This is a genomic window from Bradyrhizobium sp. 132 (genome assembly GCF_023074185.1).
In the GTDB taxonomy this organism is placed as follows: Bacteria; Pseudomonadota; Alphaproteobacteria; order Rhizobiales; family Xanthobacteraceae; genus Bradyrhizobium.
In genome coordinates this window covers 115,344-173,014 of record NZ_JADPKY010000043.1, presented here as the reverse complement: position 1 = coordinate 173,014, position 57,671 = coordinate 115,344, and the positions used below count along the sequence as shown (strand labels likewise).

Annotated in this window: 49 protein-coding genes and 1 pseudogene (2 of these 50 cut by a window edge); 13 read left to right on the top strand and 37 right to left on the bottom strand. The window is 57.2% G+C overall.

Annotation, left to right across the window (positions count from 1 at the left end):
* The 5 genes and pseudogenes from IVA74_RS08600 to IVA74_RS41105 form a co-directional block, all read right to left on the bottom strand.
* On the bottom strand, positions 1-604 hold the 5' portion of the coding sequence (locus tag IVA74_RS08600; protein WP_247341622.1) for a type I secretion system permease/ATPase. Its footprint begins 1,331 nt before the window's first position; the window shows 604 of its 1,935 coding nt (coding positions 1-604); the start codon lies at positions 602-604; the stop codon falls past the left edge of the window.
* Positions 605-697: 93 nt separating this feature from the next.
* Positions 698-3,139, bottom strand: a complete 2,442-nt coding sequence (locus IVA74_RS08595) for an Ig-like domain-containing protein (protein ID WP_247341618.1) — start codon at positions 3,137-3,139, stop codon at positions 698-700.
* A gap of 502 nt (positions 3,140-3,641) precedes the next feature.
* Positions 3,642-3,776, bottom strand: a complete 135-nt coding sequence (locus tag IVA74_RS41110) for a hypothetical protein (RefSeq protein ID WP_346730925.1) — start codon at positions 3,774-3,776, stop codon at positions 3,642-3,644.
* A gap of 1,066 nt (positions 3,777-4,842) precedes the next feature.
* Positions 4,843-5,876, bottom strand: a pseudogene (locus tag IVA74_RS08585) (IS110 family transposase).
* A gap of 183 nt (positions 5,877-6,059) precedes the next feature.
* The gene (locus IVA74_RS41105; RefSeq protein WP_346730924.1) at positions 6,060-6,242 is read right to left on the bottom strand and encodes a hypothetical protein; all 183 of its coding nucleotides are present in this window, start codon (positions 6,240-6,242) and stop codon (positions 6,060-6,062) included.
* A gap of 231 nt (positions 6,243-6,473) precedes the next feature.
* On the opposite strand from IVA74_RS41105, the gene IVA74_RS08580 reads away from it, so the two are divergent.
* Both IVA74_RS08580 and galE read left to right on the top strand, forming a co-directional pair.
* Positions 6,474-6,680 (top strand): hypothetical protein, encoded by a 207-nt coding sequence (locus tag IVA74_RS08580; RefSeq protein ID WP_247341616.1) that lies wholly within the window; start codon positions 6,474-6,476, stop codon positions 6,678-6,680.
* A 236-nt stretch (positions 6,681-6,916) separates the two neighbouring features.
* Positions 6,917-7,936 (top strand): UDP-glucose 4-epimerase GalE, encoded by a 1,020-nt coding sequence (galE, locus tag IVA74_RS08575; RefSeq protein ID WP_247341614.1) that lies wholly within the window; start codon positions 6,917-6,919, stop codon positions 7,934-7,936.
* A 27-nt stretch (positions 7,937-7,963) separates the two neighbouring features.
* Here the strand turns inward: galE and IVA74_RS08570 are convergent, their stop codons facing one another.
* The 5 genes from IVA74_RS08570 to IVA74_RS08550 all read right to left on the bottom strand — a co-directional run bounded on the left by IVA74_RS08570 (position 7,964) and on the right by IVA74_RS08550 (position 13,309).
* Positions 7,964-8,761, bottom strand: coding sequence for a right-handed parallel beta-helix repeat-containing protein (locus IVA74_RS08570; RefSeq protein ID WP_247341612.1), 798 nt, complete (start codon positions 8,759-8,761; stop codon positions 7,964-7,966).
* A 393-nt stretch (positions 8,762-9,154) separates the two neighbouring features.
* Positions 9,155-9,943 carry an FkbM family methyltransferase gene (locus tag IVA74_RS08565; protein WP_247341611.1) on the bottom strand — a complete coding sequence of 263 codons (789 nt, stop codon included), beginning with the start codon at positions 9,941-9,943 and terminating at the stop codon, positions 9,155-9,157.
* A 70-nt stretch (positions 9,944-10,013) separates the two neighbouring features.
* Positions 10,014-11,099, bottom strand: a complete 1,086-nt coding sequence (locus IVA74_RS08560; protein ID WP_247341610.1) for an O-antigen ligase family protein — start codon at positions 11,097-11,099, stop codon at positions 10,014-10,016.
* Positions 11,100-11,417: 318 nt separating this feature from the next.
* Positions 11,418-12,143 carry a polysaccharide deacetylase family protein gene (locus IVA74_RS08555; RefSeq protein WP_247341608.1) on the bottom strand — a complete coding sequence of 242 codons (726 nt, stop codon included), beginning with the start codon at positions 12,141-12,143 and terminating at the stop codon, positions 11,418-11,420.
* Complete coding sequence (locus tag IVA74_RS08550) at positions 12,140-13,309, bottom strand: glycosyltransferase family 4 protein (RefSeq protein WP_247341606.1); 1,170 nt, start codon at positions 13,307-13,309, stop codon at positions 12,140-12,142. Before IVA74_RS08550 ends, IVA74_RS08555 begins: the two co-directional genes overlap by 4 nt.
* Positions 13,310-13,747: 438 nt before the next feature.
* On the opposite strand from IVA74_RS08550, the gene IVA74_RS08545 reads away from it, so the two are divergent.
* Together IVA74_RS08545 and IVA74_RS08540 are read left to right on the top strand one after the other, a co-directional pair.
* Positions 13,748-14,884, top strand: coding sequence for a glycosyltransferase (locus IVA74_RS08545; protein ID WP_247341603.1), 1,137 nt, complete (start codon positions 13,748-13,750; stop codon positions 14,882-14,884).
* Positions 14,885-14,930: 46 nt separating this feature from the next.
* Positions 14,931-16,364 carry a glycosyltransferase family 4 protein gene (locus IVA74_RS08540; protein WP_247341601.1) on the top strand — a complete coding sequence of 478 codons (1,434 nt, stop codon included), beginning with the start codon at positions 14,931-14,933 and terminating at the stop codon, positions 16,362-16,364.
* A 137-nt stretch (positions 16,365-16,501) separates the two neighbouring features.
* On the opposite strand, the gene IVA74_RS08535 is transcribed toward IVA74_RS08540, so the two are convergent.
* A complete protein-coding gene (locus IVA74_RS08535; protein WP_247341599.1) occupies positions 16,502-17,425 on the bottom strand; it encodes a glycosyltransferase in 924 nt (307 codons plus the stop codon).
* A gap of 387 nt (positions 17,426-17,812) precedes the next feature.
* Here IVA74_RS08535 and IVA74_RS08530 point away from each other — a divergent pair, with 387 nt between their 5' ends.
* A complete protein-coding gene (locus IVA74_RS08530; RefSeq protein WP_247341597.1) occupies positions 17,813-18,982 on the top strand; it encodes a DegT/DnrJ/EryC1/StrS family aminotransferase in 1,170 nt (389 codons plus the stop codon).
* A complete protein-coding gene (locus IVA74_RS08525) occupies positions 18,979-19,980 on the top strand; it encodes an NAD-dependent epimerase/dehydratase family protein (RefSeq protein WP_247341595.1) in 1,002 nt (333 codons plus the stop codon). The genes IVA74_RS08530 and IVA74_RS08525 overlap by 4 nt, the downstream gene beginning before the upstream one ends.
* 588 nt (positions 19,981-20,568) lie before the next feature.
* Here IVA74_RS08525 and IVA74_RS08520 read toward each other — a convergent pair.
* The 17 genes from IVA74_RS08520 to IVA74_RS08445 all read right to left on the bottom strand — a co-directional run bounded on the left by IVA74_RS08520 (position 20,569) and on the right by IVA74_RS08445 (position 41,167).
* Entirely contained in the window at positions 20,569-20,799 is a 231-nt protein-coding gene (locus tag IVA74_RS08520) for a hypothetical protein (RefSeq protein WP_247341594.1), read from the bottom strand.
* Between the two features lie 1,152 nt (positions 20,800-21,951).
* Entirely contained in the window at positions 21,952-23,070 is a 1,119-nt protein-coding gene (locus IVA74_RS08515; RefSeq protein ID WP_247341655.1) for a DegT/DnrJ/EryC1/StrS family aminotransferase, read from the bottom strand.
* Positions 23,071-23,303: 233 nt separating this feature from the next.
* Positions 23,304-24,407 (bottom strand): glycosyltransferase, encoded by a 1,104-nt coding sequence (locus tag IVA74_RS08510; protein ID WP_247341593.1) that lies wholly within the window; start codon positions 24,405-24,407, stop codon positions 23,304-23,306.
* A complete protein-coding gene (locus IVA74_RS08505; RefSeq protein WP_247341592.1) occupies positions 24,400-24,945 on the bottom strand; it encodes an acyltransferase in 546 nt (181 codons plus the stop codon). The genes IVA74_RS08510 and IVA74_RS08505 overlap by 8 nt, the downstream gene beginning before the upstream one ends.
* A gap of 25 nt (positions 24,946-24,970) precedes the next feature.
* Entirely contained in the window at positions 24,971-26,449 is a 1,479-nt protein-coding gene (locus IVA74_RS08500) for an oligosaccharide flippase family protein (protein WP_247341591.1), read from the bottom strand.
* A 128-nt stretch (positions 26,450-26,577) separates the two neighbouring features.
* Positions 26,578-27,630 carry a Gfo/Idh/MocA family oxidoreductase gene (locus IVA74_RS08495; protein ID WP_247341590.1) on the bottom strand — a complete coding sequence of 351 codons (1,053 nt, stop codon included), beginning with the start codon at positions 27,628-27,630 and terminating at the stop codon, positions 26,578-26,580.
* Positions 27,631-27,797: 167 nt separating this feature from the next.
* Positions 27,798-28,787 carry a glycosyltransferase family 2 protein gene (locus IVA74_RS08490; RefSeq protein ID WP_247341589.1) on the bottom strand — a complete coding sequence of 330 codons (990 nt, stop codon included), beginning with the start codon at positions 28,785-28,787 and terminating at the stop codon, positions 27,798-27,800.
* Positions 28,788-28,912: 125 nt separating this feature from the next.
* Positions 28,913-29,416: a glycosyltransferase gene (locus tag IVA74_RS08485; protein ID WP_247341588.1), complete on the bottom strand. Its 504-nt coding sequence runs from the start codon at positions 29,414-29,416 to the stop codon at positions 28,913-28,915.
* Positions 29,413-29,808, bottom strand: coding sequence for a UDP-N-acetylglucosamine transferase subunit ALG14 (locus IVA74_RS08480; protein ID WP_247341587.1), 396 nt, complete (start codon positions 29,806-29,808; stop codon positions 29,413-29,415). Before IVA74_RS08480 ends, IVA74_RS08485 begins: the two co-directional genes overlap by 4 nt.
* 340 nt (positions 29,809-30,148) lie before the next feature.
* The gene (locus IVA74_RS08475; protein WP_247341586.1) at positions 30,149-31,492 is read right to left on the bottom strand and encodes an HlyD family type I secretion periplasmic adaptor subunit; all 1,344 of its coding nucleotides are present in this window, start codon (positions 31,490-31,492) and stop codon (positions 30,149-30,151) included.
* 80 nt (positions 31,493-31,572) lie between these two features.
* Positions 31,573-33,777 (bottom strand): peptidase domain-containing ABC transporter, encoded by a 2,205-nt coding sequence (locus IVA74_RS08470; protein WP_247341584.1) that lies wholly within the window; start codon positions 33,775-33,777, stop codon positions 31,573-31,575.
* On the bottom strand, positions 33,755-34,090 hold the full coding sequence (locus tag IVA74_RS08465) for a hypothetical protein (protein WP_247341582.1): 336 nt from the start codon (positions 34,088-34,090) through the stop codon (positions 33,755-33,757). Before IVA74_RS08465 ends, IVA74_RS08470 begins: the two co-directional genes overlap by 23 nt.
* A gap of 10 nt (positions 34,091-34,100) precedes the next feature.
* On the bottom strand, positions 34,101-39,068 hold the full coding sequence (locus tag IVA74_RS08460; RefSeq protein WP_247341580.1) for a DUF4082 domain-containing protein: 4,968 nt from the start codon (positions 39,066-39,068) through the stop codon (positions 34,101-34,103).
* An 83-nt stretch (positions 39,069-39,151) separates the two neighbouring features.
* Positions 39,152-39,625, bottom strand: coding sequence for a sugar phosphate nucleotidyltransferase (locus IVA74_RS08455; protein WP_247445479.1), 474 nt, complete (start codon positions 39,623-39,625; stop codon positions 39,152-39,154).
* Positions 39,549-39,752: a sugar phosphate nucleotidyltransferase gene (locus IVA74_RS40850; RefSeq protein WP_247445441.1), complete on the bottom strand. Its 204-nt coding sequence runs from the start codon at positions 39,750-39,752 to the stop codon at positions 39,549-39,551. Before IVA74_RS40850 ends, IVA74_RS08455 begins: the two co-directional genes overlap by 77 nt.
* On the bottom strand, positions 39,661-40,647 hold the full coding sequence (gene rfbD, locus IVA74_RS08450; RefSeq protein WP_247341578.1) for a dTDP-4-dehydrorhamnose reductase: 987 nt from the start codon (positions 40,645-40,647) through the stop codon (positions 39,661-39,663). The genes IVA74_RS40850 and rfbD overlap by 92 nt, the downstream gene beginning before the upstream one ends.
* Before the next feature lie 7 nt (positions 40,648-40,654).
* A complete protein-coding gene (locus IVA74_RS08445; protein WP_247341576.1) occupies positions 40,655-41,167 on the bottom strand; it encodes a dTDP-4-dehydrorhamnose 3,5-epimerase family protein in 513 nt (170 codons plus the stop codon).
* 351 nt (positions 41,168-41,518) lie between these two features.
* Here IVA74_RS08445 and IVA74_RS08440 point away from each other — a divergent pair, with 351 nt between their 5' ends.
* From IVA74_RS08440 to IVA74_RS08430, 3 genes are all read left to right on the top strand, one after another.
* A complete protein-coding gene (locus IVA74_RS08440; RefSeq protein ID WP_247341653.1) occupies positions 41,519-43,843 on the top strand; it encodes an AAA family ATPase in 2,325 nt (774 codons plus the stop codon).
* A gap of 48 nt (positions 43,844-43,891) precedes the next feature.
* The gene (locus IVA74_RS08435; protein WP_247341574.1) at positions 43,892-45,916 is read left to right on the top strand and encodes a hypothetical protein; all 2,025 of its coding nucleotides are present in this window, start codon (positions 43,892-43,894) and stop codon (positions 45,914-45,916) included.
* 127 nt (positions 45,917-46,043) lie between these two features.
* A complete protein-coding gene (locus IVA74_RS08430) occupies positions 46,044-47,504 on the top strand; it encodes an exopolysaccharide biosynthesis polyprenyl glycosylphosphotransferase (RefSeq protein WP_247341650.1) in 1,461 nt (486 codons plus the stop codon).
* A 57-nt stretch (positions 47,505-47,561) separates the two neighbouring features.
* On the opposite strand, the gene IVA74_RS08425 is transcribed toward IVA74_RS08430, so the two are convergent.
* Positions 47,562-47,930: an H-NS histone family protein gene (locus IVA74_RS08425; RefSeq protein ID WP_247341572.1), complete on the bottom strand. Its 369-nt coding sequence runs from the start codon at positions 47,928-47,930 to the stop codon at positions 47,562-47,564.
* Positions 47,931-48,655: 725 nt separating this feature from the next.
* Here IVA74_RS08425 and IVA74_RS08420 point away from each other — a divergent pair.
* Positions 48,656-49,036, top strand: a complete 381-nt coding sequence (locus IVA74_RS08420; RefSeq protein WP_247341570.1) for an H-NS histone family protein — start codon at positions 48,656-48,658, stop codon at positions 49,034-49,036.
* Positions 49,037-49,091: 55 nt separating this feature from the next.
* Here the strand turns inward: IVA74_RS08420 and IVA74_RS08415 are convergent, their stop codons facing one another.
* The 3 genes from IVA74_RS08415 to IVA74_RS08405 form a co-directional block, all read right to left on the bottom strand.
* Complete coding sequence (locus tag IVA74_RS08415) at positions 49,092-50,168, bottom strand: nucleotidyltransferase family protein (protein WP_247341568.1); 1,077 nt, start codon at positions 50,166-50,168, stop codon at positions 49,092-49,094.
* Positions 50,155-51,285 (bottom strand): serine/threonine protein kinase, encoded by a 1,131-nt coding sequence (locus IVA74_RS08410; RefSeq protein WP_247341566.1) that lies wholly within the window; start codon positions 51,283-51,285, stop codon positions 50,155-50,157. Before IVA74_RS08410 ends, IVA74_RS08415 begins: the two co-directional genes overlap by 14 nt.
* Before the next feature lie 157 nt (positions 51,286-51,442).
* The gene (locus tag IVA74_RS08405) at positions 51,443-51,688 is read right to left on the bottom strand and encodes a hypothetical protein (RefSeq protein WP_247341563.1); all 246 of its coding nucleotides are present in this window, start codon (positions 51,686-51,688) and stop codon (positions 51,443-51,445) included.
* 461 nt (positions 51,689-52,149) lie between these two features.
* Between IVA74_RS08405 and IVA74_RS08400 the strand changes: the two genes are divergently transcribed.
* Together IVA74_RS08400 and IVA74_RS08390 are read left to right on the top strand one after the other, a co-directional pair.
* Positions 52,150-52,365, top strand: coding sequence for a hypothetical protein (locus IVA74_RS08400; protein WP_247341561.1), 216 nt, complete (start codon positions 52,150-52,152; stop codon positions 52,363-52,365).
* 898 nt (positions 52,366-53,263) lie between these two features.
* Entirely contained in the window at positions 53,264-53,509 is a 246-nt protein-coding gene (locus tag IVA74_RS08390; protein ID WP_247341661.1) for a hypothetical protein, read from the top strand.
* Between the two features lie 710 nt (positions 53,510-54,219).
* On the opposite strand, the gene IVA74_RS08385 is transcribed toward IVA74_RS08390, so the two are convergent.
* From IVA74_RS08385 to IVA74_RS08365, 5 genes are all read right to left on the bottom strand, one after another.
* Positions 54,220-54,387 (bottom strand): hypothetical protein, encoded by a 168-nt coding sequence (locus IVA74_RS08385; protein ID WP_247341559.1) that lies wholly within the window; start codon positions 54,385-54,387, stop codon positions 54,220-54,222.
* A gap of 592 nt (positions 54,388-54,979) precedes the next feature.
* On the bottom strand, positions 54,980-55,162 hold the full coding sequence (locus IVA74_RS08380) for a hypothetical protein (protein ID WP_247341557.1): 183 nt from the start codon (positions 55,160-55,162) through the stop codon (positions 54,980-54,982).
* A 195-nt stretch (positions 55,163-55,357) separates the two neighbouring features.
* A complete protein-coding gene (locus IVA74_RS08375; protein WP_247341555.1) occupies positions 55,358-55,468 on the bottom strand; it encodes a hypothetical protein in 111 nt (36 codons plus the stop codon).
* A gap of 733 nt (positions 55,469-56,201) precedes the next feature.
* The gene (locus IVA74_RS08370) at positions 56,202-56,381 is read right to left on the bottom strand and encodes a hypothetical protein (protein WP_247341553.1); all 180 of its coding nucleotides are present in this window, start codon (positions 56,379-56,381) and stop codon (positions 56,202-56,204) included.
* Between the two features lie 972 nt (positions 56,382-57,353).
* Complete coding sequence (locus IVA74_RS08365) at positions 57,354-57,563, bottom strand: hypothetical protein (RefSeq protein WP_247341551.1); 210 nt, start codon at positions 57,561-57,563, stop codon at positions 57,354-57,356.
* Here IVA74_RS08365 and IVA74_RS08360 point away from each other — a divergent pair.
* Positions 57,562-57,671, top strand: the 5' end (the start) of a protein-coding gene (locus IVA74_RS08360; protein WP_247341549.1) for a zinc ribbon domain-containing protein. Its footprint extends 250 nt past the window's final position; the window shows 110 of its 360 coding nt (coding positions 1-110); it begins with the start codon at positions 57,562-57,564; its stop codon lies beyond the right edge, outside the window. The two genes, IVA74_RS08365 and IVA74_RS08360, sit on opposite strands and share 2 nt — an antisense overlap.

Here is a 57,671-nt window from a genome sequence, read left to right as displayed (position 1 = left end):
GCCCTCCGCTCGACAGGAAGCTGCGGATCTGATCAAGGTCCCGCACCGGCTGCAAGCCATCGCCGTCGGCTCTGGTCTTCAAAGGCAGGCGAACAAGCGCGTCGAATATGCGAACGCTGAGCCTTTCATCGAAATACCGGCCGACACGGGCGCTGATCCTGCTCCGGACGAGGTCGAGCCCACCCTGGAACAGGTACAGAACCGTGGCCAGAACCATTAAGGCGATCAGCGTCGGTATGCTGCGCCCGGGCAGAACCCGATCATAGACTTGCAGCATGAAGAACGAGCCGGTGAGCATGAGGAGATTGCTCATTCCGCTGAAGGCCGCGAGAACCCAGAAAATCCGGCGGCAAGACCGCAGGAAAGCCGACATCTCTGACTGCGGCTCGTCATAATCTTTCGCCGGCCGGGATCGACCAGCGAATATCCGTTGCCGCAGGACTTCGACCGAGCGCTTTGCCCAGCCGATCAGTCGCGAGGTCCGCAGTTCGGCGTCATCCGCCGACTGTCCTCCGCCAGCCCATAGTCCTGAAATGTGCAGAAGTGGAATACGAAAAAGATTCGCAGGCGGGGGGATGACCCCCCGCCGTCTAAAGTCCATCATGGCAGCCGCCCTTGAGTCATGCCTTATCAGGGGATCCCCAAGAGATCCCCCGAGGCCGTTGTTGAGTACTACTCTGTGTGGTTACGCAGTCCCCTACGCGAAGTGGAAGTCGTGGTTGGTCAAGGCATCCAGCTTGGTGTTCTTCAGCGTGAGCGTGTCGCTCCCCGTCGCGATCACCACGTCGCCGCCTGACTGGGCCGCGTGGGAGAGAACGCTCGCGAAACTGTCAAACACGGTCTTGCTGAACTCGATCGTGTCGTGGGCAGCTCCGCCGGCAACGAAGCCCTTGATGACGTCGTTGCCGAAATTCGCGGCAAACGAGAAAGTGTCGGCCTTGCTGGTGCCAACGAAGACGTCATTGCCTGAAGTGCTCGTCTGTATGTTGCTGCCTGTCGAGCTCGAAGTAGCAACGACCTGAGTCGTGCTTGTGGATGACGTAGCTACGTTGGAAGCACCGATCTGCCCGTCACCATTGAGATCCTGGTGAAAGCTCGTCTCGAGCGATTTAAGCCCAGAGTTCGTACCCGACACGGAGCCGCCGGACGTGGAGCCGGTCAGGCTGCTGACATGAGAAACGTAGTTTCCGTTGTTATCGGTGTTCCACGCCGTGTACGGACCCGTGCTCCCCTCCTTCCAGACGACCTGATAGCCCGTAGCAGTCTTCTCCGCACCAATCGGCGCCCAGGTGCCATCTGACCCCTCGACAAACTCCGCGCCGTGATACTTCAGCGAGGGGCCCGTCCCGGTGCTGCTGTTGAGATAGTATTTGTCGCTACTCTCAACGAGACGTGTTGCACCAGCCGACTCGATTACGGTGCCAGCAGTCGGCGTTGGCGACGTCGGTGTGGTCGAACTGGTAGCTCCGATCTGCCCGTCACCGTTCAGATCCTGGTGGAAGGTCGTCTCGAGCGACTTAAGGCCCGAGTTCGTACCCGACACCGAGCCGCCCGACGTGGAGCCGGTCAGGCTGCTGACATGGGAGACGTAGTTGCCGTTGCCGTCGGTGTTCCACGCCGTGTATTGACCCGTGCTCGCCTCTTTCCAGACAACCTCATAGCCGGTCGCTGTCTTCTCCGCACCGATCGCCGCCCAAGTGTAATCTGACCCGTCGATAAAATCCACGCCGTGATATTTCAGCGACGGGCCCGTCCCGGTGCTGCTGTTGAGGTAAAATTTGTCGCCACTCTCAACGAGACTTGTCGCACCAGCCGACTCGATTACTTTGCCAAGAGTTGGTGTTGGCGACGTGGGTGTGGTTGGCGACGCCGAAGTCCCGATGTTAGCCGCGAAAACGGCGGACGCCGCGCCGGTGTTGCCTGCCACGTCCATTGCCTTCGCGGTGAGGCTGTGCGAGCCGGCCGCAAGGGCGGCACTGGTGTAGCCCCACAGGCCGCTGCTGTTGGTCGTCGCGGTACCGATCTGGGTCGTGCCGTCGAACACCTTTACGACGCTGCTCGCTTCGGCATTGCCCGACATCACCGCCTGATTGGCGCTGTTCACCGTGTGGCTGACAATGATCGGCGCTATCGGCGCTTTGGTGTCGACGGTGATCGCCAACGCAGACGATGCCGCGCTGGTCTGCCCCGACGAGTTAGTCGCCGTTGCGGTCAGCGTGTGCTTGGCGTCAGCCAGGACCTTTGTGATGTAGTCCCAACTGCCGCTTGAGTCCGCAGTCGTCGAACCAATCTGGGTCGTACCGTCATAGAACTTGAGCGTGCTGCCGGCAGCAGCGGTGCCCTTGAGCTCGAGCGTATTATCGCTGGTGATTTTGTCGCCGGCGACGCCGCTGTCGGTCGAGAACGAGGCAATAGTGGGTGCATCCGGTGTGGTGGGTGTGGTGGGTGTGGTGGGTGCCGTCGGCGTGGTGGGTGCAGTCCCTGACAACGGCTGCGGCGGAGGGATAAGAGCGCCCGGAACAAGCTGACCATTCACGATCGTTGCCCAGCGCACATTGTCCCACTGAGTGATATTTAACGTGGCGCCCTCATAACCAGCCGGAACCGAAATGGAAAAGGGGGCAGAACCAAATGAGTCCTGTATGAAATAGACATCTTTGAGGGCGACGTTGTATGTGTGACCGGGTCCCGCATCCGCGTTAATACGCAGACCAAACGGACCACCTTCGAATACATCGTTAGCGAACGTGAAGTTTCCGTCAAAATAGTCCGCAACGAACAGTCCGGCGGTCGCATTTTGATCGTGGGAAACGATCATCGTATTTGTGATGGTCACATTGCCATGGCCGCCGGGAGCATAGGCCTGAATACCATCCGCGTGATCTCCCGCCAGTCCCGTCGTTTCGATGTACGAATTGTTGATGTTTACAGTCCCGCTACCACCAATGCGCACACCTTCCTGTGAATTGATACGGACATCGTCGATGTTGAACGAGCCGGTGCCTACAATCGACGCGCTACCGCCGGTGTCGGTAATACTCTTGTTCGAAATCGTCCCGTCATTTGGAACGTTGACCGAATTCGAAGTAGTAACCCCGCTAAACATCGGGTCATTCCAGCTCAAAGGAATGGCTGCCATCTAGTTTCTCCTAGTAGTTTTCGATCTGGTTTGTCCCCGGTACGCGCCCAATCTTGAGCCACCCGAGCGTCGGTACCGCAAGTGCGACGCCGCTGGCGCAGCGCCGTTGGTTGGTCTTTGTCGATTAGCAGAGGCTTTTTTGCGACGACATGACGGCCTGCTCAAGGTGATTATTGGCTGACCTCGCCAGGCCGCAAACGAATTTAAATACGGCGGCAATTACTTAATTAACTCAGGCACTCGCGTGGGGAGCAGCAGTCACATGAAGAAAATCAACAAATACCGAGGAATACTGGTGTCGACCGCCTGCTCCCATGGCACGCTTCATTTCGCCTGGCTCGACTGCCACTCGACGATACTAGGACGCTCGACCTGCTGGCAAACCCCTTCGCCTCGCGGGCAACGCAAACTCTGAGATCTCGACGGGACGGTGCGCCAATCAACCGAGCCGTTGCGCCCCGCGCGGCATCCGCCGCGTTGGCTTTTCACCGTTAGGGGCTCGTCACAATGATTTAGACGGTTTGATACCGAGCCAGGTTAGGATCGGCAAGTTTTCTGGCGGCACGAGGATTTCGATGCTTTTGCGGGTGTCGGCCTGACGGCGAATGAGGCCGTTCCGTTCGAGCGTGACGATCATCTTGATAGACTGAGGGCGGGCTAAGACCGAAGTGACGCTGCATGTCGGCTTCAGCGGGGGGCCGTCCGAACATATGCGAGTCGGTGTAGATGAAAGCCAGATAATGGCCCTGCTTCTCGGTAAAGCGTGCGCCTGATTTTTGACTCATGGATCGATTCGTCCGCAGCCTCCGACAGGGAGGCGAACGATGACTGTACGGTACCGGTTTGAATTGAGCCAAGCCGAGCGCGAGGAGCAGACGGCGATGCCGGGCGGCGGCAAGCATGCCGCTCGCAAACTCAAGCCGGCCCAGATTTTTACTGGCGGGACAGCGGCAGCCGCGACGAGGAGATTGCCCAGACCGTCAGAGTAAGCGCCTCCATCGTTCATGGGACCAAACGCCGCTTCGTGGAAAGCAATCTCGATCGGGCGCCTCCATCATCGTGCCGAGCGCTTGGATTCTTGTCGCAAGGCAGAACCAATCGAAGCTCGCCCGCAGTTCCGCAAACGAATTCGTCCACAGTCCTGGTCGCCGGCCAACCGGCGGGCGTGATATCTCTCGTCTTGGCGTTTCTCTCCTTTGTGGAATCAGCACCCCGACCTACCGGCTCAAGGTGGGCAACGCCGACCTCTTCAGAACTCAACAGAACCCGGGACATCCCCCTCCAGCACCCGTTCAGGATTTTGCCTAATACGATTTTACCTGATCCGATTTAGGAGTATTTTCCATTTTGTTGTTGGCCACCCGAATATGTGAGCCGCTGGCTGGTTGTTCTTAAAAGCTTCGTTTGCCGCAGAATCCAGGCGGTTCATTAGGGCCTGTACTCATCTGTGGACGCCCCGCGAGATGCAAGCGATTTTTGAAGAAGATCGGCACGTAGTCGGATGCTGCCATCTGTCCGGCCTCTGATGGTGCAGCGATGAAGCTGCGGGCCCGTATGGGAGTTCGCAGACCGGAACCAAATCATAAACGCGTGCTCGGTAGGCACGATGAGTACACCTGGTTCTTCCGGTCTCGTCTCGGAGACTGTTGCGCCATACTCTCCTTCGACCGACTACATCTCTGACGACCTCAGGCCGGCCAGGATCACGCCTTGGCTGCGACCGGAGCCCTGTAATTCTCCGGCTTGATAAGTAGCGCCCAGACGATCCGCGCCATCTTGTTGGCGAGCGCGACCGTTACCAGCATGCGCGGTTTGCGAGCCAGCATCTGTTCGAGCCACGATCCCCTTGGCGCACCGCGTTTGCTCGCCTGTTGCACGACCGCGCTGCTGCCGATGATGAGAAGGCGCCTGAGCGTGCGTTCGCCCATCTTGGATGTCGCACCGAGCTTCTGCTTGCCGCCTGTCGATCTTTGAAGAGGCGTGAGACCGAGCCATGCCGCGAAGTCACGGTCTTTGGCAAAGGTCTCGGCCGGCGGTGCTAGAGCGGCGATCGCGGTGGCGGAGATTGGGCCGATGCCGGGAACGGTCATTAGCCGGCGCGATACCTCGTCCTCGCGAGCACGTCGCGCGATCTCCTGGTCGAGATCCGCGATCTTGCCATTGAGGTCGGTCAGCAGGTCCAACATCAATCGGAACATGGCGTGGCCGCTTTGGGAAGCGAGCTGGCCATCTCTTCCTCCTCGATCAGATCGATAAGCATCGCCACGTGCGATGGCCCCTTAGGTGCGACCCATCCATATTCAGTGAGGTGTCCTCGGATCGCGTTGATAAGCTGGGTTCGCTGTCGCACCAACAGATCGCGGGTTCAGAACAGCAGACCCGCCGCCTGCTGCTCTTCGCTCTTCACGGCAACGAACCGCCTGCTCGGTCGCTGCGCCGCTTCGCAAATCGCTTCGGCATCGATCGCATCGTTCTTTTGCCGCTTCACGAACGGTTTTACATAGGCGGGCGGGATCAGCCGAACTTCATGGCCAAGCTGTATCAGCTGACGAGCACAGTGATGTGCTCCACCACATGCCTCCAGCGCTACCGTGCAACTCGGCTACGCCGCGAAGAAATCCAGCAGCTTTCCTCGGCTGATCCGCTTGCTGAACATCGCTCGACCCCGCCCATCCGCTCCGTGAACGCGAAAAACGGGCTTGGCGATATCCAGACCGATTGTGATAACTTCTGACACGGACGCCTCCCTTAAGTGGTGCTCAACACCTCCACTTTGGCACATCGATGCCGTCGGGCGGGGCGTCCACCCCATCATAAACCCACGCGGATGTCCGGTTTTGAGAGCAGAGAACTCGTCCCTAATTGTTTGAGGCCGCCCTGCATGGCGGCCTCATCGTCCCTCCAGAAACATTACCGGTCGCTAGTCGCGGTCATGATGGTGATGGTGGTGGCGTTCGTGGTGCTCGTGCCGGATGCCTCCACCTCCAGATTGCGCAATTGCGTTTGACGTGAGGGAGGTCGAGAGCAGCATGGTCACGGCAGGCGGCGTTACCGCTGCGAATTTTTCCAAAAACTCACGCCGGTGTTCGTCTTCCGGGGGCATGGGGAACCGTCCTATGACTGTTGGGGGCAAGGGCAGCGTGTGACAGGACAACGCGCGGAGCATCCCACTGTGCCGGACGCGCGAGGACTGTCATCAGTCCCACTTGCTCAGTATCGGCCCGAGGTGCTGAGCAATCCTCGGTACGAGCGGACGAGGCCATGGATGACTGAGAAGATGCGCAAGGTCCGGGGCAAGGACGCCGTCATCTTTGACCTCGGCGCGGGCGGCTAGGTGATCGTGGGCCTCGGCGCGGCGGCGCGCCAAGCGCGCCTGATGTTGACGCCGCTGACGAACCTTCCGCAGATATTAAAGTACCACCAATTAAATAAATTAAAACAACTTAATTGGCCACAAAACGAAATAAATCACTCGACCGGCTTCTCATTCGGCGGTATTTTCTCGTGGCCCAACCCGGAAGTCAGGCAATCTCCGCTTTAGCGCTGCTATTAGGGAGAAGCGGACGTCGCTTGGGCAAAGCGCTTAATGAGGTACACGTCCGGAGGGCTTGAGGGAGCTATCGCGCATTTTAACTGGCAACGTTGAACAGATTTGTCGATCAGGTAGATGAGCGCTTACGGATTTCCCGTCATGGAGAGCATAGAACCGGGGCACAGCGCCTGGCAGGTCGCAATTTGGCTCCTACAAGCCAACTCAATCTAAAATGGTAATCCCGCATGGAAGTAACAACGAGGCCGCTTAATCCATCCCCTAAGTCGACGTGCTTGGTCACAGGTGGGGCCGGTTACATCGGAGGTCACACAGTCCTCGCCCTTCTCGATGCGGGACATGAAGTTATCGTTCTCGACGACCTGTCCACGGGCTTCCGCTGGTCCGTCCCAAACACCGCTAAACTTATCGTAGGCGACGTAGGCGATTTTGACCTGGTTTGTCGCGTGATTAGGACAAACAAGATAACTTCTATCCTACATTTTGCGGCGAAGACTGTCGTGCCGGATTCGATTCGAGACCCGCTCGGCTATTACTTGACGAATGCTGTGAAAACTCAGACGCTTCTGGCTGCCGCTATAAGCGAAAAGGTCGGTGCTTTTATATTCTCTTCGAGCGCTGCCGTTTACGGAAGTTCGGAATCGCTTGTTTCGGAAGCCCAGAAGCCTGATCCCAAATCACCATATGGCCGATCAAAGTACATGGCCGAGTGCATGATCGAGGATACGGGAGCAGCGCACGAGATGCGTTATGCTATTCTGCGATACTTCAACGTGGCCGGCGCCGATCCAAACGGTCGAATGGGTCAATCAACGAAGAATGCTACTCATCTCATTAAGGTGGCGATTGAAACAGCTCTTGGGAAAAGACCCCGCATGGAAATCTTCGGAAACGACTATCCTACACCCGATGGATTTGCTGTCAGAGACTACATCCACGTTGCAGATTTAGCGGACGCTCATGTCCTGGCCCTTAGCCGTTTGCAAGGAGGGACTGAGAGCTTCACCGTAAATTGCGGATATGGTCGGGGTTATTCGGTTAAAGAGGTTGTCGATATCGTCAAGGCAGTAACTGGAATTGATTTTAAGCTTAGGTTAGCCCCGCGTCGAGCTGGGGACTTGGCATCGGTGGTCGCAAATAGTGATCAGCTTAGATCATTCGGTTGGTTCCCCCGTTATGATGAACTATCAACAATGGTGCGACATGCGTACCAGTGGGAATTGGAGCTGGCAAGCGAGAGGCATTGAAGGACCGAGCAGTAGGTATCTGCTCGGTCAGAATCCAACTCGCTTCGGAGGGGCGATCGTCGATCCCGGTACAAGCAGCCCATTTACAATCGTGGCGTAACGAACGTTGTCCCAAAGCATGATGTGATTCACGTGCCCGCCATAATCGCTGAGCAAGAACGGGCCGTATTGGAATGGACCGACGAAGTACACGTTCCTCAGGTAAACGAAATTGTCGCCCCCGCTGTCGGGATGCACGCGCAGGCCATAGGGACCGCTGATAAAAACGACATCTTGCAAATCGATCGTGCCGGTCCAGTTATCTGCGACAAAGATGCCAGCGGTCGCATCATGGTTGTAGCAATGAAACGTCGTATTTCTGATGGTTATGGCCCCACGGTTCCCCGGTGCATAGGTCTGCAGGCCGTCAGCGTGATCGCCGGATATGCCTTGTGCCTCGATGTAGCAATTGCTGATGTTGAATGCCCCCGAGCCACTGACGCGAATACCCTCCTTTGAAAGGATGCGGCAGTAGTCAATGGTGTTGTTGCCGCTCATCCCTATGCTTGCCGGTTCAGAGACCTGCTCCCTAATAGATGTACGCGAAAGGTTCTGGCCCCTACTGAGCCAAAGCCCGCTGGTTTTTTCCGTCATCCCTGTGAAGATCGCATCGTTGAACGTGAGCGGGATGGCGCCAGGAGGCGTGCTTTGCGGGGCGTCGTTGATCGCTTCTGTGCCAGCGATGTTGCCAGAATCATTTGTTGCCCCGACGGTCAACGCGATGCTGCCCACGCCCTTGTCGAGAGCAACAATACCAGCTGCCGTGACGGTCCGGTCCGACTTCATGCAATGGCTGTCGGACGACGTATACCCGCTCGCACATTGCCCCACTTTCGGGATGGCAGGCTTGGCGTCGGTTGAGGGCAAGCAGTATGAGGCCGAGGACGAATAACCCGCTGGGCATGGATGAACGTCCTTCGGCAACGGCATCGCCGCTGTGCCGAGAATGATGACCGGTGACACGAACATCGGGACCAGCTTAGCCGCGAACCGGGGCCGACGGGTGGACTTTGAGCATAAGTGAGCATCACCGCCCTTGCTCCTGGCCGCCCGGACGCACCACGAGCCACGCAAGGCCGCTGAAGGGCAATCCGGTGCCGGCGCGCCGGCGCGCTGCTTCTGACTAACGGGCCAAACTCGCAGCAGTTGGGTCACATGGAGGGCCTTTCTTTTTGCGTTTTAGCTTAGTATCCGACCGCGATAGACCTGCGGCAAATCCGGCTGCAGCCCTCTTTCTCGCAGCATGTACCAAGTACCGGCCCGGCCCATCTTGTGATAGATCTCTTTGAAGTGGTCTTTGACCCGCATTACCGATGCCTGCGCGCCCGGTCTTAAGTGCTCGTGAATTTCGATGACCAGCGAGCCGATGCAGTCGATCCATCCGGCACAGCCCTCGAAGACCTCTCTCTCTGCTCCCTCAATATCCATCTTGAGGAGGTCGACTCGCGGCATGTCGTAGCGCCGCATGATCTCTGGAAGCGTCAGTCCAACGATACCTCCATCGGCCGATGCCGTGGTCTGCATCCCCCACGATCCGGTGCCGGGGTCGAACATGTCCAGCTTCGCATTCTCCTTCCAGACTGCAGCCTGAAGCGGTTGAATGTTCGGGTAGCGCCTGGTGTTCTCAACTAACAGTTCAAAGTTTGCCGGGTCCGGTTCGATTGCCACGATTCGCGCGTTGGGCCATCTATTTGCAAAGTAGATCGATGCAAAGCCAATATTCGCGCCGGCATCGATTATGGTTGAAGGTGGCCCTGGAGGATTGAACAGGTACTCATGCTGCTGAAAGATGTCATGGAAGACTCGGTGGTCTGAGGATCGCATTCTGATCGTGAGAGGTTGCTTGAGCCCGTTCATTTGCACGCGAACGCGTTTCGGATGCCCTGTAAGGCCAAACCTCGCAATGCTCAAGACACCGCCAAATCCGAATTCAGTATAGTATGTGCGTAAACCGGCGAGAAGCCCCATTTCTGCCTCCTAACTTCTAAACTGATATCATGGCGCGTACAAATTCCATTGCATAGGTCGGCAAACATCTTCACAGGTCGGGATGAGTGACCCAACGGGAATGAGCGTCTTGCGCGGCGGACGGAGTGGAAGCGATCCCGTTATTGTGGTCGAACATCCACATGCCGCTACCGAGCAGGAAGATGAGCAAGACGTAAGGAGCATCCCACAAGTGGACTGTGCAGGCGGCGAAAGCCAATCCGCAAAGCGTGATGATAAGACCCTTTCGGCATTGCGCTACCTCAAACGAGAGGTTTCTCAGCCGGCCCAGACCAAAGCAAATTGAAAGAAAACCGCCAGCCGTAAACAACAAGCCGGGGATACCGTACCGAACGGCGGTTTCCAACCAGAAGTTATCGATGCTGCCGGGCATCCACTCGGGACGATCCCAGTCATATAGAGCAGTTCCAAAGATCGGGTGCGCCATCACTGATCCCGTACCGTACTGCCAGATGAGCACACGCATGTAGGACGTGTCCGCATTGAACGTCAGGTACGAAATGAAGACTTCAAAAGGGGTTCGGTTGGAGAGGACGTTCACGACAAGATAGGCACTGATCATGACTAGGGCCAATATTGCCCAACGTCGCGTCACGTTCACCGTAACTTTGTCCCAAGCGATAAACATGGCCTGAACGACAACCGATAGGAGAGCACCGGAGGAAAGGGAAAAGAATACCGCCATCACCACAGGGCCCAAGGCTAATCGCCCCATTTGGCGCCGGGCGGCGCCAAATGCGTAATAGCTCAAGGCGAATGCACTTGAACACACGACGCCAAACAGGATCTGGTGTTCGAAGGGGCCCTGAGCTCGTCTAAGCCCCATCCGTGACTCATCATGAACGATGCTGTAGACGGAAAATACCTTGCCAAACAATTCAATCAAGATCGGCGAGCCCGAGATACTTTCGTACGCGGCGAATGGCAGCAGCAAAACGACCATGAGTGCCAGACACCTCACCATGCGATGAAACGCGAAAACATCCCGAACGTATCGCTTTGCAAGCAGAAAGGTTCCGAGCGTCTCTATCACGAAGATCCCTGCGGACTGCAGACCGCTGTCGATGCCGTGCTGGCTCACCAATACGATCGCTGGCCATATCGCCGTCAAAAGCATCAAGATGTCCGGCAGCCGTGTTCGCCCCATCCGTCCAGACAACCACGCTATCAAACACGGAATGAAGGTCGCAACCAGGACCAGCCGGTAGGGAGACAAGCGTATCGGGCCTATGTAGATAAGAATCGGCATGGCCAACGAGAAAACGAAAACGGTAAGAAGCGGAGAGATCTTGGGGCTTCGCGTCGGCTGAGCGGCTGCAACTTGTCGGCCGACGGAAGGCAACGACCTTCCAACCTGACGAGACCTTTTTGCTGCAATGCTTACCACCGGCTTCCATCCTATCTGAAATGCCCTGCCCGCTGCACCGTGACGATGTTATCGATACCGCAAGCGCATCAGTTGGCGATACAGCCCCAGTCTTGTGCTGATCCTCCAGGCAAAGCCGCGCATCGCATCCGGATCAATCAAGTGCTGGCGCATGTAGGTCGCATCCATGTTGTTCGTCAGGCAAAGACGGGAATAGAGAAAGAATTCGAACCCGCGATGATAGCCAAGCTGGATTGTAAAGAGGTGCGAGTAGCCCGCCTTCAGAGCCGCATGCCAAACCCGTCGGGAAAAGCGCCCATATGGGAAGGCGAAAAGGGTAACTTGTTGCCCGAGGCGATCCTCCAGCATCGACTTCGACATCGCAAGCTCGCGATGGAGTTCGACATCCGAGACAGTGGTCAAATCGACATGGGCCATGCCATGCGAGCCAATCACAACGCCGGCCCTGCTAAGTTCCTCAATCATGTCCCAGCTCATGCGTCCCGGCGAGCCTACGAAATCCACAGGGATAAAGGACATGAACCCTGGAATCCGTCCGGTCTTCACGTAACGAGCATAGACATGCGTGTAGTCCGAAAGAAATCCATCGTCGAACGTGAGCAGGACAGCACCGCTGTGGCTGGCTTTCGGATCGCGGCAATGCTCCAGAAACGCTTGAGGCGAGACCAGTATGTCCCCGCAAAGCGCGAGATGCGCATCGAATATTTCATGCGTCAGGCACCACGCATTCGAAGGCGACGCTTCCACCAGTTCGTGATAGTTGAGGACAATCATAGAGCTTGTATCAGGTCCGAGACCCGTCGGCCCCAGGCCTGCCAATTCAGTTGGGTCTCGTAGGCGTCGCGGCTCGATTGTCTCAGGCGGGCCAGCCTGTTCGGGTTCGCAAAAATCTCCGCAATGACGCCAGCGTAGTCTGACTTGCTCGCGTTCGACGGCACCAGTACGCCGGTCGCTCCCTCGCGGACGGCATAAGGAACGCCACCGGTGGCCCGCGCAACGCTCGGCACACCATGGGCTGCGGCTTCGCACAACACGATGGGGAAGCAGTCCGCGCGGGTCGGCAACAGAAAGAAATCCGCATCGCGATATAGTTGCTCGAGCCGGCTGCGCTGTGCAGGATCATTCTTGTCGAGGTAAGGGATGATCGTCAGGCCATCCCGGGTGACAGGCTCCGGCGGAGAGCATCCGCAGATCACGAGTTCCGCCTTTACGCCTCTGTCGTTCAGTTCAGCAAGAATCTCGATCGCGGTGTCAGCGCCCTTCTCTTTCCAGTTGACGCCGATCAGGAGCATCCGACACGGGCCTGGCTTCCGGCATCCAAGCACGGAGTCGCGACCGGGCGCCTCTTTGAGGTTGGCGCCCCAAGGAACGACATGCACCCGCGCAGGATCGGCACCATAATCCCTAACGGCGGATTCTGCCGCCCACTGCGACGGATAGAGGATCAAATCGGCGCGCGTGATTGTATCGCGCTCCAGGCGTTCCGAGGTCTTTCGAGCCGAGCGTGACAGGTTTCGATAATTGGGATGATAGTCCTCGATAAGCCGAAAGGTCGCATCGGACGCATAGACGAGGGGAACGCCATCGGGCACGCTCCAGGCGAAGGTGGATCCGGCGGGCGCGAAGACGATATCGGCCGACACGGCGCGGATCTTGCGTACCGCGTCCGCTGCATATTGTGCAACAACGGGGCCCGCCTGGAATGGAGAGAGGCCCCGACGGCGAAAGGTACGGCAAAGCCTGGAATACGCCTTGTATAAGGGCAGGCTCGGTGCGCTTAGGGGTCCGATATGGACCACCTCGTGACCTTGGTTTGCCAGGGATTTGGACATGTGGAACGGCGTGCCGGACCAGAACTTCACCTGGCTCGCATCGCCGATAGTGGCGAATGCAATCCGCCGCGCTGCCTGGCTGCTGGGGACGTGTTGATTGTGACTCATTTTGTTCCCCTACAGAAGGCGCAACCAGCAGATGGCCCCAAACCGACGAGAAGGTGCGCTCCAACCACTTCCCGCCTCAATTAATGACTGGCAATGTCGCGAATCCTCCATCGTCATGGCCACGCTAACGGCTCTCCGGGAGAGCAATTGAATCCCGCCGAGAGCTTCCAACCCGATCGTTTGATCCATAATGCCTATCAACGACCTTAACCCTTTCACGCCAGAGGCCAACCCGCGCAAATATTCTTGATTATATATAATCGTCAATTAAAAAACCATCTTAAATTTTAGCCCGGATAATCGCGACCTGGACTATACTTCCTAACGGCAGGTTCGAACCCCATTTTCAACTACCATATTAATTGGGGGAAGATAGTTATTGATTTGCGACAAGATTGAATTTAATAGCCATATTAATTTTTAGAATAGGATTTACTGGTGGCAAACGAGCAAACTGAAGCATCCGACAGAGGAGTGGTCAGGTCTCTGCTCAAGCGCGCGCGTTCGACGCTTCGCCACCGCTCGCACCAGTTTCGCCTCTTCTTGGATGAAGCAAGTGCCGATCACGCTATTGGCAAGCTCCGGGCGAGCGTTTTGGCAGCACGAAATCCCGCTTCGTCATCTCCAACTGCCTGGTTCCTATGCCCACATTACAAATCCCCGAGCGGCGGAGTCCGCAAGTTATACCAATGTGTCGACACCCTAAACGCCGCTGGACTGGATGCAGCCATCCTACACGCCCGACCAGGATTTCGCTGCAGCTGGTTTGAAAACTCAACGCGAGTCGTCAGCGCAAGCGAGCTAACCTTAGGACCGCGCGACATATTCGTTGTACCGGAAGTTTATGGCCGATCGATCTGCAACCTGCCGCGCAACGTTCGACAGGTAATTTTCAATCAGAACGCCTATCTTACATTAAGCTCTCTGGAAAATGGACTTGCCCACGCGGAACCGTATACAAACAACCCAGATCTCGCGCTGGTGTTGGTCGTCTCTCAGGACAATGCCGACGTCATCAGACGCACTTTTCCAGCAATCCCCGTTCGGCGTCTTCGACTTGGGATTAATCCTAGTTTGTATCATCCGCCCCAAGGCTCGAAGCAACGTCGGATCGTTTACATGCCGAGAAAACGACCGGATGACGCAGCTGCCGTACTTGCGCAACTGAGGCTTCGCGGCGCTCTCAACGGCTGGGACATCGTTGCCATCGCTGGACGCAGCGAGGCAGAGACGGCCGAACTGCTTCGAACCGCGAGATTATTCCTCAGCTTTAGTTTTCGAGAGGGATTTGGGTTGCCACCACTCGAAGCCCTTGCCTGCGGATGTATCGTGGTCGGGTATCACGGCTCTGGAGGTCGCGAATATTTCCGTCCTCCGTTCGCAACCGCCGTTGAAGACGGCGATGTTGCTGCTTTTGTAAGCGCGGTAGAACAGGCCATTCACGGCATCGATAGTGATCTGCGATCCGCAGATTCCCTGGCGACCGCAGCTTCCCGCTTCGCGTTTGGGCGCTATCCGCCGGAGGCTGAGAAACAGGATATCCTCAACATCTTTGGGTCCCTCCTCCAGTCGTGAACATACAAAGCTGACCTCGGATCAGAACACTAGCAGTTGATGCCTTATGAAGAGTCTCGTGCGCAACGGCCTTTCAAAGCGGGCGATATTGTGGGCTCAGCGAAATTCCTGGCGCTTACCCCGCAGCGTCCGTCGTGCCGGAAGAAAGCTGATTGTTGGCGCACCCTCCAGCTGGGAGAACAATGAAATCGTCGACGATTGGTCTAGACCGCTCATTTTGCGCAATACGAATTCCGTGCCGATCGTTCCTGATCCGCATTCTCCAGGTTCGCCCGATATCCAGCCGACCGAACTCTTAGCATCATCCCGTCATGCGCATTGCCTGATAGTTACCCCAGCGCTCGACGCCGGTGGTCTCGATGAATTTGTTGCCTTCCTTGCGCGACGGTTACCCGTCCTGGGACTTCGTGTGACCGTCATGTGCACGCCCCCGACTTCGGGGCCTGACGTGAGAACCTATTTGGGACAACTGTGCACGGCGCTCCAGCGAGAAGGAACATCGGTTCTTGTCGCCTCACCCAGCCAATGTCGTCAGTGGTTGGTTGCCAACCGTCCTGATGTCATAAGCGCCCACGATCCGCCAGTTTGGATTCTGGAACAAGCTCTAAGCGCGGGCATTCCGGTTATCGAGACGCTCCACGGCATTCCGACTCCAATAAGTACGGACTGGAGCAGAGAGGGGACGCGGTCCGCGTGGATTACATCGTTCGTGGCGGTAAGCGAACTCGTCAGACGACAATACTTGAATGGCAATCGCTCGTTTCCGGAGGATCGGATCGTCACGATTCCGAATGCCTTCAATGACACACATCGTCCGTCCTGCGATCGTGCCGTTGCGCGCGCCTGGCTTGGGCTCAATAACGAATTTCTTTTTCTTAGCCTTGGCCGACATTCGATCCAGAAGAATGCATATGGCCTCGTGCAGGCCTTTTCCCAGGTCGCACAAGGTGATCCGAACGCGCACCTCTTGATCGCTGGCCGTCTAGACAACCACATGTACACCAGCCAAGTGCGCGCACTTCGGGACGAGCTGTCGATGAAGAGACGAATTCACCTCAGGCACTCCTTTGCAAGTCCATCCATTTTATTGGCGGCTGCTGACTGTTTCGTTCTCGATTCGTTTTTTGAAGGATGGTCGCTGGCCAGCATGGAGGCGCTAAGCGCAGGGCTGCCTGTTGTCCTGAGCGAGGTTGGCGGCGCGCGCGACCAGGTCGGTACGGACGGCAGCCGAGGTTTTGTCGTCGGAAACCCGCTCGGGAGCGCGGAGTCGGCGAGCTGGGATAGTGCAAGCCGTATGCGGTTTAAACCGCAGCCAAATAGGGAAGAATTTGCCGCGGCAATGAAATCCGTGATTGCACAGCGTGACCGATGGTTGGCAGCGCGAAAGCACTTGTCGGAGGAATCAAGAGAGCGTTTCAGCGCCACGGATTGCGCAAAGCGTCACGCTGACGTACTCTTTCGTGCGATTTCCGTATCGTAGATTCGGAGCTGAAATTAATCCAGCGTGTACCGATCGCGGTTCACCGCAATAGAAGCGAGTGACGGGCAATCCGCTCAGCTAGCCGTGCAAGCTGCTTGCGGTCCATAGCGGCTTGGACTTCCGCCATTCGCTAGTTCTCATTCGAGTGAATCGGCCGAGAGCGCCGCACGAGAAGTCTCATCGCGTTGCCAGAGATGAGCTCTGCTTCGCGACCAGAAGGTCGCCCTGCATCGGGCAAGAACGTTGACAAAAAAATAGATCAACAGTCCGGGCCACAAATGAAGCTCTTTGATTAGTGAAATGAGCGCCCGATGATTGGCTTCACCTTTGTGCACATTCAGCTCGGGAAAGCGCCGGGCCAGCTCGAGAGTTCCCCTGTACACGCGACTTCTGACCGCAATCAGCTGAAGCACAGTGCGTGGGGGGAATACGGTTGAGCTCACGCAGGGCAGTGTCTCCCGTTCTTCGGGCCTGAACTGAAGACGAACATACGTGTCATCGGCAACGATATCTGGAAACAGGCCGAACCGCCCGCGCCCGACCTCTGATAAGGCGTAGACGCCGGAACCGCCAATTCCCTCTCGCGAAGACGGCAGCCGTGACCGGATTCCGTAGTATCTGCGGACCAGCGACGAACAGCCGGTCAGATTGATATCGGCCGTAGGTGCCACCGCCAAAACGTCGCCCTGCTCAAGGCGTCTTGCCAGAGCTCGAATGGCATCAAGCGTAATCACGATATCGGCGTCAGCATAAATCCGCGGAAACGCCGCCGAAATTTGATCCCCGAGGTTCAGGGCGTGGGTTTTCCTTGCAATATCCGACTCGACGACACGGACGGTTGGACCGAATCGCCGGGCGACTGCCGCTGTATCGTCTGTACACCCGTTACAAACGACGACCACCTCGATCTCGCCCGAAGCCGGGTCGCTGCCTCCGGGGTTACCGACCCATTGGCTCAACGTCCGTGCAACAACAGATCTCTCATTGTGGGCCGGGACGACGATCGAAATCATGCCAGCCCGGTTGGAATCGATCAAACTTGAATTTCCATTGGCTGCCATCGATCAGATCATTCCCATGGCGAACTTCTGGGTGATCGCTTCCCGGGCGAGCTACGCAAGGCATCGGCTGCGCCGATCTCGGAGGCTGTTTGCTGCTTCAATTTAACAAAGTACATCAATTTCCCAGCATTTCACAATTGTCCATTAAATAAGATCCTAAATACATAATTATCATTAAATCAACTCGCAAGGCGCTTGAGCTGCATGTGTCATGGTGACGTGAGCCATCAATCTCGCCAAATCCTTCCTTCACCCTTCACGCCAGCGCGGCCGGCGCTCAACGCCTACTTATTAACACCTTTCCATGCATTTTATTTCTTGCTTGATTTAATCAGAAATCTATTTTAAAAAGGAATTAAATAACTAATCCAACAAAAGGATTGCGCCTTGATACCTTTTCTGGACTTGAAGGCCCAGTACCGCCAGATCAAAACCGACATCGATGCCGCTGTGGTGCGGGCCATCGAGAGTACGCAATTTGTACTCGGGCCGGAGGTTGTCGCTTTCGAAGAACGCTTCGCAGACTACTGCAAGGTTGCTTACTGCCGCGCGCTAAACAGCGGCACCTCCGCGCTCCATCTAGCGCTGCTCGCAGCCGCTATCGGACCGGGCGACGAAGTCATCACGGTCTCGATGACGTTTGTTGCGACGACGGCTGCCATACTCTACACCGGTGCCAAACCGGTTTTCGTGGACGTTGATCCTGCTACATGGACAATAAATCCGACGGCCATTGAGGCTGCGATCACGCCGCGAACAAAGGCCATCCTGCCGGTTCACCTTCACGGGCTGATGGCCGACATGGATCCAATCATGTCGATCGCTCGACGGCATGGCCTCCTCGTCATCGAAGACGCAGCGCAGGCTCATGGCGCGGAATACAAGGGGCGACGCGCAGGTTCGATCGGCGATCTGGGCTGCTTCAGCTTCTATCCAGGCAAGAACCTCGGCGCGTTTGGCGAAGGCGGCGCAGTCGTGACGGATCAGCCCGAGCTTGCGCATCGGGTCTCACTGCTGCGCGACTGGGGCCAAAAGGCCAAATACAATCACGTTATCGCCGGATACAACTACCGCATGGATGGCATTCAGGGCGCGGTGCTGAATGTCAAGATGGACTACATTGAAGCTTGGACAGAGTCGCGCCGGTCAATTGCCGCGGAATACGATCGGTTGCTGTCGGGTCTTTCGTCCGCTCGCCCTCGGCCACCGTGCCATAGCCGCCATGTCTATCATATTTATGCCGTCAGGATGTCGCGCCGTAATGAAGCGCTGAGCGCCCTGCAGGAAGCCGGTATCGGCGCCGCCATTCATTACCCCGTTCCCGTGCATCTGCAGAAAGCGTACGCGGAGCTCGGCTACGGTCCGGGCGATCTTCCCGTTACTGAGAGGCTTGCGAACGAGTTTCTTTCGCTCCCGATTTATCCGGAGTTGTTGTCCGAACAGGTGACCGAAATCGCTTCCAGGCTGAAGAAAGTGGCGCCCCTGGACTTCGCTGGGGCAATCGACGGCGAACGCAAAGATGCTCTGGCAAGGCCCAACAACAGGAGGGCAAGTTGATCGATCTTAAGGGTAAACGCATTCTGGTCACTGGCGGCGCGGGATTTATCGGCTCCCATATCATCGACCAGTTGTGCGACGAGGGCTGCATCGAAATCGTCGCTCTCGACAACATGGTAAGAGGTCGGCCGGAGAATCTTCGCCGGGCGCTGGGACGCGGGCCGGTGCGGCTGGTCCAGGGTGATATACGCGATGGCAAGCTGATGAGCGCGCTGGTCAAGGCGGCCGATCTTGTGTTTCACCAGGCGGCACTGCGCATCACCCATTGCGCCGCCGAGCCTCGTCTCGCCAAGGAAGTCATGGTGGATGCCACGTTTGACCTGCTTGACCTCTGCATCAAGCATAATGTCGAGAAGGTGATTGCCGCCTCCTCTGCATCCGTCTACGGCATGGCCGAGGAGTTTCCCACGACCGAGCGACAGAATCCGTACGATAATCGGACTCTGTACGGGGCCGCCAAGGCCTTCAATGAAGGGCTACTGCGCACTTACAACGACATGTACGGCCTAGATTACGTGGCGCTCCGATACTTCAACGTCTATGGCAGCCGTATGGACATCCATGGACGCTACACTGAGGTCCTGATCCGCTGGATGGAGCGACTGGAGGCCGGCCTGCCTCCCGTTATCTTCGGTGAGGGCCGACACACCATGGATTTCGTGCACGTCCGCGACGTCGCCCGCGCCAATATTCTCGCGGCGAGGGCAAAGGTCACGGACGAGGTGTTCAACGTGGGCACCGCCACGGAGACGAGCTTGGTGCAGCTCGCTCAAGCCCTCTCGTCAGTGATGGGACGGCAAGGAATAGGCTTGGAGTTCGCACCAGAGCGTTCGATTAATCCGGTGCCACGCCGGCAGGCGTCTATCGGAAAAGCTGAGCGCCTGCTCGGCTTCCGGGCCGCCACTTCGCTCGAGCAGGGCCTGTCGGAGCTCGTGAGATGGTGGCGCGCGGAGCGCGAACTCACTGCCGCTAGTCCACCGCAGGCGGCTGCATCGTGATTCCGATCGCAACGCCGCTGCTTGCCGATGAAGAGGCCGCCGCCGGGCGAGCCGGGGCGTCCGGCCGGGTGTCGTAAGCGGGCCGCCTTCGAGCGCCGGTTCGGCGCCGCCGTCGGCGATCCTTTGAACCTTCGCATGTGGGTGTCAAATCGCACGACCTTCCGGGCGGCTTGCTCAATACTGCCGATGCACAGCTCGATCGCAGGTTCAGAGTACTTCGTCGTGCGGCATGGCTCTCCGCGCGTAGTTCGAGGCTCATGCCGCATCCAGGCAGCCGTCGGGCACAAAAACTCGAATGGCTTCCGGAACTGTTGCCGGCCATCCGTTGGTATAGCGTGGGCCCCCGCAACGCTATCCATGAGACTTGGAGTTGGCCAAAGTCTCGCGAATGTCAATCATCTTGTCCCTCAAGGTGACCACGACGTCTCCTGCACGGAGACCAAGAAGCGCTTGTTTGACCGGCCGCGCAAGTCGCGCGCCATCATACTTGCAGCTCAGCGCGTAATAACTCTCTGCCCGTTCGAATTCGCGCCTGCAAAACCAGCGATCCGCCACAATTTCCCACGTTCGTGCGCGGATGGCACTCTCTTAGAGGGGTTCGGTAGCGTTCTCACGAAGAGAGTCCTCGAATTCCTGCACAGTCATTAGAAAGGTTGAACTCCCGAACTGTCTGCCAACAATATTGTGGCCGTATTGATAGGCGATACGATGCCCACACAGTTGCACAAGCACACGTGCCTCGTCGTGAATGCGCCACAAAACCGCCAAGCCGTCTTTAAAGCGGACAGCGAAATGTTCGCCGGTCAGGTGATTTGTCATACTGAGATCATGCTAGTGTCCTGAGTCACAAGTTCGCAATCGTAGATTCGCAGTAGATTCGCGTCGCCGTGCCAAGGATAGAGGCGCAGCAGCGACGGAGGATCTGATGGCAAGTCCAGCAACTTGCGCCCCTAACATTGAGCGATGAAGAGCGTGCCCAACTGAAGTCGCTGACGATGCGGCGGAAGACGGCCCGGGCGCTGGCTCTGAGAGCCCGGATCGTGCTGACCTGTGCGGAAGGCGGTCAAAACAAGGACATGGCGGCCAAGCTGGGCCTTGGAGAGTCGCCCCAGAACGCCACCCATTGGAGTTCCCGCGACATGGCGAAAGCCAGTGGCCTATCGGTGTCAACGGTGCAACGCATCTGGCGGGCCTTCGGGCTCCAGCCACAGCGGATGGAGACGTTCAAGCTCTCGACCGATCCAAACTTTGTGGCCAAGTGCGCGACGTGGGCCTCTACGTCTCGCCACCGGAGCATGCCATCGTTCTTTGTGTGGATGAGAAGTCCCAAATCCAGGCGCTGGACCGCAGCCAGCCGATGCTGCCGATGGGTCCGGGCCAGGCGGCCCAAAGGAGCCATGACTACAAAAGGCATTGGTACCACATCGCTGTTCGCCGCCCTCGACATTGCGAGCGGACGGGTCATCGGCAAGTGCTATGGACGCCACCGCGCTGCTGAGTTCCGCAAGTTCCTCGATCGAGGCTCCCGTGCCGCGTGAAACTCGACGTTCATCTCGTCGTGGACAATTACACCACGCACAAGACCCCATTGACCCGAAAATGGCTGGCCAAACGGCCGCGTTGGCACGCGCACCTGCCCCCGACCAGTTCGTCATGGCTAGTGAGGGTTTGCCTCCTGATTCCAAGGTAGCGCTCCAGAACGAAGGGGTTCCGCAGGCGGTCATCCGCGGAGTTGAGCCACATATAACGACCGGGCGTTGTAGTTTTGAGGTGACCGAGATTTTTCTCGTTTCGAATAAATTTCAGATGGGGACCATTAAACGAGCGTGCGACGTCCAGAGTGTTGTCCGGAGAGCAATCATCCAGAATGAGGAGCTCGAACTGTCTATAAGACTCTACGTTTTTCGGAAGCAGACTTGTAACACGGAACAATGAAACTGGTCTAAATTGCGCCTTTCCAAATGCGGGCTGCTATATGCAGTTTCGCAATGCGTCGACAACACGAACCTGATCTCCTTCGCTCATCTGCGCGTAGATCGGAAGCAGGATAGAACGATCCTGCGCGATCTCGGATTGGCGCAGGTCATGGCGTTGCCTATCCCCAGCATAAGGCGGCTCGCGATGCGAACACATGATGCCACGACGCGTCGCAATGCCCTGATCCAGTAAGCTCTGCATCACGGTTCGCTGATTGATCCGATCCGGCAGGCGCACGCAATAGCTCTGCCAATTGGACCGCCCCCAAGATGGCTCGAGCGGCAACCTTAGCCCCTCAATTTTTCCGAGCAAATCAGCATAGCGGGAGGCGATCGCACGGCGACGCGCGACGAGCTGAGCCAACTTCCCAAGCTGCTTGCGACCCACCGCGGCCTGGACATCCGTCATGCGGTAGTTGAACGCGACCATGAGATAATCCTCGAAAATCACTTCCGGCGCCCCGTGCCGAACCGTATCCGGCACGCTCATTCCGTGTTGGCGCAGCAGTCTGAACTTGCGGTCGAGCTGTGGATTGGACGTCGTCAGCATGCCCCCTTCACCTGTCGTAATGACCTTGCGCGGATGAAATGAGAAGCAGGCGATGTCTCCATGCGGCTTCCCGATGGGGTCCCACCGGCCGTCGATGCGGATTTGGCTTCCTGCAGCACAAGCCGCGTCCTCGATTAGAGTGATACCATGGCGCTTGGCGAGAGCTACCAGGGCCTCCAGATCGCAGGGCATGCCCATCTGGTGGACGGCGAGTATTGCTCGCGTGCGCGGCGTGATGGCTTCAGCCACACGTGCCGAACCGACATTGTAGGTCTCCGGATCGATATCCACGAAAACTGGCGTGGCACCGCAATATCTGATTGAGTTCGCTGTCGCGATGAACGAGTGGCTCGCGGTTATCACCTCGTCGCCCGGCCCCACATTCACGGCCGTCAAAGCGAGGTGTAGGGCGGTCGTGCAGTTCGCGACGGCGCACGCATAGGGCGCGCCCACCGCGGCCGCAAATTCGCACTCGAACGCGGCCACCTGCGGTCCTTGCGAGAGCCAGCCCGACAGTACAGCCTCGCGGGCTGCATCGGCCTCGTCCTCATCAAGCAGTGGCATCGCTATCTGGATATCGATTTGCGGTTTGATCTGACCGTCTTGAGCCTTCGAATCGCGAAAAGGAATCAAAGCGATAGCTCCTCTCTGTTGGAAACGTTTATAAGTCATATTAACTAATGCCATAAATTATCCAACCGACCAACCGCTCGATTATTAGGCTCCGCGTCCCCGGCTCCCCGAGCCTGCCGCTGTTATGCTTCAGGCCTCGAGATGCCAAGGCCTGGCACACGGTGTCACATTCCGGTAAACCGCCATATCCGCCAATCCAGTTTCGCGCTGAACATCCTAACGTGCTCACGGCCTAGGAAGATAGGATTGCGCCGAGCACTTTCGATTCCTGCTTTTTGTCGTCGTTCCAAGGCGGCCCATTCTCGCGAATCAGCCACTTCCGGATAGAGCTGCAAGGCAAACGATTTGTATGCTTCCACGCGTCCGGATCCTCCCAGATCCGACATGAAATCGGCGATGGCAAAATGAAGGGCGTTCCGCGCGAGGGCTTGATAAGCCGTTCTACGTAGGTCCGAACGCTGCGCCTCGGAAAGCGCGGCATCGAACGCCCTCTTCGTCTCCTCCAGATTAGCCAGTATCGTGCCGTACTGAACCCTGCTCATGTTCGAGCCGTGAAGGCGATAATAGATCTGATCCACACCACCGACGATGCCGACATCCGACACCAGAGCCGCGCGCAGCCACCACTCGAGATCACCACTATGAGGAAGATCTTTTCGGTAACCTCCAACTTTGTCGAGCACGCTGCGCCTGACCAGCGCATCACTGGATCGAATGACGTTGGCCCCTCGCCGGCACAGAGCAGACACCCATTCCTCACCCTTCCATACCGCCCAGCGCTTCGCCTCCGTGCGGGCCGGCGGCAAGCTCGACGTGAAGGGAACCGACCAACCATAGGCAAAACCGATGGTCGGATGCATTTCCATCAGCGCCGCCGCGCGAGCTAATGCGCCAGGGACCAACACATCGTCGGCTGAGAGAAGGAATACATATGTTCCTGTGGCTTGGGCGAACCCAATATTATAGGTCTCGATGTGTCCCCTGTTGTGGTCGTTGCGAATAAGCTTCACTCTTGAATCAGCGTCTGCGAAGCGCCACGCAACTCGGCTGCTTTCGTCGGTTGAGGCGTCATCAACGACGATGACATCGACATCGACGCCTTCCTGAGTCAGGATGCTTTTCACGCAATCAGGTAAGAAGCGGCCATAATTGTAGCACGGCACCACAACCGAGACCCGAGCCGGTGCTAACGCCAAGCGGGACGGCCGCAGGATACGCGGCGAGCTTCCCGATGAGGCAACTAGTTTCTGAAGTGCCAGATCAAGCATCGTGGCCCACGTCAATGTCCTTATTCACCGACATAGACTCCGACGTCGGTACGGCAGCGGGCTCTATATTTTTCGAAAGCAACATGGTTCGAGCAGGTACTCCTGCCACGATCGAGCCTGGAGGAACGTCACGCGTCACCACCGCGCCAGCGCCGACGATAGCTCCAGCACCGATCGTTACGCCGCACAGGATGGTCGCATTCGATCCGATCGAAGCTCCCGCGCCGACCCGCGTCGATCCGACCACCCAGTCGGCACAGCCCTGAAGCCGTCCGTCGGCGGTAGTGGCCCGGGGATATTTATCATTGGTGAACATGACTCCATGCCCGATGAATACTCCATCCTCGATCGTTACACCTTCGCAAATGAATGAATGCGAGGATATTTTGCAGCGCGCGCCGATCTTCGCGCCCAGCTGAATCTCGACGAAGGTGCCGATTTTCGTCTCGTCGCCGACTGCGCACCCATAAAGGTTGACCAGCTCCGAGTGAAAGATTTTCACACCCTTGCCGAGTTTTACGTCCTTCGCAATGGGCATCTACCCCTCCCAATCCCAGGAATATCTACAACGCTGAACGCGACGGCAGCAGTCCCGGTGCAAAGCGGGCCAGACCGGCTGCGGTGCGATGGAGATGATACAGAAGCGGGTGGCTGGTCAGCGCCAAGCCCAACCACCAGCTCAGCGCTGCTACAGACAACGCCAAGACCAGTCCGGAAAGCGATGAGAGCGTGCCCGCTGCCGTGAGCGCCGCACAACCGGCGACGCCGGTAGCGGTTATTGCCGTAACGATACTGCTCTTCATTAACGCCAGAGCAATGTCCGCTAGCCCAAAGCGCAGATGCCGCCCGATGAAGTAGATCGCGACTCCGGCCTGGAACGGCAATGTTAGAAGTGCGGATGCGGCGACAGCCTGCACACCAAAGAAGGATGCCCCTAAGACCACAAGTAGGGATGGCGGGATCGAGATCATTGAGGAGGTCAATGCGTCTCGCACGCTTCCCACAGCTACAAGCACGGGATAGCTCAAGCACGCTGCAAATACCGCCGTGCTTGCGACACAAAGCAGGCGCACGAGCGGCACAATATCAAGCCAGGTCTCGCCGAGCCATAGCAAGATGATCGGTCGCGCCATCAGCGCCATGAATATCATGAAGGGCCACTGCACCGCAGAAAGCAGCTCAATCGCCTTGAGGTAAATGGCCTTGAGGTCTTCCCCGGCCTTACGGCTTTCGACGATTGCCGGCATCATAACCGGGTCCAGAACCCGCGAGACGAGCTTGTCAAACATCTGCGTCAGGTTGATCGCGCGGCTGTACAAACCCAGCGACATGAAATCGAGAATCTTCGCAAGGAACAGTTGAGGCGCGAGATTGTAGAATACATTGATGACGCTCACGCCGCTCGAGAGGAGGCCAAAGCTGACGACCTCGCGATATGCGGCGAACGAGGGACGCAGCAGCGCCCCGAAGTCGCGGTGCCTAGCGAGCAGAATTAGCATAAAAATCATGTTCACCGCTACCCCGCCCCAGATCGGCGCCATATAGCTCCATCCTGCCATCGCAAGGGCGATCGAAACCAGGACGCCCCCCGCATTGGACCCGAGACTGTAGACCGCGAGCGCGCCGAATTTCATGTCTCTGCGCAACAAAGCGGCGATTGTTCCGGAGAACGGCACCAGCAGAAAGTTCAACGCGGTAACCTCGACACCTCTCTTCAGCTCGTGCTCCGCGAACCATTGCGACAGAGGCCCGCCCAGGGCGAACAGAAGGCCCGCAATTCCCAACGAGATCCCGAACGTGACGGTGAACGCTGAACGAACGTCTTCAGATGACAATTCGCGCTTCTGAACGAGATAGTTCGCGCCGCCGAACTCCTGAAAAGAGGCAGTAAGTACGGTCGCGATGGCATTTACGACGGCGAAGACCCCAAACTCTGCCGGCGACAAGAGGCGGGAGAGAACCGCGCTCGCCACAAAGAACAAAATTAGATTGCCATAGCGATCGGCAGCCGAAAGCAAGATCGAGCGTTGTACCGAAGTCATTGCGGCTCCATCGCGTGTTTTTACGCAGGCTTCACGTCCGAGCGTCTTGACCGCCGGTCTGGCCGATCTCGCTCGTAGCTTCACCTGCCGAGTGCATTCTGACTCTGTAGCAGTGTTGTACGTTCAGCTCAGCCGGCCGGCTCCTTTTCACTCTCCGGATGGGTCAAGCGAACCGGCTTGCCTTGCGCCATGATGGAGCGGGAAGCAGCCTCCAGGATCTGCACGACCTGCAATCCAGTAGTCCCGCTGCTTAGAGGACTGCTACCGTTGCGGATACAATCAACGAAGTGCTTTGCTTCGACGCTGAGCGCCTCGCTTGCGCCGAGGTGTGGGGCCCACATGTCGCCGGCTCGATAACCAATCCGAAGCTGGTGCGCCGCCTGGGGGGAGGGGTTGACCGAAATGCCCTTGTCATAGACTTTGATCTTTTCGGTTGGCTCAAGATCGTCGTACACGATCATCTTGCGACTTCCCCCGATGAACGTCTGCCTGACCTTTATTGGAGACAGCCAGTTAACATTGATGTGCGCGACACAGCTGTTTTCGAAGAACAGCGTCACGTGCGCCATGTTTTCCGGAGTTCCACGGACATGGGTCGCCCCTGTCGCAGAAACAGCAACCGGCGCCTCTTTCAGAATGTACTGAATGATCGATATGTCGTGGACGGCAAGATCCCAGATGACATTGACATCCTGCTGAAAGAGCCCGAGGCTTGCGCGATTGCCGTTGTAGTACAGAATCTCACCCAACTCGCCTTCACGAATCAGCTGACGAATTTTCTGCACGGCCGGCGTATAGACAAACGTGTGGTCGACCATAAGGGTCAGATTGCGGAGCTGCGCCTCATCGATTAGCCGACGCACCTGGTCCGAACTCTGCGCCAGCGGTTTTTCGACCAAAACGTGCTTTCCTGCTTTGAGCGCCGCCATCGCGATTGCGAAATGGCTATGAACAGGAGTTGCGATTGCGACCGCATCGACGTTCGTACTCTCGATGACATCGCGAAGCCTGGTTGTAGTTGCCGCATTAGGGTGCAGACGCGCGCATGATGCGAGCCTCGAAGGCTCCAGATCGCTGACTGCCACGAGCTCGCAACCATCCGTGTTCGCAAAGTTGCGTACGAGATTGGGACCCCAGTAGCCATATCCTATAACCGCGACTTTGATCGGCACGCTCGACATCTTTTACAACCTATCGATGATTGAACTGCATTTCCAAGCCGCGAGATTAGAGCCACACGTTCCGGCCAGCTATTTAATTCGATTATAATCGACGCATTTTGAATCATCGAATAGAATGCAGAACAGAGTTATTTTCGAGCAGGACTCCCCTGAACGACCCTCCACGTTCAGCCAAACTGCCCGGCAGACTTTGAATCTTCAGTAGACACGGCGTTTACGGCGGCTTCTGTCCAGCCATTTACCCAGCGCCAGCGGTTTCCCCAGACCTCATGCCATTCACGCGCATTCGCGCGGTAATTCCTTTCCCGTAACAGCGCTGCTGCCGTTTCATAGCCAAGCCATCGCGTTAACGGCATAAGCAGGTACAATCCCCTCCCGATCGCGCGGGAAAGGGGCGACCAGTGACGGTCCATCAGGGTCACGCGGCCGGCCAGTAGGTGAATTCGGAGCTCGCTTTTCCGAGGATATGAAGCTCCACCGTAATGTACGATGGTTGCTGTTGGAGTAATCTTCGGCCGCGCACCAAGTTTTCGCGCCCGAATGCACAGATCGGCTTCCTCTGCATACATGAAGAACACCGGATCGAAGCCTCCGAGATCCTGCCAGAGAGCGCGGTCGATCAGGAAGAAGCAGCCCGATACGATATCGACCGACCGGACGCAATCCCGCTTCCAATCTGGATAGCCTTCTGGATTGAACACCATGCTGCCCTTAAGCAGGTTCAATCCGACGGCCCAGCAGAACACGCTCCATAACGTCGCAAACTTCCAGCATGATGCGGGGTTCAGCGATCCATCGGCGAAGACCGTGCGCCCTCCCCATATGCTGCACTCGGGAGTCGTGTCGGCAAATTCGCTAAGTCGATCGATGGCGTGGTCCAGAACCACAGTATCCGGATTGATAAGCAACAGCCGGCGCCCCTGTGCACCTTTCGCTGCGATGTTGTTGGCTTTGCCGAAACCAATATCCCGTTCGGACGTGATCAGCTTGACCGCCGGAAAATGTTCCCTGATGGCTTCGGAAGAACCGTCAGTCGATCCGCTATCAAACACGATCAGCTCATATCGAACTCTGGTCGTTTGCTCCAAAATTGAACGAATACATTCAATCGTCATCTCGCGCGTATTGTGTGTTACGACGATGATACTAACATCCATTGCAAGCCTCCGAAGACGATACAAGCGTTCTCAAGCCGCGTGAACATGTGCGGATATGAGCCTAGGCCCGGAGATACCCGACGTGTCGTCGATTCCCTCGTCCAAAACAGCAACACCTCCGGCCATTACGCTCTATTCTCGAAACGAATACGTTCCGCGTCGAGGAAGGCCCGAATGGTGCCTATAAGATGAGATGACGCTTGCCCTCCGAGCCGCTCAGCGGTTTCAGTAAAGCTGACTCGATCCAGCTTCTGGATTAGCTCCTTCTCGTCGAGAGCAACGATGATCCGGCCCTGTTGCGCGAAACGCTTTGCGCTTGCGAGCTGATGGTCATTTCGATGCTCGCTCAGATCGGCTCGACGAGGCATTACAATGATTTGCTTTCCCAGCTCGAGAGCCGTGATGATTGACCCCATGCCCGCATGGGCGACCACAAGGCTTGCTGATTCTACGCGACTCCTGAATTCGCTGGGATCAATGAACGGTTCGACGCAGATGTGCCGGGCGCGATAGGCTGACGGGCCCGTCTGGGCGAACACGTCCGTTCTTCCACGTACGCCGGCCCATTCATCGATGGTTCGAATCAACCGGTCAAATTGCCCCTGCGTTCCGACCGTCACAAAGATCATAGCACGGCGCCTTCATAGTGAGGTCCTTCGGGTCGCGCCAAGTGGGGCCACTGTGTCAGCCAGAGGTCGGCAGAACGACCTATCCTAGACCCGGACATCGAGAGATGCTCTACGTTAGCGATGCTATCAAGCCAGATAGTTCGCGCACCGACGATCCGTCCAAGCCGCAACGCCAAATATCCTGGAGCGGCTCCCGTGGAAATGACAATATCAGGCCTCTCCGTCCAAATGATCCGCGCGACACTCCGCGCAGTTTTCAAAAGCCTGATCTTGGTCCAGCGGTTGGCGTCATTCACCACGTAAAACTTTTGACCCGCCACTTGCGCGCGATAGGACTCGTGAACAGTCACGAAAACGACTTCACAGCCTCCGAATGCATCCTTGATGCGCATAAGTTGCACCCAGTGCCCTCCTCCCGAGGAAACCGCCAATACTTTCGGACGATCGCGAGCCGACGGCACACTTCGGTGGTGCTGCAACACGGAGCCTCCAAACATCGGCTGCCTCCTTAGGTTATCCCCAGCTAAATTAGTTCGAATAACTCATGCGGGGTTAGGCACTTCTCGATCTCAAAATAAATAACATTAAATGTTTTAATCGTCAAAATATTTATTTTAGATTATTTAAAGTCGATCAAGGAACCCGTCTGAAGTTCAAACAGGGAAAGCTATCCAATGGGCCCATCACGGCTTGCATGGGAGCGTCAATCAGAATTCGGCCTTACAGAATTGGTCAGTATTCCCGGATGCTTTCGTCCAGACCGCGAAGCAGTGGATACAGGAAATACGAAATCACAGTCCGCCGCCCCACCTTCAGTTCGGCGGTGACCGCCATACCGGGAATCAACTGAACGCGCTCGGACGGCAGCCGAAGGTGCGTGTCCCGCAGATCGATCAGTACGCGGTAATAGGGAGCTGACGACCGACGCACACCTTCGGCCTTCGCCTCTGGCGAGAATGAGTCCTGACTGATGACTCCGACCTCGCCAGTAGCGGTGCCGTACTTTTGAAACGGAAATGCCTCGAACTTCACTCGTACGGCCTGCCCGACCGCCACCTGCCCGATATCCCTGCCCTCCACGTTGACCTCAGCCCGGAGCGTCTCGTCCCGTGGAACCAGCACAAACAAAGTTTCGGCCTCGCGGACCACCGAACCCACCGTCCGATTGGCAATGTCGAGTACCACCGCATCCGCCGGTGCATTCAGCACGATCAGCTGCCGACGGAACTCCGCCTTTTTGAGCTCTTCGGCAGTGCCATCCCGCTTTGGCAACGTCTCGACAAGTTCCTGATAGGCGCCGCGGCGAAACTCGGCGGCGAACACCTTCTGGTCCGCACGGACCTTGTCCAGGCGATGCGTGTTGTCGACGATGCTGCCACGGACTCGCTCTAGGTTGCTTTCGACCTCCAACCGCGCATCCCGCGATAGCAGGAAGTTCAGTCTTGAACCGACCTCCTTGGCCATCAACGCATTCCGCATGGCTTCAATGGACTGCATCGTGTCCAACCGCTGCGCCAGGACCAACTCCTCGCTCTGAGCCGTTTTTAGATTAGCCTGTGCGGACGCAATCTGCGCGTCATAGTTCTGGATCTGAAGGTCGTAAGCCGCCTTCCTCTGGAGGAACACCTTTCTCTGCAGAGCTTGGTCGGCATTCGCCGTCTCATCGAGGCCGTAGTCCGTGCCGTCCAACTCGGCTCGAAGCCGGCCGATGGAGGCGTCGAGACCCGCCAGGCGGCCGCGCAGTTGGGCAAGATCGGCCTGAGAGAATGTCGGATCGAGGACCGCAAGCACGTCGCCGCGGTTAACGGCGTCGCCGGCCTTGACGCGAATCTCCCGAATAACCGAGGTTTCCAGCGGCTGTACGACCAGGTTCGGACGCGTCGTGATTAACTTGCCCTGTGCAGTCACAATCATATCAACTCGAGACACGCATGCAAATGTGATCGCAGCAGCGATCAGGGCGACGACGCAATAGAGCGTGATCCGTCCCACACGCGGTGGTGTCTGCTGCTCGATCTCGGCTGCGTCTGACTGAAATTGCGCTACAATGCGAGAATCCGTGGGCGCGGACCTCATGAGCCGGAGTCTCGTCCGTGAACCGGACGGAGGCCCGGATCTGCCTGAGGCTGCTTCAGCTCTGGTCTTTTCAGCCGCAGTCATGCGATCTGCCTGGTCTGCTGGTTCCAGAGATGCCTGTAGAAGGTGCATTTCGACAGCAGCGCGTCATGACGATCTACATCGACGACCCGTCCGCGGTCGATCACCAAGATCTGGCTTGCGTCCGACAGCATCGAAAGCCGATGCGATACGATGACGACGGTCCGTCCCTCCGCGATACGTCGCAGATTGCGCCGAATGATCGCCTCGCTTTCGGAATCCAGTGCGCTGGTGGCCTCATCGAGGATCAGGATACGCGGGTTGACGATCAAGGCCCGCGCGATCGCAAGCCGCTGCTTTTGCCCGCCTGACAGGTTCGATGCCTGCTCCTCGAGCATGGTGTCGAACCCCCTCGGCAGTCGCTCTATGAACTCGTCCGCACCGGCGAGCTGAGCCGCCCGGACGACCTCCTCGAATGTGGCGTCGCGCCTCACGCATGCGATATTTTCGCGCACAGTGCCCCGGAACAGGAAACTGTCCTGGAGCACGATCCCTAGATTCCGCCGCAGATGGGCGAGATCGATCTCGCGCGAATCGTGACCGTCGATGCGTACCAACCCCTGTTGCACCGGATACATTCCCGCGATCAGGCGTGTCAGCGTCGTCTTGCCCGAACCGCTCCGGCCGACAATTCCGAAGATCGAGCCGGGAGCGATCGAGAACGACACGTCGTCCAGCGCCGGCGTTCCCTCCCCATAGCGAAACGTGACGTTTTCGAACTCGATCTGCCCGGCGAAGTCGGGCCGCACGCCTTCGCGGCGACCGTCGCGTTCCAGCTCCGTGTTCATAACCTCGCCGAGCATCTTAACGGCGAGCGCAACCTCTTGATATTCGTGCACCATGGTCACCATCTGCACCAGCGGCCCCGAAACGCGTCCCGCCAGCATGTTGAAGGCGACAAGTGCGCCGATCGTCATCTCACCGCCGAAGACGTCGAGCGCACCAAGTGCGACGATGCCGAGGGTCATCATCTTCTCGAGGAAAGCGGTCAAGGCCTGAGCGCCCGCCGAGATTTTTTCGACGCCAAACCGCATCGATACCGACTGCGCGCAACGATCGTCCCATGTCCTGTTCTGGCCGGGCTCCATGGCCAACGACTTCACGGTGCGCATGCCGTGCACGGTCTCAACGAGCAGCGCCTGGCGCCCGGCTTCGGCCTGATAAAGCCGGTAGAGCCGCCGTCGGAACGGTCCCATCAAAATAGCAATCACGCTCGCGCTGATGGCGGTGAAGGCCAGCACGACGCACGTCAGCTTGATGCTGTATAGCGCAAGAACAGGCAGAAAGACGAAAAGCGAAAGCGCGTCCAAAGCGGTCAGGAACAGTCGGCCGGTCAGAAACTCACGGATTCGTCCGGCCTGCTGCATGTGCTTCACCAACACGCCGGCCGAGATGCGCTCGAAGAAAGTTACCGGAAGTCCCAAAAGATGCCGAAACGTCTTGGTGGCGACCCGGATGTCGATCTTGTTCGTGGCATAGAGCAGCAGGTAGCGTCGCAAGAAGCTGAAGACGGCGTCGAAGCAGAGCGCAAGGATCGCGCCAGCCGAAAGCACGTAGAGTGTCGTGAGGCTCTCGTGGACAAGAACCTTGTCGATGACGAGCTGAAAGAAAATCGGAAGCGCCAGCCCGAGAGCATAGAGGAAAACCGCAGCAATTGCGACGTCGGAAAAGAGCCGCCACTCCCGCAGCATTTCGGGTATGAACCAGCGCAGCCCAAAAGGCCTTTGGCCCTGCGATGGAGAGCTCTCGCGCTTGAACAGAACGACCTTTCCGGACCACATAGCGCAAAATCGGTCCGCATCGACCAGCAGATGCTCGTCCCTCCGCTCCGCCAGGGGATCGAAGACCGTTACAGCATCGCCTTCCGGCCCGGCGCCGACCACGAGGACCCAGTTGAGGTTCGAGAGCTGGACAAGAGCCGGATAGGCTTCGCCGAGCTGGCATATCGCCTTCCAATCGAGCTGCGCCGTGCGGGCGCGAAGGCCCGCATCATGAGCCATGCGCAACAAGAGGTCGGTCGAGATGCCGGTCTCGTCGACGGCATAGGCGTGCCGCAGCCGGTCGGAAGGCAGATCGATGCCGTGATGGGCAGCGATCCTTGACAGGCATTCAAGGGCGGTCTGAGCAGCCCGACGCAGCTCGTCCTCCGACGAGGGCGGTTCCGGTTCGAGCCTCTCGATTTCAACGGAAGTTGGTTGAGACATTGGGAGATCGTGGATTGTCCGAAACTGACGAGGCAGGCTCGACGCGCGCACTCGCCTGTGGCGCGGCCATCGGCGTCCTGGGACGAGAGCGCTGGACGACGCCGGCGTCAACCAGACCCTGAAGCGCGTTCTGCATCACCTCCACGGAGTTCGCGAACGACTCCGCCGAAAAGATCAGCCTTTGCCGAAAGACTTTCTTTGGCGCGTTGTTGGCATCACGTTCCGTGGGTGAGAGACTGACCAGGTCCACTCGCACGATCGACCCACCAATTGTGACCTCGTCAATCCCGTCAGTATAGAGCTCTGTATGCATTGCGGTTCTCCTATGCTGCGAGCTGCGGCCTGAAGAGGACGTCAACCGCGTAGCTCGTCGCGTTGAAGGTGTTGGTGGGGAAGAGGCTTCCGGATCCGTATGCATAAACGCCGTTCCCGCCGCTGGACGCAGATGACGGGGCGGTCAATGGCCCGTTGGTCACCGAACTGGCAAACAGGTTGGGATCGGCCGAGTAGTTGCCCGCAGTATGGTAGGATGCGACATAGGTTGTCCCCGCCGCTATCGTCACCGGCGTACCGAAATTGACCTGCTGCCAGCCGCTTGCTGTCTCGTTGGTAAAAGTGGCAGTGGCTAGCAGCGCGCCCGTGCTGCTCCATAGATCGGCAACGTGTGTGCCCGTATTGTTCGGGCCTTTGTAGAAGCGCAACCCGACAATGTCGCCTGTGGTGGAAGCCTGGAATTTCATGCCAAGTTCCACCGAACTTGGATCGTTGACGGAGACAATGCTCGGCGTGGGATTGGAGCTGAACAGGCTCACGGTGCTCGACGAGGGCGCCTGGACGGTGACGCTTGCTGTTGCGCTGGCGATACCACCGCGGCCATCGGAGATGGCATAGTTGAATGAGGCCGGTCCCGTATAGCCATTGGTTGGGGTGAACGTCACCGTGTTGTTCTGAGCGTTGAAACTGGCGGTGCCGTTGACGGCCCCACTGACCCCCGTGATCGTCAGAGCGTCCCCGTTAGGATCGGTATCGTTTGCTAGAAGTGATGTTCCGGGAATGCTAAGCGCCACGTCTTTGGTCGCGTTGAAGCCGCTATCGTTATTGGCGATCGGCGGCTGGTTGGTTCCGCCGCCGGAATTGCTGAAGACGACATCCACCCAATAGTTGGTGGCGTTGAACGTGCTCGTCGGAAACAGATTCGCGGTTCCATAGGTGTAGACACCATTGTTGCTCGCAGAGGCCGTAAGCGGCCCATTCGCGTGAGCAGTAGTGAAGTAGCTGGGCGTATCGGCATAGCGGCCGTTGCTATGGAAGCTTGCGATATAGGTGGTGCCAGGCGTGATCGAGACCGGACTACTGAAAGTGACGGTTTGCCAACCGCTGCTGGTCTCGTTGGTGAAGGTGGCGGTCGCCAGAAGCGTGCCTGTGCTACTCCACAGTGATCCGGTATGGGTGCCGGTGTCGTTCGCACTCTTATAATACTTGATGCCGGTAATCGTGCCGGCCGCGGAGGACGTAAATCGTACCCCCAAATTGACCTGCGACGTGTCGGAGTCCGATAGCACCGAGGGCCTATCGGAGGTCGAGAATAGACTGACCGTCGATGGAGTTGTGCTCACCACGATATTGAACATTTCGCTCGCGGAGAGGCTGCCGAGATCGGCGGCAGTCGCCTTCACACTGACGGTGCCGACATCCGCAGACGTCGGTGTGCCACTGAAAGTCCGCGTCGACGCGTTGAAGGTCAGCCAGGCAGGAAGTGGCGAGCCATCGGCGGCGGTTGCGGCGTAGGCGAGCGAATCGCCGGAATCGACATCGGTGAAGGTGCCGGCAGGCAGCGTCAGCGAGAACGCCGAGCCGACCGTTGCCGTTTGGTTACCGGTTTGGACCGCCAGCACCGGTGCGTCGTTGGCGCCATGAATCGTGATGGTGACCGTAGACGATGATGTCGCACCGGCAGAATCGCGCATCGTGTAATTGAAGGCATCAATCAGCGTATTGGTCGAGAGCCGCAATGCCTGCACGGCGGGATCCGTTTCATTGACCGTGTAGGTAAACGCGCCCAAGGCGTTGAGGACCAAGCTGCCGTGCGCGCCATTGAGCGACGATCCGAGCGTGCCAGACGTCGAGCCAAAGCTGACTGCGGTCACGGTCTTGGTGTCGCCGGAATCCGGATCGGTATCATTCGTCAGCACGTTCCCGGTGCCGGGCGAGCCACCCGTGCCATTGTTAGTCCCACCCTTCTCCGTGGCGTCGCCGGTATCGGCGACGGCAGTCGGCGGCCTGTTGGTGCCGCTGCTGGGGACAAACACCACGTCAGCCCAGTAGTTCGTAGAACCAAACGTACTCGTCGGGAAGATACCAGCCGTGCTGGTACCGCCGTAGGAATAGACGCCGTTGCCGCCAGATGTGGCGGACGAAGGCGCCGTCAAATTGCCGCTGGTAAAGGAATTGGCGAAGAAATTGTTCGTGGCGACATACGCACCATTGGTATGATACGAGGCGATATAGGTTGTATTGGCACTGATCGTGACGGGGGTCGCCAGATTGACCGTTTGCCAGCCGCTCGTCGTCGTGTTGGTGAAACTCGCGCTGGCAAGCTTGGTTCCGGTCGCGGTCCAGAGATCGACGAGATCAGCCCCTCTGTCGCTCGGACTACGATAGAATTTCAGCGCGGTGATTTGACCGGCCGTGGCGGAGGTAAACTTCACGCCGACTTCAAGCGGCGTGCCATCATTCAAACCGGTCTGCGCCGGTACGTTGGAAGCTGTGAAGAGGCTTCCTGTACCGCTCCCACCTGTGACGTTGACGCTGACCATGGCAGGTGTCGCCTGCATATTGACACTGTCATCAGTCGCGCGCGCTTCGATGACTCGCGTACCGGAGCCCGAAGCAAGCCACGTATAGCTCCAGTTCGTCGTGCCGCTCGCCGGGTGCCACGTCGTACCGCCATCAGTGGAAACTTCGATCCCGGCAACACGTCCGCCGGCGTCCGAGGCTGTGCCGGTGATCGTGACAGTCTGGCCCTGGCTGATGTTGGTCCCACCTGTCGGGGAGTTGATGACGGCTGTTGGCGCGGTATGGTCGGTGGACGCCTGGGCGCTCACAAGGCCCGCCTGCAACGTTTGCGGCATCACCCCCATCTCGGCGAGGAGATTCACCATCGATTGCTGCACGGCCGAGCTGACTGGGGCGGTAAGGCCCTTGTACGGAACGTATTGATCTGACAATCCCCACGGATACATGACCGTGCCGGCACCGAAAACCAAGGCACCGCTCTCGGGATCACGGTAGAGCGTAAGGTTGTGCGTGGCCGTCCCGGGGCCAGTGGTCAATCCATTATCCAGCAGCAAGGAGTTGACATTTCTTGTCGTCGACGACATGTCGATCAACCCGGCCGGCCGGAAGCCGTTGTCCAGATCACTGTCCCACTCATAGCCAAGCAGGCGCGTCAGCGTTCCTCCGTTGCCACTGGCAATGCTGGTGTTCCGCCAAAAGCGCAGCTGTGACATGCTTGCCGGAACAGTGATGTTGTCCAGCGTACCGATGTCGTCGACGGTAAAAATCGTACCGGAGAGAGAGTTTTCCGGAGTGCCAGGCCCATAAACCGGATCACGAAACAGGCCCGCTCCACCGTTGGCGGTGCCATTCGGGTCGAGCTGCGCGCCGCTCCATATGTCCTTGTACTCGACGATCGTTCGATTCGCCGTATGGTTCCCATCGAAGCTCGCAGCAAGCTCGATGTCCCAATAGATTTCGTTGCCGCTCAAGAAGGCGAGGTCGACTCCCGCGTCGCGGGCGGCAGTGACATTGGCAAACTGCGATTGCGACCAGTATTCGTCGTGGCCAGCGTCCATGTAGGCGCTGGCGTTCAGCAGCAATCCTGGTTTGGTTGCGGCATCGATGCCGGAAATGTAACTGGCGTCGTAGCCGTTCCGCTCCAACCAGTAGATCGCCGCGTATTCCTCGCCAAATAGGAAATCCGTCGGCTGAGCCAGGTTGGAGTTGACATTCATGGCGATCGGACGGTTGTAGCTAACGGCATACGCACGATCGCTATTGGTTCCGCTGGGACCTTGATACAGATTGTAGCCGCCCCAAGGATTGTACGCCTGCCATGTCGTGTCGCTGGTTTGGTACAAAACGTCCGAAAAGGTGCCGTCGTTGCGAACGATGAAAGGAATCATGTTCTGGAAATTGCCAGTGTCCGTCGTCAACTTCGCAAAATAGACGCCGGAAACGGCGGTGGCAGGAACTGTCCATGAATCCGTGATCGACCAATTTCCGGCATCAACGGTGTTGGTTGGATCATTAAAGAGCGGGGCCGGTTGGTTGGCAGCTCCTGCATGGTGCGTGCTGGTGATGAGGCGCGCGCCATTGCCGCCATAGTAGCCGAGTCTATAAACATCGAGAGTATAGCCGCTCGAGGCGGTATCGACCTTGAAGGAGACTGTCTGTCCCGCATTAGTGCTGATCTGTGTCGTGAAGCCTTCGATCTGCGAGTCACCTTGGTTATCGAAGGAGCCGTGGATCGCCCATACGCTCTCCGGCGTGCCCGCATTCTGATTCTCAGTGACGATTTTGTTGTTGGCGTCCGTGAACGTTGTGGTTGCCGTCTGGTGCCCGGAGGTTGCAGAGAGCTTCATAGTGGCGCCGGTGGCCCGACCATCGGCTGGGACCTGCCACCGCGCGACCACCGTGCCGTTGAGGAGACCATCCATGTCGCCGCTACCGCCGTCCGTGATGGTGAACGGCGTATAAATATCGGCGTTTCCGTCGATTCCCGGTGCACTCGGCAGGTCCGCGATCTGAAATGTAATCGGCGCGCCAAAGCGCGCACCGTTGGCAGTAAAAGTTGCAGTACTGCCAGGCGCATAGTCGGCATGGTCAGTTGTGACGGAGAGCGAACCAGCGGTGAGTGAATTGACGGCCGGCCCGCCAAGTACCCCGAGCGCCGATGCGGCGTCGGCTGACGGCAGGAACGGGACCTGCCTGTTGAACGAGACCTGCCTGCTCAACGTGGCGGTCGTGGACAATAAATCCACCAATCTTGCCTGAGTCGCCTGCCGGCCTGTGCCCGTCATCACATTGGACAGGTCTTCTGACCCGCCCGCGGGCGCGGCGCGCGGCCGATTCCAAAACCCCTCCCATGCGGGTAGACCGTAGCTGCCATCGATCGCATTCAGGATTGCCATGCGCGGCGAGTCGATGTCCGGCCAGCCGAGATCACCTTTTTCAACACTTTCTTGCGAAGAGAAAAGCCCTGCTTTTCGAGAAGCGCTCGCCCCTGGCATGGCCACCCTCCGTAGATTTCCGCAGAAATACATTTAATTTAAAATATCCGTTCACGTCAATTCAATGCGATATAAATTTATTGTTAATTTAAATCGGAACTCGCTTTGGCGGCGAAGATAGGCGCGGAGTCGCAAATTTTCACCCAGGTATTTGCCATACCCGCTTTTCTCCAACGCCTGGGCCAGCGCGAGGACCTGATCACGAACCTCCTCAAGGCACGCTCCGCCTCATCAAACGCGACCACGCCATATCGTTTCTCGGTCGCGCACGTGATAAGCAAAAACCGTTGCGCCCTCTTCACGTTCTTGCCGCCCTGGCAAGCAGTTCGCTCAGGCCATCGCCGAAGCAAATTATTGTCTCCAAGCACCATCGCCACACGATCGCTTCCGATGAAATCGGCATCGACAATAAAAGCGTCCGCGAGACCGGCGGGACGGGTTTGTTCCGCGTAGCTGAGCCGAATGCCCCATTGGCTGCCGTCACCCAACAACCGCTCGAACTGACACCGATCTGAAGGCGTGGTGATAATCAGAATTTCGCGGATCCCTGCCAACATCAGCGTCGACAGGGGATAGTAGATCATTCGGCTTGTCATAGATCGGGAGCAGCTGCTTGCTGACCACGCGCGTGATCGGATAGAGGCGCGTTCCGCTTCCGCCAGCCAGCACGATTCCCTTCAACATCGGTTTCTCCTCCTATTAGCTGGTCGAGACAGGCTTCTAGCGAATGGCGCCAAGGTGCCAATCGAATGCCGAACACGCGTTCGGCCTTCGATGAATCCAGGCGCGAGTTTCGTGGTCGACGTGCAGCGGTCGGAAACTCTTCAGTCGTGATCGCCTCGAGCGCCGGAATCCGCGCTCCACGACGGGACAATTCGCCGAAGATAGCCTGCGCAAAGTCGTACCAGCTTGCCTCGCCTTGACCGGCGAGATGAAAAATGCCGGCCGTGGTTCTCCGATCGTCCGCTACTGACCGTTCTGCGATCCGAAGGACGGCCTCCGCGAGGTCGAATGCGTAGGTCGGAGTTCCATGTTGGTCCCCAACAACCCTTACCATGGGCTGCGTCTTAGATAGCCGCAACATCGTTCGAACGAAGTTACCGCCATAGGGGCTGTAAATCCACGAGCACCTGATCACGGTCGCGAGCGGATGCGCGGCCAATACAGCAGCTTCGCCGGCAAGCTTTGACGCGCCGTAGACATTCAACGGAGCGGGAATGTCACTTTCCTCGTACGCATCCGGCTTTGCGCCGTCGAACACATAGTCGGTCGAGAGATGGATCAGCGGAATGTTCATCTGCCACGCGACATCTGCCAGCGCCGCCGCGCCGTCGCGGTTGATGCTAAACACCTTCGCTGGTTCGGATTCGGCTTGATCAACTGCCGTATATGCGGCCGTATTGATAATTGCAGATGGCGCGATCGACGCGATGAGTTTGTGGATTCCTTCGCGCTTCTCTAGATTGAGCTCTCGACGCCCGAGGGCCACCGCCGGCAGACCGCGCATTGCAGCGAGATCACGAAGACACGTCGCCAACTGACCATGCCGTCCGGCAATCAGGATGGGTCGATCTGTCATCTTCACCTCAGTGTTGGGCGGCCAGAAGACCGAGACGCGAGCCGTCATAGACACCGCAGCGAGCACGCTCCCACCATGCACGATTTTTGAGATACCATCCAACGGTTTCGGCTAAGCCTTGTTCGAAGGTTCTCGTCGGTTCCCAACCAAGTTCGCGATGTGCCTTTGACGCGTCGATTGCATAGCGGGCATCACCGCTTTCACTTTCCAACTGGATGGCGATGTGCTTGCCGAAGCTGGGTGATGAGCGCCGGAGATCAACAGCAATATCGTGAATAGCTCCGTTCAACACCCGTATGAGCTTCGCCTGGGCGAAGGGCGGTCGCTGGAAATGCAAGCCGCGTACAGTACCGATCCGATCCGAGCTGGACTGATTATCCTGAACGAAGTCATGGAGAATTCCTTTTGCTACAAACGCCGATCGCTGGAACGTTTCACAGAAGTAGCCGCGGGCGTCGGAAAACCGATTTGGGCGAACTACTTTGACATCAGGGATCGCAAAGGATCGCAGTTCCAGCATTGGGTACCCTCCTGCCCGCCCTCAATTCGGATCGGGCGTCGATGCGCTGGACCATAATCCGGATGGAATTAAGTTCCCGCCCTCTCGATCCGCTTCCAAACGCACATATTATTTCCGATGGTATACTGACCAACCGCAAACCACTGAAATACCTTCCATTTAATCCATGCAGATCAAAAAGACACAGCCAAACTTATTGTTTTTCAGTCTGGCTCCAATTAATATATTTTTGATTTAAATTGGCAAGCGGATTTTTATAAGATATATAATTCGTCGCCGTCTCGCTGGCCGCTTTAAATGTGGTCTGCGGGCGGGCGCCCGCAACGTGACCCACCGTCCGACAGGTACGTGATGCTTCAGAGCAATCTTCAACACACGGATAATCTTCGGCCGCCGGCGAACCTGGCACAACTCGCTCAGGCAGATGGCGGAGGAATCAGCGACGTCATCAATTTCGCAATGGGGCTGCTACGACGCCAATACCTCGTAATCCTTGTCACTGCTGCACTCGGCACTGCGGCCAGCACGCTCTATCTTCGGTTGGTGTCTCCAACTTATACCGCGCAGGTTCAGATCCTGTTGGCTAATCCAAGGCCCCAATTTGTCCAGCAGCAATCACTCCTCGCCGAGCCGGCCTTCGATCTCAATCAAATCGAGACCCAGCTTCAGCTCCTGAGATCAAAGGCCACTGCGGTTGCGGTCATCGACCAGCTGAAACTGGCGGACGATCCGGACTTCGATGGGTCAGGGGTGTCTCTACAGTCGCTCTGGCAGCGAATTCGGTCATGGACCTCGACTCGATCGAAGAAAAATGCGACATCCGATACGCATACCGAACCATCAGACCCTATCGTAGACGCATTTCTCGATCGGCTTTCGGCAGGGCGTGTCGGCCACAGCAGCGTCATCGAGATCAGCTTTAATTCGAGCACCGCAACCCGGGCGGCGGAGATCGTCAACGCCGTAGCGAATACCTATGTTGCGGATCAGCTCAATGGGAAATTCGATGCCAATCGCAGGGCAACAAGCTGGCTGCAGGAGAGACTGCGCGATCTCGGCGACCAAGCCCTCGCTGCACAACGTGCCGTCGACGTCTACAAGACCCAGAACAATATCGTTTCTTTGGACGGAAAGCCCATCGACGAACAGCAGATCACAGAAATCAACAATCGATTGGCTGCCGCGCGCGCGCAGACCTCTGAGGCCACGGCCAAATTGGCTCGCTATGAAGCACTCCTTGCCTCCGATCCGACAAAGCCGTCCTCGATGGGCAATCTGGACGCTATCGGAGCCGATGCGACAAACAGTCTGATCATCAACGGGCTGCGTCAGCAGTATCTAGAACTCATAAGACGTGAGGCCGAGTTGACGGCCAGGGTGGGTCGCGACCACTTGGCAGTCGTCAGTGTCCGGAACCGCGCGCGGGAATTTCGCGTCTCCATTCTCGACGAAGTCAGGAGACTTGCCGAAGTCAGCCGAAGCGAATTCGAATTCGCCAAACAGCGCCAGCAAGAGATCGAAAAGCAACTGTCCAAGGCCGTTTCGCAGTCCCGTTCAGTCAATTCAGCCGAGCTGACTATCAAGGAGTTGGAAAGCCGGGCAAAGGGCTTGCGTAGCTTGTACGAGACCTTCCTGCAGCGTTACATGGGCTCCGCGCAGCAGGAGACATTTCCCGTCTCGGAAACGCGGGTACTTTTCCCGGCTTCACCGCCATGGAGCAAGAGCAAGCCAAAGACCAGCCTGGTGCTGGCGTTAGGCATTTTAGGCGGTCTCGCGCTGGGCGTCGGCTTGGCGCTCCTCAGAGACATCATGGACCGTGTCTTTCGTACCTCTTCACAACTGGAAACTGTGCTGGAATTGCCTTGCCTGTCTTTGGTCCCATTGTTACCGGCCCGCAAATCCGGGAAGCCACCAGTTCGCTCCCAGCCAACCGATGAACAACGGATAGTTCCGTCTCCAACGGCAATTCATCAGACCGTGGTCGGAATGCCGCTATCTCGCTATACCGAGGCCATTCGTTCTATTAAGCTAGCCATCGACCACAATCCGGCGAAAATTTCCTCTCAGGTCATCGGCATTACCTCGGCCCTGCCGAATGAGGGGAAGACTACGATTGCAGCCTCGCTCGCGCAATTGATCGGGCACACCGGCAAGAAAGCTATCATCGTCGATTGCGACCTCAGGAATCCCTCACTTTCTGCTATTTTTGCGCCCAAAGCGGTCGCCGGAATAATCGAAGTTGCGAACGGCAGCCGCTCCCTCGCGGACGCTATCTGGCGGGATCCGACCACCAATCTTGCATTTCTACCCGCCGTGCGGCGGGGACCTCTGCTTCACACCAGCGAAATTCTGTGCGCCGACGCGATAAGCAAGTTGTTCGACCGCTTGCGAGCTGACTATGACTACGTCATTGTCGACCTTCCTCCCTTGACCCCGTTGGTTGATGTCCGAGCCACTTCATCTCTCATAGACGGCTATATTCTAGTTGTTGAATGGGGCCGCACCAAAATTGATGTCGTCCAGCACGCACTGCACACGGCACCCAACGTTCACGAATTGCTGATTGGGACAGTTCTCAGCAAAACGGATACCAAGGCCATGGCTCGATACGACGGGCACCGGAGCTACTACTATCATGATAGCCACTACATCCGTTATGGTCTTTCCGGCTCTTGAGGCTGTCTCGTAGCGGTCTCCCCGTTCTCCGGCTGGCGGATCAGCGGAGTGGCCGCACCACAAGATGGTGTTTACATGCTAATCTGGCTTGTCATGCTAGCCGAGCTAGTGGCGATTACCGCGGCGCTCGCAATACCGGAAAGCGTGCAAAGCTGGGTGTTGGCGTCGTCCATACTTGCAACAGCGGCACTCATTGTAGCGATCTTTCCATCATCCAGCTCCCTCGGGCTCGCCAGGCTGCTCCGGCCTGGTCTGGTCGTTGTACTCGCGGCTCCCGCGCTCTGGATGGCGCTACAGGCAGTGCCGATGCCCGTGGACACACTCGGCAATCCGATCTGGGCGACTGCATCGGCGGCCTTGAACGAGCCTCTCGCCGAAAAAATCACGGTCGATACTGGGGCAACTGTGTTCTCGCTCGCGCACTATTGCGCTGTGCTCGCCGCAGCCCTCGTCACTGCGGTCATCACGCTTGATCGATATCGCGCAGCGCAAGTCCTGCATATTCTGCTGTCGATAGCCACGATTGCCACGGCCATGTGGTTCGGCAAGGAAACAACTGGTATTGCTGGGCCCAATGACTCAACCGTCGCAGTGCTTGGCATCTTGCTCTCCTGCGCGACCTCAATACGCGCGTCCGATCAAATAGCGCGGCACAGTCGGCCAGGAACAATTGCGCCAGCTCCGCTCCTTTCTATGTTCGCCGCGACCATCGCACTGATTGTCTGCTTGGCCGCGCTGCTCATTCGGACCAACTCCACCGCCGTCGTCGCCGCCCTCCTCGGATCAGGAATCTTGCTTTCAGTGTTCGCTATTCGCAGATGGTGCTTGGGCTTGTGGGGTACGGCTGGCGTTTTCGCAACCGCCGCAATATTCTTTATTGCCAGCGTAACGGTTATTCCGTTCAGGACGAACACCGATGTGACGATCGCCTTGTCAACGAGCAATCAGATCGCGACAGAACGGATGCTACAGGACGTCAGGCCAGCGGGATCCGGCGCCGGCGCTTCGACGGTCCTTTTGCCGCTTTATCGGGACATTGGAATCGGCGCCCCGCGAGAAAGGCCAACGGCTGCCGCCGCAATGGTTATTGACATGGGCCGGGCGTTCCTTTGCGGCCTTGTAGTTATAGCGACGCTCGGCGCTTGTATTCTGATCAGGCGTTCTCTGTCACGAGCTTACGACTACGTATACCCAGCCTTGGGCGCCGGCGCTTCGATTGCACTGACGATACTGGCCTTTGCCGACCATGGAATTCTGGATTTGGGCGCATCGCTTTTGGTCGCCGCGCTTTTTGGGCTGGCGTTCGGTCAAAGCGTCCCCGGTGCGGGCCGTGAGGCCATATCCTTGGAATCGAAAGAGGCTTCGGACTGGATGGCCGGTCCAGTTCCGGCGTCTCGTCCAAGGCTCGCGCCAGTGTTTGTCAGCCTTTGGCCGCGCGTTGCCCTGGCGGTGCTTGGAATAGCGCTGATCATCCAGACGATATGGATGGTCCTCCCTGGGTGGTATCTCGGAGGGCAGCCTTCTTTGTCGGCAGCTGTTTCGGCCCCAGCAGCATGGCCAAACGAGATCTCGAAACCAGTTTCGGTTGCGGCAGCGCGTGAAGAGTTTTGGATCCGAGGGGAATCACCATCCCGTGGAGATCCGGCTCTCGCCGCGGACGAGCAAAAGACGGAACTTCCGGCAGCGTCGAATGCGTTTGCCCGCGCTCTGCACTCGTCGCCCCTCCGCGGCGACTTTTGGCTCATGCTCGCGGCGGCGTCGAAACAGAATTCGATCCAGACGCCAGCCATGCTCAAGATGTCGTATTACACTGCGCCGAACGATCTGGATCTGCTTCCGCTAAGGCTATCCGTCGCGCTCGCTACAGATGCTGTGGTACGGGACCTTGAATTTCGGGACTTGATCAAGCGGGACGTCAGCCTCGTCGTTACGCGCCGACCTGCTATCAGACCAGCTCTTGTGGCCGCGTACCGGTCAGCCTCGGCCGAGGGGAAGATCTACCTCGAGAACCTGATTTCGGAGCTCGATCCGACCTACCTCGACAACATGCGCGCGCGGAATTCCCGACAGTGATCTCGATAGGATCTTCTGAGCAGTGCGACATATTTAAATGGCAGAAGCCGGGATTTTTCTCTTGATAAAACCGATTAATTAATAATATATTAAATATTAACTCGTGGATGTCCCGGCAATGAATTTCGTGAACCGACATTTCCCCGATCGGGAGGTTAAGGATCGTGTCAGGCCCGGGCCGAGAGTATCCCGCCAGCACAAATGGCCTCTCCGTTACGACTCGATCGAATACGTGGTGCTCTGTGCCGATATTGCGACCATTGTTTTTGCGAGCGTCGTTTCGACGTGGCTGTGCCAGGCTCGGAATGGGTGGGCTGCAGGCGACTTAAGCGACGCACTTGGCTTGGCGCTAGTCAGCGCAGCATGTCTCGTTTGCCTCTTGAAGACCCACGGCCTTTATCGGCCAGCTGAGCTTCTCGTCCTCCGAAGTCAGATGCGCGCCGTCTGGATGGCATGGGCGTCATCGTTGCTCTTGATATGGGCCGGGCACGGCCTTGCAATTGGTCCGGGCTTTTCTCAGCAAGCAGGCACACTTTTCGCTATCCTGGGCCTAGGCTTGCTGATGGCCGAGCGGTGGGGGGCGAGAGCGCTTCTTGGAAGGGGCCTGAGCGGCAGAAAATTCGCCACCACAAACATTGCTCTGGTCAGCGACCAGCCGCCATCGAAAAGCGCCGGACTGTCTGAAACGCTGGCGATGCATGGTTATTGTGTCCGAGGCCGGTTCAGCTTGCCCCCAGTCGGCTTCGGTCCTGCCTGTCGAAGGCGGCTCACTGCTCGCGTGATTGAGTACATTCGCAGTTCCGAGCTCGACCATGTGGTGGTGGAAGCGAACCCGGAACGATGGCCCGAACTTCGGGCCTTCGTTGCCGACTTGCGGGTCTTGCCGCTACCGGTCGTGTTCGTGCCGGTCGGTACGACATCCGAACTGCTTCGACATCCTACGCGAAGTCTTGGAAGTGCCGTTTGTGTTGAACTCCAGCGTGGTCCTCTTACGCCGCTCGACTGTGCGACCAAGCGAATGATTGATCTTTTCGGCGTGGGGCTCGCCTTGACGATATTTGCCCCGCTGCTTGTGCTGGCCGCACTTGCGATCAAGCTGGATTCTCCTGGCCCTGTATTCTTTCGACAACAACGCTGCGGCTTTAACGGCCGGACCTTCTTGATGCGCAAATTTCGGACGATGCATGTGCTCGAAGACGGGCCTGTGATCCTTCAGGCCAACCGCGCCGATCGACGCGTTACCCGCGTCGGCAAATGGCTGCGCCGGACAAGCTTCGACGAACTGCCACAGCTGCTGAATGTACTCGACGGCAGCATGTCACTGGTGGGCCCTCGTCCTCATGCCTTGGCTCACGACGGAGAATTTGACAAGCTGGTGCGCAACTATGCCCTTCGCCGCAGGGTCAGGCCGGGATTGACCGGGTGGGCTCAAGTCCACGGCTGCCGCGGCCCGACTCCCACAGCGGTCATGGTCGAAACACGTGTGCAATATGATCTCTGGTACATCGACAACTGGAGCCCTCGGTTGGATCTCGCAATCTTGCTGCGAACGCCCGTGGAAGTGCTGCGTGGCCGCAATGCCTACTAGGCGCACAGATTTATGTGGTTGCGCCGGCTAGCTTGCCGCCGATCATTGCCGATCCGGTCAGCCCCGCTGACGAAGCTTAGGACCCGCTTCGCCTATGCGAAAGTCCTCGACCCTTCGACCAGACTTCACTGCTGCAACCAACCACCGCGGCCGCTTGCCGCGCCCTGACCAGGTCTCGGACGTCTGTGGATTCCGATACTTCGGCAGAACTCGCGGATATTTTCGCCTCTGCTTGCCGGTCGGAGACGCGCCTGCGCCACGGGAATCCGCTAGTACAGCCATCCCGCCCCCGAGAGCTGCTAAGCGCTTTTCCAGTTCGTGCTTCTCCGCTTTGATCCGCTCAGACAACATCCCGCTAATTTCCTCATGAAGCGACCAGAGATCGTCAAGAGACATGGATTCTAGTTCGAGTTTCTTAGCCGACATAGGCTCACCTTTTAGTTGCGATCATCTAATATTGGCCCGATTGACATTAATCAAGACAAAAAGCAAAATTATCCCCGCAAAATGCGCGGAACCGACTGGAACCTTCGTTCCAGATAGCTGCGTCTCGGTTATTAATCAAGTCTGGAAGATGAGTGATCCGCAGAATTTAACCGCGGAGAAGTAATTTCGCGCGCCCAGCGCAGGGCCGCGGAACACATCAAACATCAAACCGGGACCTGGGGGATGAGATCAAGCCGGCCGCGTGAACAACTTTCCGCGCCGCAGCCTCAAGAAGGACGCTTGACGCGCGGAGGCGCCCCTCCTTCGTCTGGGCATCCTTATTACCGTACGGTCGTCCCATACCCGCAGACGGCAGCGAATAACTTCGATATCCCGCAGTGCACGCTGCCTGAGCTCGATTTGGGCCATCAGAGCCTGGACGTCCGAAAATGAAGCCGAGGGAACAATAAATCGGCTGACTGAATCTTGAAGACGTTCAAGAGGAAGTTCGATCAAGACCACTCCTCCATCCGCAATTTCTTTGCTTGTCGAAAGCATTAATAAATAATCGTCGCAATAACTATTAAATCATATATAATAATTTTACTGTCAGGTCAATTCCGGTGCTGACTTCGTCAATCGTTCATTCGCGGCTCGGGTCACGATACTCGAATGTAGAAGATGATAGATGGACAACCAGTCAGTCGAACGGTGACGAGAATGCTATGCGCAAGCAGGATCTCGAAGCTATGGATTTTGAGGAACTTTGGCTTCTCCACGAGGAGCTGACCAAGATTCTCGCTGAAAAGATAACCGCCGAGAAGCGGGAACTGGAGAAACGTCTTGCGCAACTCAACCAACCCGAGCAGTTGGGCCAAGCTGGAAGCGGGGCGGCGGAGACGAGCCAACCCCCGCGCCGCAAATATCCCAAGGTCGTGCCCAAATACTACAACCCGCTGCAGCCGACAGAGACTTGGTCAGGACGTGGCAAACAGCCTCGGTGGCTGGTAGCCGCCCTCCAATCAGGCCACACGCTGGAGGAGTTCAGAGTCCGCGAGACCGGCGAATCGTCAGACCGTAACGCTCATGATCGAGAGCACTCCTGACCCGGCTTGCGATCGCAAAATTTTACCGCTGATCTGTCAGACGTCGCTGTCGACCCTAGACTTTTCCCGCACGAGCCACCGTAGCCGCCTTCCACAGAAACTGTAAGGTGTCCGCTCTCGGCATCGACCACAATCCACGGCGCGCGCTGGTTTGCGCGTGATCAACGGTCGCCTCCCGCCGGTAGTTCCTGAGGTCCAGGACCGTCATTGCCAGGAGGGGCAGACGTGAGGCCGGAAAGCGCGCTTGCATCAATTGACGAATAAGCTGTAGGCGCGGAATTAGTCGGGAGCGCAGCGCGTGCGGAATCTCGACTCCAAGCAGCGCAGCGAGAGCGATCAGCTGGGTTTCGATTGCGTTTTGAATCAGTTTGCCAGAGGCAATGGAGGTAAGTTCCTTCCAGTCAAGGCCCCCGACGAAATTGTTCAGATCTCGTAACTCAACAAGATGTCGCAGATCGATATCGCCGAGCCAGTAACCATAGTCCTGAAATTGATCATGCATGATCAGCGTGAGCGCCTGGTAAGTTGGTTTGGGAATATGCACCCTCCCCCGTCCCAACGTGACCGGAACGCAGTGGCTCAGAGCAAGTCCGGGGCCGCGGTAGAGATACGCCGGGCCGGGAGCGCTCTGCTGCAGATCGATGGCTCCGACGTCCCGCGGCCGATTCAGGTCGGCACACCATCTCTGGCTTCCGGGGGGCGCCTGTTCATGAATCTCGTAGCCAATTGCCCTCAGAGCGGCGACTGCGCCTTCGATTTCTTTCGGCTGAACCAAAATATCAAGATCAGACATCAACCGAACGCCTCGCCGTCCAACAGGCGTGGTAGCCAGCGTCGCTGCCCCCTTGAACAATATTGGCGTAATTCCGTGGCCATTCATCGCAACGACGGTTTCCTCGAGTTGAGCGACCAACCGATTGTTGCGCAGCACGTTTCGGCGATAGATCTCGCGGATATACGCGCAGACGTCGTCCGGCAACACCGATGCAAATTGATCGACGAAGTCAATAAGCGCGGGCGTCGTCAACGTCTGGTTTGCGAGGCCGATTACGGACGTCCACTCCACATCGGCAGGCGGCAAACCTCGAAGGCAATTACAGAGGCTCGTCAGTGCCGCACTATGCTTTGCCATTGTACAAGTCCATCAGCAGCGCCCGGGCCTCTCCCGACTGGGAGTAGGTAAGCTGAAACGATCGCGCGCCGGCGACAATCCGCTTCAAAGCAAAAAACCCGGCCTGCGACAGCCTTCCGTCGGCGGCAAATGCGCCGTCAATGAGCCGCTTCATCGAATCCAGCTGATCCAGCGATGCCAGCTCGGCCGTGCCGCTCGCAACCCGGTTCAAAAAAATGATCCAACTCGCAGAAAGGCTTCCAATGTGCGCGTTCCGAATAGGCAAGTATCGCACCTGAGCGCCGTCGGCCCTGCAATGCGTGACGCCGTCCCAACTGCTATGCAACAGCGACAACAACTCCCATGACCCTTCCTTGAGAGTGAGAGCAAATGGAAATCCACAGACCGCGCCATCATCACCAATCAGCGCAACATCGTCACCGGCATACTGAAATCCTGCGTCCACCAATTGCAGTGTAAGCGTCGACTTGCCGGCTCCCGGCTCGCCGCACAACAGCAAGCCAGTCCCGCAATTCGCAAGAGACGCGGCATGGAGGGCGAAGCCCGATCGATCGCTTCGAATAAGCCGCTCGGTCAAGTACGCTTTGACTGTAGGTGCAAGTGCTTCAATTTCACATCTGTGGACGCCCCCGTCAATTCCTCGGAAGAACACTCGATCGTCCAGCAGCATCGCCTCGATTGTGATATCGTTTTCGCCATCCTCATTGTCCAGGATGCAAAATAGCGAAACCAACCGCTGCAAGAGCTTCCGATTGTCAGCCCGGACACTGATACGATGCCGCCCTAAAATGGCTGAGAAGGCACAACTGGCCGAGATTTGCCAATCGACGTCGAGCAGCCCTTGATCTGTCCAAGCGTCTATAGCCTGCCACGTGAACCGGCGCGCAGCGTGCTCAACAATGTCCAGCTCTCCGAGCTCCCGATAAACGGTTGCCAAAGAAGCGCCTTCTGCCAACTTGCACCAGATAAATGCACCCAGCTGGTCCAGCTGATAGATGTTCTGCCTTGTCTCACTAAATAGCACCGGTCGGCCATCCAGCAGTGCGAAGACTGCATCCACAGCTGGCCTCAACACCACTTTTTCTGATGATTTTTCGAGCACGGCTCCAGCCAACATGAGCAGTATTCAATCTCGTCACCGTGCCGAGCCAGCCGCGACGAAATCTGCGATGCACTATTCCACAGCCCTCGATGGAACGAACAGCCGCCTCAGATCCAAGCCCAGCATCTAGCGTGGGCACACATCACTTCGAAAATGGCCAGACACCGGCGGGTCAAGCAGCCAACTGATTGCCCTCGCCTGTTCTGGTTCGAGAATTGTTCACCACATCTTCTGTACAATCGCTGTGCAGCACAGCTAATCGGTGAGCGTCCAGCAGATACCGGTAGGCTTCACGATCGGCACTACGCTCTTTTAAAATTCGTTCTCTCTCACTGATGATTATTAATTGGTCGCGCGTTTTGGCGAACTGCAGCGTAGCGGAGCCGATGTTGCGCTTGTTATGATTTGATTCCCACATGGTTCCCTCCCAGCACAGCACAACTTACAAAGTTAGCTTACGTCATGCGGTAGAATTGACAATAAATATTCGCGGCCTCAAATATAATAAAAATGCGCCGTATGATTGAACCTGCACCATCCCCCTTGATACCAAGGGGCGCTTGTAGAAGGCGCCCAGATACCCGCCGACGATTAGCCGGCTCCATCAACGGCAGATATCCATCGAGCCTTATTCCGATTTACAGAACGCATACGCTCGAATCATTCGAGCAAATGCGATTTAATTTGCAAATTGATTTTTTCGAAGCGAACATATGACGAAGTGAAGAACGGGGAGTGAAGCTGTCGAGAAGCGCCGTCACCGGCATCTCTCATGGCGCCAAGCAAACGCCCAGTGCCCGATGCCGCTAAGTAAACAGCACTCCCACTCAAGCCAGCCGGTTTCCGATCAGCAGCGAGCAATATCTAGGAAAGGCCTACATGGGTATGATTATGGTCAAGTGCCCCCAAACCGGTCACGTTATTCCCACCGGTATCATGTCCGATCGTGAGACATTTCTGCGAAGCGTCGTGTTTTTCGGCAATACTCATTGTCCAATTTGCCGCGCCAATCACAATTGGTTTGCTCGCGAGGCTTGGGTGGAAGAGCCGGTCACTCAGCTTGTCAAGTTGTTCGGAGGGGCGCCGTCGTGCTGATGTCGAATATCGTCGGCGTATACGTCTAGCCGAATTAACGATGGAATGCGGACCGGATGGATAACCTTATTTGGCACCGCGCTTGCTGAGTTCTATTGCGTTCCCCCTTCCGATCCGTGGAAAGGAACTTGGCCGCGCCTGATAGAAGCGAAATGATGCGCTTCTCAATGGAGACTGTTGCTATCCCGCTTCGGCCAGATCCGCAGCGGCTATGTGCAGTTGAGAGATCGGGGTCCTACCTCCTCTCAGCTGATCGCTATCATGGTCGTTTCGCCCTCACCGGGTAGAATCGCCTAGCTTCAAACTTCGCAGGCGACCGCGCTAAGCGGGGATGCGGATCTCGTTCATCGGCCCGATCGCCGATAACGGCTCCTGCAAAACATTAAACGACTGGTCGCCTGCAAATTGTCCGAGCGAGAGAAGCCGCAGCGAATCTCCGCTGCGGTTCTCGACAGGAGGCGCGCCGCCTGGATGTGGAGTCTTGATGGGACGCGCTGCACAATGCTGCTAGGCTGAACGAGGGTTCACGATGGTGTACCCCCTCAGGGAGCGCGCGTGGATCCTCGTTGCGTGCCCTCCCGAGTTTGCGTCATACGCCAACCAGATGTCACCGGCGATGTGCCGCTCCAGGACAAAGACGTGTCCGCGTCGCGCTGCAGCCATTCCCGGGGCGGGCGAGGCGCGCGGAAAACGCAGCCAATTAGCCGCCAGGTTAAGTTCCGGCACTATGCGACCAAATACTCGTATTGCCGCACCACATCCACAGAACGATCGAGGGCAACCGGCTGGACGACCGCCGACGATCTCAGTCCCAGCCATGTCTGAGCTGACTGCGGACATCCTTAAGCTCCGAACAGCATCTGGTTTTAGACCCCGTGCTGATCTGCTAGATCTCTGCATGTGCACCAACGACGTTGAAAAATCGCAGGGCATAGTGACGTTGCATTCGGGTGGAGGAGGACGTAAAGGGCGCGCCTCCGAAGAAACGGAAGTTGTTAAAGCGAAAATTGACGCAGTTACTACTCGACTAAACATGCAGATACTCCCGATTAATGGCCCTGCCCCAGCCAAGAGAACGCCTTGTATTTTGTCGGATTTAAGCTTGCCGTTTAAATTTTCTCACTTGAATAAATTAAATACTTGAACAAGGATTTGGAGACCTATGCCGGCCTTATGTCTCTTTCCGATGCATTGCGAGCAAGGTTGGAGCGCACGCGGACAGGCGGTGATTCTCACATTCTCCGATGTTGGATAGATCCCTGGGAGGCCCTTACCAGCCTCAGCTTACAGGTTCAGCGCTTGGTCGGAAAATGAGAGCCCAAGGGCCGGGCACACGCAATCGCGGGCATGGGCTCTCGCCGGCTTTGAGGCCAAGGCATCCCTCCGGCAGCGCACGGTTGAGTGCCGTCGCCCTAACAGCTTCCGCTCGCTTTGCCGTCGTGAAACAATGTTCAACCGCATAAATTCCCGGGACATGGCCTCGATCGGGCCCGCACGTTTTGGCGGAGCGCCTGCTGCTTAGTCCTTCCTCCCGCCGGGTGACATCTTACTGATAGATCCGTCTGAGTTTTCGAATGATCCACCGTGCTCCATCGGCGCAGCTTTATGGCCTGGGACGAAAATCGGAGGCAGCCTGGTCGGCAGCGAAAGGGACACTGCGTGCCACCTCCTCCGCGTTACTGTCGTGCACCCCACGCTAGCGAGACGTAAAGATGCACCGCAAGCAGAAAGACAGCCGCATATCCCGTGAAGAACAACATTTGGGGTACCGCGCGAAGAAACACTTCTTTGATATTGCCCATACGAGCCTCTCGGTGCTCCCTGTTCGGTGGCACGGGGCTAAAGGTTGCGCTCTTACGATCGAAGCTGCTTTTGCAGATCGTTACGCTCTTCAAGTAGTTCGTTCAGACGTTGAGCATTGCCAATTTGTGTTTCCTGCCACTCGATTCGATCCTCTGCAGTCCATAAGTAAGACTCTCGATTGAACCGATCTTTTTCAAATCCATCGACTTGAATGTACATCTCGATTTCACGCTCAACGTTGTCCAACTGCTCTTGGAGAGCCCTCCGTTGCCTCGGTGGCCACGTTTTAGCAGTATCCGTCACCCGCCTGAACCTACACCCCAAGTGAAGAAGCTTGGCATCCGCATGCTCCGACGAGAATAGGAGCTCCGGATTGGGTTTATTGGGCGACCTGTTGAGCGAAGCGATATGTGTGCTTGGTAATGAATGCATCGACATTGGAATAGCTCAATTTATGGGAGCGACATCGACAATATTATTCTACCCAAATATCTGAGGAATATACCTTAAGCTATAGCATTTCAATTCCATAGATAATCACAGACGTCGCCGGGCTCCCCGACGGCGCCTTGGCTGCCATGTAGGGAATTGAGCCCGTTGCAATTTCTTATTTATATGCTCCAATGATTATTTTTATTAATTGAAGAATGGACACACTGAATGCCATGAGGGCCAATCCAGGCTGCTTCGCTGTCGATGCGACAGGGGCTGACGGCTCTGCCATGCCCTTTCGGCGAACGAATAGAACAACCATCTGCCTCACGCGGATGAAGGTGGCGCTATGATGGAGTGGGGATGTCCGCGCCTCCCGCTATTCTTTCCGCAGGCTTTCGGCATGCCCCTTCAGGACCGCCGGTTGTCGCGATATAGCGATCAAGTTCGTGACCATTTGCGTCAGGTGCGGCAGGGCATCGCTGGGCTGGGCGACATCGATATCATCCACTTGCCAATATAGGACCCGGTCCGCCACAGCCGGAAAGTGGCGTTCGATCATCGATCGATGCTCCGCCTCTTTCAATCCTATGACGACATCTGCTTGACTGAAGTCAGCTAAATTGCAGGCCTGCGGAAATTTATCAGCGCCCTTCGGGCTAATTCCTAGGGCTTGCAACCCCTCGAGTGCAAAGCCGGAGATGGGACCGGTGTTCTCAAGCGCCCCCCTCTCGGCAGAGCCTCTGGAGAATGCTCGTCAGGGCAGCTCCTCTTGTTCAGCAAGGTGATTGAACAGTTCCTCCGCAAACCGGCTGCGGTAGTAATTGCCCGTACAAAGGAAGAGAACCCATTTGCAGTTTTGAGTCATTCCGAGACGCCAGGAAATGGAAGTTCGATGGTGGCTGGAGGCGTGAGTTTATCTCGAATCGCGCCAATCTCCTCGACCCAACGATCACCAGCTTGTCTCCCAACATCGCTGGCCGAAAGCTTGGCGAAGGCGCCGCGAGCGCCATACCGCACCGTCAGCTATTCTGTCGAATGAAGAATGGCATCAGCTTTTCGAAGATTTGCGACCGAAAGCGATCAATCTCCCAGGTAAGCGCATCGCTAAACCCTGTGGCATACGCATGGATAGTGGCTCGGTCCGCAGTTACCTTGGTGGGCACTCCATTTACAACCACCAAACCAGTCAGAACCTTTCCATCCCATTCAACAGCGCGACTACAATCGACCGACATGGCAACTTCCAATATATCCAATATAAATGATGGTCTTATATCGCACCAAATCACGTAGATCCGCACGGGCACAATAGAAGGATAAAGAGGCGTGATCCCAAACTTGCGCCAATCTACTTGATTTTAATAACACGATTAAATCGAGGATTGAAATGGAATCTACGTAATTAACTGCCTCTTTTGATCGATTGACATTGCCGATGATCACCTATTCGACTCCCATTTTGCATTTAATTAACGCGATACGCGGAGACTGGCTCTGGGTCTATCGGGCGATCAATGCCGGCAGGACGTGCGTTCTCCAAGCTCGCCGACCGGCTTACTGCCGACGATCTCCACCTGCTCGCGGTTGCGCCCGCAGCGTCAGGGGAAGGACTGGAACAGCGCCGGTCCGCCGGATTTCACGCAGACGAAGTCCTGTTGAAGCTGGACGAGGTTGCTAAAGGGCCAATCGTAGACGCCGTTCTGGATGTCAGTCGGGAAGACCGCAGGAACAACGGCGCGGCGGTATTGATCGGCCTGATCGACGGTAGAGGCGCTCATCGACCGATTTCTTGCAACCACAAAGGGCGCGCGCGATCGAGAACGACAATAGCCGTCCATGGCACAAGCGCGATTAGCTCGAAAAGTCGCACGGCGTGCAACAAAATCGATCGCACAACGTGTCGCACGGCGGCCAAAAGAATGAACCGAGGCCGGCCTAAGCAACTGATGCTGTTGGGGATTAGATGGTGGGCGCACCAGGGCTCGAACCTGAGACCCGCTGATTAAGAGTCTCATCTTCTACGAACGCAAACAGGTACTTAGCTGTAAAATGGTCGTTCAATGAGCCTATATAGACCAATAGGTTACACGCGGATTGTAAATCGCATGGGGAACCCCCAGCCCTGCGTCCGGAACGTAAGTAGCGATCGAAAAATCCAGCAAAAACAACCCAAGTTCCTGATCGACCACCCTTATCGCCGTTTATGCGCACGGTTTCGGTGCTCAATCGGTGGTCGAGTTCAGGTTAAATCGCGGTTGATCTCAGCAGCGCCTACGCTCTTCGTCATCACCTTAAAAAAACAGCGTGACAGGCGGACGAAAGCACCCGCCAAGTGCTATTTCGATCAATCGATGATGCAGGTTGAGCCAAATGTCCGTTGGATACAGGGCGCTAGCCCTCGTGAGGCCGACCGAAACACCTCAATCGGCCAGCGCGACGCTCGCGAAGGGTTTGCTTTGGCCAAAAGCTGATTGTCCGCCGCAATACGAGCCGCTGAGGCCGAACAACGACCTTCCAGTCGGATCTTTTTTCCGAATACTGGGGCTAGTCGCACCGGTTCGCGTCGCATCGTGACAAACGTTGGAGGGTCAGAAGACGGAGCAGAGACGGCGCCCAGAGAGCCGTTACCAGCGACGTCCCCAGGAACTCCGCTTTTTGGGAGAGTTGTGGGCTCGGGCTCCGGCTCATGGGCCGGCGCCGAGCCCGTGCCGTTGTAGACGTCGCAGCGGATTCGAGGGCGGCCGGTTTCGTCATGCCTCGCCGGCGCCGGAGAAGGCAGAGACGGGCGGCGCGGTGCGCGGCAGCGGCCGTTCGATCATCCTCAACGCCACTGAAGGGCTGCTGGCCCTGGCATCGTACTGACCTGCCAGATCCAGCAGGCGCCGCCTGGTGAACGGATCTGCCTTCTCGGCCAGATCGCGGACGCGCCGCGCCTGCTGCCGATAGAACTCCCGATCCATGACGCACCCCCACAACGACATCGCCCTGCGCAACGTTCAGTACGCCAGCTTCGGCTGCGTCAAGAGCCAGGCTATGTCGTCCGGCGTGAGCGCGCCCCAAGCAACTTT

Bases quoted from the DNA above. Each gene is read 5' to 3' on its own strand.
- IVA74_RS08595 (WP_247341618.1), bottom strand. From the start codon at position 3,139: ATGGCAGCCATTCCTTTGAGCTGGAATGACCCGATGTTTAGCGGGGTT.
- IVA74_RS41110 (WP_346730925.1), bottom strand. From the start codon at position 3,776: ATGATCGTCACGCTCGAACGGAACGGCCTCATTCGCCGTCAGGCCGAC.
- IVA74_RS41105 (WP_346730924.1), bottom strand. From the start codon at position 6,242: ATGCCCCCGGAAGACGAACACCGGCGTGAGTTTTTGGAAAAATTCGCA.
- galE (WP_247341614.1), top strand. From the start codon at position 6,917: ATGGAAGTAACAACGAGGCCGCTTAATCCATCCCCTAAGTCGACGTGC.
- IVA74_RS08570 (WP_247341612.1), bottom strand. From the start codon at position 8,761: ATGAAGTCGGACCGGACCGTCACGGCAGCTGGTATTGTTGCTCTCGAC.
- IVA74_RS08565 (WP_247341611.1), bottom strand. From the start codon at position 9,943: ATGGGGCTTCTCGCCGGTTTACGCACATACTATACTGAATTCGGATTT.
- IVA74_RS08560 (WP_247341610.1), bottom strand. From the start codon at position 11,099: ATGCTTTTGACGGCGATATGGCCAGCGATCGTATTGGTGAGCCAGCAC.
- IVA74_RS08555 (WP_247341608.1), bottom strand. From the start codon at position 12,143: ATGATTGTCCTCAACTATCACGAACTGGTGGAAGCGTCGCCTTCGAAT.
- IVA74_RS08550 (WP_247341606.1), bottom strand. From the start codon at position 13,309: ATGAGTCACAATCAACACGTCCCCAGCAGCCAGGCAGCGCGGCGGATT.
- IVA74_RS08540 (WP_247341601.1), top strand. From the start codon at position 14,931: ATGAAGAGTCTCGTGCGCAACGGCCTTTCAAAGCGGGCGATATTGTGG.
- IVA74_RS08535 (WP_247341599.1), bottom strand. From the start codon at position 17,425: ATGGCAGCCAATGGAAATTCAAGTTTGATCGATTCCAACCGGGCTGGC.
- IVA74_RS08520 (WP_247341594.1), bottom strand. From the start codon at position 20,799: ATGACAAATCACCTGACCGGCGAACATTTCGCTGTCCGCTTTAAAGAC.
- IVA74_RS08515 (WP_247341655.1), bottom strand. From the start codon at position 23,070: ATGCCACTGCTTGATGAGGACGAGGCCGATGCAGCCCGCGAGGCTGTA.
- IVA74_RS08510 (WP_247341593.1), bottom strand. From the start codon at position 24,407: ATGCTTGATCTGGCACTTCAGAAACTAGTTGCCTCATCGGGAAGCTCG.
- IVA74_RS08505 (WP_247341592.1), bottom strand. From the start codon at position 24,945: ATGCCCATTGCGAAGGACGTAAAACTCGGCAAGGGTGTGAAAATCTTT.
- IVA74_RS08500 (WP_247341591.1), bottom strand. From the start codon at position 26,449: ATGACTTCGGTACAACGCTCGATCTTGCTTTCGGCTGCCGATCGCTAT.
- IVA74_RS08495 (WP_247341590.1), bottom strand. From the start codon at position 27,630: ATGTCGAGCGTGCCGATCAAAGTCGCGGTTATAGGATATGGCTACTGG.
- IVA74_RS08490 (WP_247341589.1), bottom strand. From the start codon at position 28,787: ATGGATGTTAGTATCATCGTCGTAACACACAATACGCGCGAGATGACG.
- IVA74_RS08485 (WP_247341588.1), bottom strand. From the start codon at position 29,416: ATGATCTTTGTGACGGTCGGAACGCAGGGGCAATTTGACCGGTTGATT.
- IVA74_RS08480 (WP_247341587.1), bottom strand. From the start codon at position 29,808: ATGCGCATCAAGGATGCATTCGGAGGCTGTGAAGTCGTTTTCGTGACT.
- IVA74_RS08475 (WP_247341586.1), bottom strand. From the start codon at position 31,492: ATGAGGTCCGCGCCCACGGATTCTCGCATTGTAGCGCAATTTCAGTCA.
- IVA74_RS08470 (WP_247341584.1), bottom strand. From the start codon at position 33,777: ATGTCTCAACCAACTTCCGTTGAAATCGAGAGGCTCGAACCGGAACCG.
- IVA74_RS08465 (WP_247341582.1), bottom strand. From the start codon at position 34,090: ATGCATACAGAGCTCTATACTGACGGGATTGACGAGGTCACAATTGGT.
- IVA74_RS08460 (WP_247341580.1), bottom strand. From the start codon at position 39,068: ATGCCAGGGGCGAGCGCTTCTCGAAAAGCAGGGCTTTTCTCTTCGCAA.
- IVA74_RS08455 (WP_247445479.1), bottom strand. From the start codon at position 39,625: ATGTTGGCAGGGATCCGCGAAATTCTGATTATCACCACGCCTTCAGAT.
- IVA74_RS40850 (WP_247445441.1), bottom strand. From the start codon at position 39,752: ATGTTGAAGGGAATCGTGCTGGCTGGCGGAAGCGGAACGCGCCTCTAT.
- rfbD (WP_247341578.1), bottom strand. From the start codon at position 40,647: ATGACAGATCGACCCATCCTGATTGCCGGACGGCATGGTCAGTTGGCG.
- IVA74_RS08445 (WP_247341576.1), bottom strand. From the start codon at position 41,167: ATGCTGGAACTGCGATCCTTTGCGATCCCTGATGTCAAAGTAGTTCGC.
- IVA74_RS08440 (WP_247341653.1), top strand. From the start codon at position 41,519: ATGCTTCAGAGCAATCTTCAACACACGGATAATCTTCGGCCGCCGGCG.
- IVA74_RS08425 (WP_247341572.1), bottom strand. From the start codon at position 47,930: ATGTCGGCTAAGAAACTCGAACTAGAATCCATGTCTCTTGACGATCTC.
- IVA74_RS08420 (WP_247341570.1), top strand. From the start codon at position 48,656: ATGCGCAAGCAGGATCTCGAAGCTATGGATTTTGAGGAACTTTGGCTT.
- IVA74_RS08415 (WP_247341568.1), bottom strand. From the start codon at position 50,168: ATGGCAAAGCATAGTGCGGCACTGACGAGCCTCTGTAATTGCCTTCGA.
- IVA74_RS08410 (WP_247341566.1), bottom strand. From the start codon at position 51,285: ATGTTGGCTGGAGCCGTGCTCGAAAAATCATCAGAAAAAGTGGTGTTG.
- IVA74_RS08405 (WP_247341563.1), bottom strand. From the start codon at position 51,688: ATGTGGGAATCAAATCATAACAAGCGCAACATCGGCTCCGCTACGCTG.
- IVA74_RS08400 (WP_247341561.1), top strand. From the start codon at position 52,150: ATGGGTATGATTATGGTCAAGTGCCCCCAAACCGGTCACGTTATTCCC.
- IVA74_RS08390 (WP_247341661.1), top strand. From the start codon at position 53,264: ATGTGCACCAACGACGTTGAAAAATCGCAGGGCATAGTGACGTTGCAT.
- IVA74_RS08385 (WP_247341559.1), bottom strand. From the start codon at position 54,387: ATGTACATTCAAGTCGATGGATTTGAAAAAGATCGGTTCAATCGAGAG.
- IVA74_RS08380 (WP_247341557.1), bottom strand. From the start codon at position 55,162: ATGATCGAACGCCACTTTCCGGCTGTGGCGGACCGGGTCCTATATTGG.
- IVA74_RS08375 (WP_247341555.1), bottom strand. From the start codon at position 55,468: ATGACTCAAAACTGCAAATGGGTTCTCTTCCTTTGTACGGGCAATTAC.
- IVA74_RS08370 (WP_247341553.1), bottom strand. From the start codon at position 56,381: ATGAGCGCCTCTACCGTCGATCAGGCCGATCAATACCGCCGCGCCGTT.
- IVA74_RS08365 (WP_247341551.1), bottom strand. From the start codon at position 57,563: ATGGATCGGGAGTTCTATCGGCAGCAGGCGCGGCGCGTCCGCGATCTG.